The sequence below is a fragment of the Limnobacter sp. MED105 genome (assembly GCF_000170915.1).
Taxonomy (GTDB): Bacteria; Pseudomonadota; Gammaproteobacteria; order Burkholderiales; family Burkholderiaceae_B; genus Limnobacter.
In genome coordinates, this window is the sequence record NZ_ABCT01000006.1 from 57,672 (window position 1) to 115,342 (window position 57,671).

Below are 57,671 nucleotides of genomic sequence, written 5' to 3' on the forward strand. Positions count from 1 at the left end.
CCTGAAAGTGGGGGTCATGGTTACTGGCAGCGAGCTTCAAAGTCCTGGTCAGGTTTTACAGCCCGGTCAAATTTACAATTCCAACGAGTATGTGTGGTGCGGTCTTCTTGAATCGATGAATGTTGAGGTGCGCTCAGTGGGTATCGTTCCTGACAACCTCGAGGCCACATGCTCTGCGTTTCAGTCCCTGGCCGATTGCGATGCTGTCATCAGCTCGGGTGGGGTGTCGGTGGGCGAAGAAGACCACGTGAAACCGGCGATTGAGAAAGTAGGGCAGTTGCGCTCATGGAAAGTGGCGATGAAGCCCGGCAAGCCGATTGCATTTGGCCACATCAATCGCCAGGGTGGCGGGCAAAGCTGGTTTTTCGGATTGCCTGGTAACCCGGTGTCCAGCGCTGTTGCTTTTCAATTGATTGTGAAGCCTTTTTTGGGTTTGCTGGAAGGGCAAACCCGAGAAAAAGTCGATTGGCGTTCGCGCACAAGAAAGGTTCAGGCCGAATTTGCCTGGCCTACGCCTGATTCTCGCCGAGAGGAGTTTTTACGCGCAGATGTACAATCGGACAAAGCAAAATTATTTGAAAACCAGAGCTCGGGTGTATTAACCTCGCTGGCCAGATCCACCGGCTTGATCCGGCTGGCCAAAGGACAGCGAGTCAACCCAGGTGACTGGGTTGATTACGTGGCGTATCAGGATTTGATGAGATGAAAGTAAAAGTGCGGTTTTTTGCCAGTTTGAAAGAACAGTTAGGGCAAGACAGCTTAGAGGTAAATGCGGCGTTTTCACCAGCAACTGTGGCGGGTTTGCGTGCGCATTTGTGCGCCGAGTATCCTGGTTTTGCCAAGGCCATTGCCGAGGTCGGGCGTCTGCGTGCCGCTGTTGATCAAGATATGGCTGACGATGAAACACCAGTAGGCGAGCAGGCTGAAGTCGCTTTTTTCCCGCCGGTGACAGGGGGTTAAAATGAAACGTTCCAAGGTGTTGGTTCAAGAGGCAGACTTTGATGTGACCGAAGAAATTCGTTGGCTTCGCCAGGGTTTGCCTGAGATTGGTGCAGTGGCTACCTTCATTGGCACCGTACGCGACATCAACGAAAACAGCGCTGTAAGTGCCATGACACTGGAACATTATCCGGGCATGACTGAAAAAGCCCTTGAAAATATTCTGCAGGTGGCTGATGCGCGGTTCGACATTACCTCGGCGATGATCATTCACCGTGTGGGCCCCCTGTATCCCGAGGATCAAATCGTGTTTGCCGCGGCCACCAGCGAACATCGTCAGCAGGCCTTTCTGGCTTGCGAGTTCATGATGGACTATCTGAAAACCGAGGCCCCTTTCTGGAAAAAAGAGGACACGCCTGAGGGCTCTCGCTGGGTGTCGGCTCGCGACAGCGACGACTCTGCCAAAGAGCGTTGGGAGCAAGCCCAGTGAATGCGTTTAATGCACTTGCAGTATTTATAGGGGCTGGCTTGGGCGGAGTGGGGCGGTATGGGCTTGGCCTGTTGTTGGTTCAGCCCGCGTGGTTGCCGTTTCAAATAGGCACTTTAATGGCCAACCTGATTGGTGGTTTTGTCGCGGGTGTGTTGTTTTCAGTGTTGGGGCCAGCTTGGCTGAAGGCTAATCCGCTCGGACTCTTTCTGATGACAGGCGTATTGGGTGGGTTAACCACGTTCTCCGCCTTCACCGCCGAAGGAGCCAATCTGCTATTGGACAAGCCCCTGCTGGCTCTGGGTCATGCCCTCGTTCATGTGTTGGGTTGTCTGGCTGCATTCTTGTTGGCCGGAAAGTTGTTTGGTCTTTTCGGCCAATAAAAATAGCGATCATCACGCTGTTTAATGTTGTTCCCATGGCAAGCCGTGGAAACGCCAGCCGTTCACACTTGAACGTTGGTGAAAATCGTTCTTGTCGCCTTCAAATCCTTCAAGCACATTGATCGCAAACTCAAAACCGTGCTTGGCTGCCAGCGCTGCTGCATGATGTGATCGGGCCCCACTACGACAGATGAAAAGTACTGGTTGGTGTTTCTCGACCCTTGCCTCAATTTGAGCAATGAAATCGGGATTGCGTATGCCATCGGGATAGTTATTCCACTCGACGTGAAATGATCGGTCTTCTGAAAAACTTACCTGTCCAACCCAGTCCAGTTCGGCATCGGTTCGCACATCGATCAACACGGCGTTCTCGTCGATATTCAGTAGTTCCCATGCCTCTTTGGGGGTTAAAGCACCCAAATAGCCCAGTCCTTTTTCAGAGGCGTAACTTTTCGCCAAGTCGATCAATTGTTGTGAAGTGGATGACATGAAAGAGTGTTCGCAAGTGATTTTATTGTTGAGTATATTGTAATACAAGCATGTGATCGATTAGGCAAAATACTAATCTGCACGATAATGGTGCGTAGTGCACTGTTATGGTGCAAAAGAATTGAGGATGCTTCAAGATCGTCTGTCGAGAGCCTTGATTTAAGGTCGGTCTCAAGTTGGTATGGTCTTTGCTTTATCACTCCACGTCGAAGATTGAATTCGCGCTGAGCGTCATATATAGCGGTATCGAACGTGCTATTGTTTCGCTTAAATCGAAGAGTTCAACTCAAATTTTTTTTAGATCACTATTCCACCTCACGTACCAGGAGATTTTCAATGGCGACCGCCCAAGATGTAATGAAGATGGTTGCGGAAAATGAAGTGAAGTTTGTTGACTTCCGCTTCACCGACACCAAAGGCAAAGAACAGCACGTGTCTGTGCCAGTTAAGATGTTTGACGAAGACAAGTTCGAGTCTGGCCACGCATTCGACGGCTCTTCCATCGCCGGCTGGAAAGGCATTGAAGCCTCTGACATGCTGTTGATGCCTGATCCTGATACAGCTCGCATGGACCCATTCCGTGAAGAGCCGACACTGATTTTGACCTGTGACGTAATCGAGCCAACTGACGGCAAGGGTTACGACCGCGATCCACGCTCCATCGCACGTCGCGCTGAAGCCTACCTGAAGTCCTCTGGCCTGGGCGACACTGCCTACTTCGGTCCAGAACCCGAATTCTTCATTTTCGACAGCATCACCTGGGGTGATGAAATGTCTGGCTGTTTCTTCAAGATCAAGTCTGAAGAAGCTGCATGGTCTACCGGCATCGATTACGAGCACGGTAACCTGGGTCACCGTCCCACAGTGAAAGGTGGTTACTTCCCAGTGTCCCCAACCGATTCATTCCAGGACATCCGTTCTGAAATGTGTCTGTTGCTGGAACAGCAGGGCGTACCGGTTGAAGTGCACCACCACGAAGTGGCTGGCGCTGGTCAAAACGAAATCGGCACCATGTTCTCTACGCTGACAAAGCGCGCTGACTGGACACAGATTTTGAAGTACACCGTATGGAACGTTGCTGCCAGCTATGGCAAAACAGCCACCTTCATGCCCAAGCCAATGTGGGGTGACAACGGTTCCGGCATGCACGTTCACCAGTCAGTCTGGAAAGATGGCGTGAACCTGTTTGCAGGCAATGGCTATGCAGGCTTGTCTGATTTCGCCTTGTACTACATCGGCGGTATCATCAAGCACGCCCGTGCCCTGAACGCGATCACCAACCCATCGACCAACTCCTACAAGCGTTTGGTACCTGGCTACGAAGCACCGGTCAAGTTGGCTTACTCCGCCAAGAACCGTTCTGCTTCCATTCGCATTCCACACGTGGCCAACCCCAAGGGTCGCCGTATTGAGGCGCGTTTCCCGGATCCCATGGCCAACCCATACCTGGCATTCTCTGCCTTGTTGATGGCTGGTCTGGACGGTGTTCAGAACAAGATTCACCCAGGTGAAGCAGCAACAAAGAACCTGTACGACTTGCCACCAGAAGAAGACGCATTGGTACCAACCGTGTGTCACAGCCTCGAGCAGGCTTTGGAAGCCCTGCAGGCTGACAATGAGTTCTTGACTCGTGGTGGCGTGTTCAGCAAGGAAATGATCGATGCATACATCGACTTGAAGATGGAAGAAGTTCAGCGCATGCGCATGACTCCACACCCCATCGAATACGATATGTACTACGGCCTGTAATTTAGACCGCATGCATTGATCGAATGTGAAAATGGCCCTGTACTGATTAAGTGCAGGGCCATTTTTCATTTTCAGTTATTTGTAAAGGATCTACCCCGTCTGGTATCAGCACTCGCCTTCCGTGGGGAGGGGTTGCGCAAGGGGATCAAGTATCATGAAAGTCGTCCGGAATTTTTTAGAGATGCAATCATGGTGAAGTCGAGCCTTATTCAATATCCACTCATCGTCTTGTTGTCAGGGCTACTTGTTGTGCCCAAGGCGTACGCCAAAGGAACCGAGATGTTTGTGTGTACCGGTGCAGACGGCGTGCGGACTTATCAAAACTCGGACGGTGGTGATGGTTGTGTTCCCTTGAACCTGAATCCAATTACTGTGGTACCTGCTCCGCGCTCAGCCTCGAAGAGTGGCGGTATTTCTGACCCAGTCTCGGCTGGCGGGTCAGGGCGACGAGCCACAGCGGCCTATGACAATCGATCGGCCGCAGATTTCAATGCCAAAGATGATCGAATGAAAATTTTGCAAGAAGAATTGCGCATTGAAGAAAGCAAATTGAAGTCTTTGCAAGACGAATACAAAAAAGGTCAACCTGATCGTTTGGGCAGTGAGAAAAATTATCAAAAATATTTGGACCGGGTTTCGCGATTGGAACAAGAAATCATGGTGACCAATGACAATATTGAAATACTTAAAACTGAATTGATCCGGCTGTCAAAATAGAGATATTGAAACCAGTCGTATCGCTACGAGGACGAAGTGAAAAAAGAACGGTTTCAAGGTCTGGAGTTGTTGGCCACTGCGGTGGTGGTAAGTAATCTCGAAGGTGTGGTGTTGTACGCCAACCTGTCAGCCGAAACCCTGCTGGAAGTCTCCCGGCGCAGTCTGGACGGGCAGGCACTGGCAGCTTTGTTCGTTGAGGCCAATGCGTTTCGGGAATTTCTCAACAAATCCCATGCCGATCCTTTCGGCGTGAAGCGGCAGGTGTTCGAGTTGATTCGACCCAGTGGCACCTCCGAGCATGTGCACGTCACATTGTCTTGTCCCGATGGTGCCAACGGAGTGACCATCATTGAACTGCGTGAAATTGAGCAGCAGTTGAAGGTAGACCGTGAGGCCAGGATGATGGATCAGTCACTGGCCAACAAAGAGCTGATTCGCAACTTGGCGCATGAAATCAAGAATCCGCTCGGCGGCATTCGTGGCGCAGCCCAGTTACTCGAAATTGAATTGCCTTCACCTGAACTGAAAGAATACACACAGGTGGTGATTAAAGAATCCGATCGTCTGCAAACCTTGGTTGATCGCCTGCTTGCCCCTCATAGAAAACCACACATTGTGTCCATGATGAACATTCACGAGGTGTGCGAGCGTGTACGTTCGGTCATTCTGGCTGAGCACCCCAAGGGCCTGAAATTCATCCGAGACTACGACATTTCGATCCCCGAGTTCCTGGGGGATCTGGAGCAACTTATTCAGGCAATCCTGAATATAGTGCGCAATGCTGCACAAGCTTTGGCACCTCAAATCGCGGAAGGCACCGCGCAAATAACACTATGCACCAGAGTGGTGCGTAGGGTAACCTTAAACCGCAAACAACACAGGCTGGCATTAGACTTGCAAGTGATCGACAACGGACCCGGCATACCCACCGAGATTATGGAAAGAATTTTTTTCCCATTGGTCTCGGGGCGTGAGGGTGGCAGTGGTTTGGGCTTGACGTTGGCTCAAACTTTCGTGCAACAACACGAAGGCATTATTGAATGCAGCTCCACACCGGGAAGAACACTTTTTAAAGTCACATTGCCGCTGCAGTTTGATCACGCTACCAGCTGAGCGGTTTTAAGGAACCACAATTAATGCGTCCAATTTGGGTTGTTGATGATGACCACTCCATTCGTTGGGTCTTGCAGAAAGCAATTTCCCGCGAAGGAATTCCTTGCGAAATTTTTTCGTCAGCCGCCGAAGTTCTGGAGCGACTGGAAACTGAGGTGCCACAAGTTTTGGTCTCGGACATTCGAATGCCCGGGCAAAGTGGGCTAACCCTGTTGTCCAAGGTGCGCGAGTTGCAGCCCGATTTGCCAGTCATCATCATGACTGCGTATTCTGATCTGGACAGCGCGGTATCTGCCTTTCAGGGTGGGGCGTTTGAGTACTTGCCCAAACCTTTTGATATTGAAAAGGCGGTTGAGCTGATTTTACGCGCGGTGCGTGAATCTCAAACTGAAGAGTTTGTTGAGGAAGCCGATTCAAGTGCACCTGAAATTCTGGGGCAAGCGCCTGCCATGCAGGAGGTGTTTCGCGCGATTGGTCGTTTGTCTCAGTCCAATGTCACGGTGCTGATTACCGGCGAGAGTGGCGCAGGCAAAGAATTGGTGGCCCGCGCTTTGCACCGCCACAGCCCGCGTGCTTCAAAACCTTTTATTGCACTGAATACCGCGGCCATTCCCAAAGACCTGCTTGAATCAGAGTTGTTTGGGCATGAGCGTGGCTCTTTTACGGGCGCTCAGGCTCAACGGCAAGGCCGGTTCGAGCAGGCCGAGGGCGGCACTCTGTTTCTTGACGAAATCGGCGACATGCCAGCCGAGTTGCAAACCCGCTTGCTGAGGGTTTTGTCGGACGGGCATTTTTATCGTGTTGGCGGGCAGCAGCCTATCAAGGCCAATGTGCGGGTGATCGCCGCCACACACCAGAACCTGGATGAGCGGGTGAAGCAGGGCATGTTCCGGGAAGACTTGTATCACCGCTTGAATGTGATTCGTCTCCGCTTGCCACCGCTGCGTGAACGTCAAGAAGACATTCCCATCCTTGCCAAACATTTCCTCAATGTGTCGGCTCGGGAGTTGGGCACGGAAACAAAACGTTTGTCCGACTCAGCCATTCGAATCATCAGTGAATTTCCTTTCCCGGGTAACGTTCGCCAGTTGGAAAATGTGTGCCGCTGGATCACGGTAATGGCACCTGCACAGTTGGTGGAAGCGCGTGACTTGCCCCCGGAATTGAAAGCCTTCCAGAACGGTGGGGCCACCGCATTGGAGAAAATGTCAGCCAACTCCCCAAGCCCCAATCTTTGGCTTGCCGAGAGTAATCCTGTATTGCCCGCAACTGGCACACCTACCTTGCAGCCGAACTCGGGCATGTCGGCTGGCAAGTATCCTGTCGACACAGCATCGGTGGATACACTTGTGAATCCGCCTGTGCCAGTGGGTAGTGCCAGTTGGTTGGAGCTGTTGTTTATTGAAGCCGAGAAAGCACTGGAAAGCGGTCAGCCCGATGTCATGGATGCATTGACCGCGAAGTTTGAAACCACCATGATTCAAGCGGCTTTGAAAGCCACGCATGGCAAGCGGATTGAGGCGGCCCAGCGTTTGGGAATAGGGCGCAATACCATTACCCGGAAAATTCAGGATTTGAATATTGATGTCAAAGACATTGATTGAGAATCGCCAACGTTCATAAAAAAAGCCTCTGCATGCAGAGGCTTTTTTGTTGTTGCAAGTGGCGTTGAACTTACATGTTCTTGACTTGAAACTTTTTCAGGATATTTGACAGGTCGGTAGCCACACCTTTCAGACCCGAGACTGCATTGGCTGCGCGGCGTGCCATGTCCAGGTTGCCTTCCGACAACTGGGCTACCACTTCGACCTGTTGTCCAATGCTTTCCGAAGCCTGATTTTGTTCAAGCAGCGCGGCGTGAATGTTTTCAACCGAGTGGGCTACAGCCGAGGAGTCGGCCGTGATCTGGTTCATGGCTTGACCTGCGCGGTCTACCAGTTCAACACCCTTTTTCACGCTTTCGACGGCCATGTCCATGTTGTTCACAGCCACGCCAGAGCTGTTTTGAATGGCTTCGATCATGCCGTGAATGTCATCTGTCGACTTACGGGTTCGTTCAGCCAGTTTGCGCACTTCATCGGCCACCACCGAGAAACCACGCCCCTGTTCGCCTGCGCGTGCAGCCTCAATGGCGGCGTTCAAGGCCAGCAAGTTGGTTTGTTCGGCGATGCCTTTGATGATCAGGGCAATCTCTGAAATTTCCCTGGATTGTTCGCCCAACTGTTGAATGACGCTGGCCGTCCCTTGAACATTCTCGGAGATTTTGTGCATTTGTTGCGTGGCGGAATTGATCGCACCCAAGCCATCGTCTGCCAACTGGCGCGCTTTGTTGCTTACGTCTTTGGCTTCGGTGGCTGATTCGCCCACGCTGGAGATTGACGAAGACATTTCTTCAACTGCGGCCGCCATGCCTGACGCAGCATCGCTACCCGAGGCTGCACCTTTGCTGAGTTCTTCGCTGGTTTGAACAAGATCTTCCGATGCCTCTTGAACCTGGTCCGTGCTGCGTTTTACTGCACCCAAGGCTTGTTCCATGCTTTCAGCCATGCGGTTCATGCTGCGGGCCAACAAACTGATTTCGTTTTTGGTCGCTACGCTGCCATTGGTCACTTCATCACCGGCACGTGCCGTCATGTCGCCATTGCCCAGTTTCAAAGCTAGGGCCGTAAGTACCTTGGTCGAGCTTGTCAGGCGGCTTGTAACCCAGAACAAGGCAAGCGCAATGACCACAGAGGCAATCAGACCCATGATCACCATCATGCCCGACATCGCGTAAATTGTGCTGAACATCTCGGAGGTGAGTGCTGGTGCAACAATCGCCGCGCCGCCCCACTGGGGTACTTTGGTGAAGGCAACAAATTCTGTGCGGTTTTCACCTGATTTCGGATCATTCCAGCTAATTTGGGTAATGCCGCTGTCTTCTTTGGTGATTTTGTCGAGCAAGCCTTGCAAATCTGATTCTTTGGTCGCCAGTTCTTTGAATTCATCACCTTTGAACTGTGAGTGAATCATCACTTTGCCCGCATTGGCACCTGTGGTGTACAGCACGTAAGGAATGCCGGTTTCACCAATGCGTGTGCTCAACACCGCATTTTGAACGTCGGCGAACAGGTTGGTCATGTCAAAGCCAATATAAAGCACCAAATCGTGTTGACCGTCGGTGCTTTTGATCGGCAGGTACTTCGACATGTAACGTTTGCCAAACAGCAGGGCTTCACCCACATAAGTTTCGCCTTTGATCACTTTGGCGTAGCTGGGATGGCTTCGGTCCAACTTGGTGCCCACTGCGCGGTCACCATTTTCTTTTTTCAGGCTGGTTGAAATTCTCAGGTAGTCGTCACCTGTGCGAACAAACACCGTGGCAATACCGCCTGTCATTTTTGTGAAATTGTCCACCACACCATAGTTGCCGGTAATGAAAGTCGAATCCAGAGTCACCATAGGCCCGTCAATTTCAGGCGTAATGGAAATAGGCTGCTCTGGATCAACCAGCAACTCGCCGTTGAACTCAACTTCAAACAACTCTGCAAGCTGGGTCACAGAGCTTTCAGAGAGCTTGTAGGCGATGTCCATGGTTTGTCTCAAACCTTCGGCCTGTGTTGATACGGCGCGTTCGGTTCGGGCTGTGGCTGCATTGAAGGTATACGCAGCCGTAATGCCGACCAGGCTCAATACAATCAAGGCCACCAAGGCGGCGCTGGTAAAGCTGATCTGTTTGGAAAGGGGCAGAGTCTTTAGGTTCATGGTGCGAAGCGATTGGGAAGGTTATGAACAGCATCGATCATCGCACTGCCTACCCCTTACTAATTGCCTAATTAGAGGGGTAAATCGCCTGTTTTACCGAGGTGTTCCCCCTTTTTAAGGGGGATGGACTGATATCTATCGAGAGAGAGTTGCCACGGCGGGGGCGTGGTCAGATGGTTTTTCCCATTTGCGGGGTGCACGGTCGATTACGCTGGCAGTACAGCGTTCAGCCAAAGGTTTTGACAACAAAACATGGTCAATTCTCAGACCTTTGTTTTTCTGAAAACCCAACATGCGGTAGTCCCACCACGAAAAGGTTTTTTCAGGCTGTTCGAACAAACGGAAGCTGTCGACCAAACCCATGTCCAGTAAGGTGTTGAATCGGCCTCGTTCGTCATCCGAGCACAGCACCTGGCCTGCCCAGGCTTTGGGGTCGTGGACATCCCGGTCATCGGGGGCAATGTTGTAGTCGCCCACCAACGCCAGTTTTGGGTATTGAGCCAGCCATGCGTCGCAGTCTTTCAGCAAGGCATCGAGCCACGCCTTTTTGTATTCGAACTTGTCCGACCCCACTTCAGAGCCGTTCACCACGTAGGCGCTGATAAAACGTAAATCGCCAAAGGTGGCAGCAATCACCCGTTTCTGCTCATCTGGAAAGCTGGGCAGGTTGACCTGCACATCGACAGGCTCAGGCATCGTGGCTTTCTTGTACAGAATGGCCACGCCGTTGTATGTTTTCTGGCCAGCATACACGGCGCCGTATCCCGCGGCTTCAAGTTCGGTCAGCGGAAAATTCTCGTCAGTCAATTTCAGTTCTTGCAGGCCCAGTAGATCTACCGGGTTGCCCTCAAGCCATTGCAACAGGTGCGGCAGGCGCACCTTGAGCGAATTCACATTCCAGGTGGCCAGTTGAATATTTGCTGCGCTGTCTGTCATTACGCGGCCTGCCTGTTGTCGACCATGCCAGTGTGGCGCAGCAGTGCGTCGATGCTGGGCTCGCGGCCACGGAAAGCCTTGAACGATTCAGCGGCAGGGCGGCTGCCACCCACGGACAAAATTTCCTCCAGAAACTTTTTGCCGGTTTCCGGGCTGACCACACCATTTTCTTCGAACATGGCAAAGGCATCCGCAGACAACACTTCAGCCCATTTGTAGCTGTAGTAGCCTGCAGCATAGCCGCCCGCGAAAATATGGCTGAACGAGTTCGGAAAGCGGTTGTAGGCTGGTGGAACCAGCACAGCCACCTCTTTGCGTACTTGGGCCAGCAGCTCAAGAATGTTCGCTTCACCGTGTGGGTCAAACTCAGTGTGCACCAACATGTCGAACAGTGAAAACTCGATTTGACGAAGGGTTTGCAAGCCGCTCTGAAAGTTCTTGGCAGCCACCATTTTGTCAAACAGGGCTTTGGGCATGGGTTCGCCTGTAGTTTCGTGTGCGGTCAGCGATTCAACCACACTCCATTCCCAGGCAAAGTTTTCCATGAACTGCGAGGGTAGTTCCACTGCATCCCATTCCACACCATTGATACCTGCCACATCCAGTTCGTCCACCCGGGTCAACATGTGGTGAATGCCGTGCCCGAATTCATGGAACAGCGTTTGTACATCGTCGTGCGACAACTGCGCAGCTTTGCCAGCAGCCGGTTTGGTGTAGTTGCAAGTGAGATAGGCCACAGGTGTTTGAACGCCTTGCTCGGTGCGTTTGCGACCGCGAGCGTCGTCCATCCACGCGCCTGAACGTTTGCTGGCTCGTGCATAGGGGTCGAGGTAAAAGTGTGCAATGGCTTTGCCTTCTTTTTGCACTTCAAAGAAGCGCACGTCCGGGTGCCAGGTGTCGGCTTGGGCTTTCACGATTTGAACGCTGAACAACTTTTCTGTCAGTTTGAACAGGCCGTCCAGCACGCGGTCTTCCTGAAAGTATTGACGTACTTCCAGATCACTGAAGGCATACTTCTTTTCCTTCAGTTTTTCTGAGGCGTAGCTCATGTCCCAGCTTTGCAGATCGTCCATGCCCAGCTCGGTTTTAGCGAACGCTTTGATCTCTTCCAGGTCGCGCAGCGCGAATGGTTTCGCTTTCACTGCCAATTCACGAAGGAAGTTCACGACTTCAGCGGGTGTGTTGGCCATTTTGGGCACCAGGCTAAGTTCCCCAAAGTTTTTGTAGCCCAACATTTGGGCTTCTTCCTGGCGAAGTTGTAGCAGCTCGCGAATCAAGGCTGAATTGTCCAGTTCTGCTGGCCCAAATTCTGAGGCGCGTTTGGCGTAGGCTTCGTAGAGCGTTTCGCGCAATTCACGCTTCTCGGCATATTGCAACACTGGAAAATAAGAAGGGAACTGCAAAGTAAATTTGTAGCCTTCTTTGCCTTCCGATTTTGCAAGTTCCTCGGCCGCTTGCACCGCATATTCTGGAATGCCTGCCAAATCAGCTTTGTCGGTCACGATTAACTCAAAGGCATTGGTGGCATCCAGCACATTCTCGGAAAACTTCGCAGTAATCGCGGCTTGTCTGTCCTGAATTTCTGCATAACGCGGTTTTTTATCTGCTGGCAGTTCAGCACCACCCAGCTTGAAACCACGAATGGAATTGGCCAGCACTTTGAGGCGTACAGGCGTGAATTGTTTGGCCGCATCGCTTTGTTCAATGGCTTTGTAAATGGCGTACAGGCGCTCATCCTGACCAACCATGGTCCAGAACTCGGTGGTCTTGGGCAAACACGCATTGTAGGCTGCACGCAGTTCTTCAGTGTCAGCCACCGAATGCAAGTGCCCAACCACACCCCAGGCGCGGCTTAGTTGTTCACAGGCAATGTCGAGCGGCAACAGGGTTTCTTCCCAAGTGGCAAGGTCTGGCGCAGTGCTGGCGGTCATTTCCAGCTGCTTTTCTGCAGCGGCGAGCAACGTATCAATGGCGGGCTCCACGTGCTCAGTTTTGATATCCGAAAAACGGGGTAGTCCGGAAAAGTCGAGTAAGGGATTGTTGGTGTCCATTTTCATGCTCATGGGGTCCTGCTAAAAAATTCTTAAAGGCTGCGCTTAAAGGCTGCGTTCTACTGCTTCAATCGTATTTTGCAACAGCATGGTGATGGTCATGGGGCCAACACCACCGGGCACTGGTGTAATCCAGCCAGCCACTTCTTTGGCTGAATCAAAATCAACATCGCCACACAGCTTGCCATCGGGTAGGCGGTTGATGCCCACGTCGATCACCACAGCACCGGGTTTGATCATATCTCCAGTGATCATATTGGGACGACCTACCGCAACTACAAGTACGTCTGCACGCTGACAATGTGATTTCAGGTCTTTTGTTTTACTGTTGCACAAAGTCACCGTGGCACCTTGTTGCAGCAACAACATGGCTTGCGGCTTGCCCACAATATTGCTGGCCCCGATCACCACGGCTTCTGCACCGCGCAGCTCGATGCCGGTCAACTCAAGCATTTTCATGACGCCATAGGGCGTGCAGGGACGAAACAGGGGTTTGCCCGTCATCAACAAGCCAGCGTTGCTAATATGAAAGCCATCCACATCTTTTTCAGCGCTGATCGATTCAATGACTACATGCGAATCGAGGTGCTTGGGCAGGGGCAATTGCACCAAAATGCCGTGAATGCTGGGGTCAGAATTCAGTTGTTCGACCAGGCCCACCAGTGCGTCCTGGCTTGTGTTCTCCGGCATGCGGTGCATGACCGATTTGAAGCCTGCTTTCTCACAGGCCGATACCTTGTTGCGCACATAAACCTGGGAGGCCGGGTCTTCCCCAACCAAAACCACGGCCAGACCGGGCTGATGACCCAATTCGGTCAATTCGGTAGCGCGTTTTGCAATTGTTTCTCGAATTGAGGCGGCCAGTTCGGTGCCGCTAATTAATTGTGCAGACATGATTGAATGAGTTTGAAAATTTGAAATGGTTCAATTGAACAAGGCCCGGTGTTGAGCGGGCCTTGTTTGGGGTATTCAGGGCTGTGCCAGTTCCGGTGATTTGCGCAGGGCAATTTTCAACAAATCTGCCACAGTGGTTACCTGCAGCTTGTCCATGATATTCGCGCGGTGTGCTTCCACGGTTTTAATGCTGATGTTCAGGTCATCTGCAATTTGTTTGTTCAGGCGACCCGACACAATTCGCTCCAGTACCTGCAATTCGCGCGTGGTCAATTTGGAGTACAGCTTGTTGATCTGTTCATCAAGCTTGGCGGTTTGGGCAAGTTCGTGGGCGTGGCGCATATGCTGGTGAATCAGGTCTTTGATTTTGCCTTCATCAAACGGTTTTTCCAGAAAATCAACAGCACCGTTTTTCATGGTTTCAACCGCCAGTGTTACGTCGCCGTGGCCGGTGATAAACACAATGGGAATTGGAATGCCTCGCTCGTTCAGCGTTTTTTGAACTTCAAGGCCAGAAAGTTTGGGCATGCGAATGTCGAGCAACAGCACACAGGGCTGCGGCCACACTAACTGTTCAAGAAACAACTCGGGGTCTTCGTAGGTTTTTACCTGATAACCTTCGGTTTCAATAAGCCATTGCAGCGAGTCGCGAACTGCCTCGTCGTCGTCCACGATGAACACGGTTTCTTGCATTTCTGTGGAGCGTGGTTGAGTGTGGAGCATTGGCTTTATTCCATAACAGGTGGGTTGACGTGCGCAAGCACCGAGTCTTCGGCCAGTGGCAGCGTGAACTTGAATACACTGCCTTGGCCTTGCGCGGGTTCTACCCACAATTGGCCTTGATGATACTCAATAATAGTACGACAGATGTTCAGGCCCATGCCCATTCCATCGGATTTGGTGGTGAAAAACGACTCAAATAGCCGTTGCCGAATTTCCTCAGGCACCCCCACGCCATGATCCCGAACCTCAATCAGTGCGAACTGGGCGGACTGCCCCACCTGAATCTCGATCAATTTTTGCTCAGGGGGCAGGTGTCCCATGGCTTCAAGGCCATTCTTGATCAGGTTCATCAGCACTTGCTCAATCAGCACCGGGTCGGCCACCACCGACATCAGTGCATCTGGCAGGTTCATTTCAATTCGCGCCGATTGGTGCTTGGCCTCCAGGCGAGAAAAGCTGATGGCATCTTCAATAATTTTACCGATGGGGCAGGGGCCGCGTTTTGGCTCCTGCTGTTTCACGAATTCCCGAATTCGCCGAATCACATCACCGGCGCGCTGGGCCTGCACATTCACCTTTTCAAGCACGGGAAGCAGATCTTCGGGGCTTACTTTGCCGGCTTTAAGCCGGGTTACGCTACCCATGTTGTAATTGGAAATAGCAGCAAGTGGCTGATTGATTTCATGCGCCAACGAGGAAGCCAGTTCTCCCAGTGTGATCAAGCGCGAGGTGAACTGCAGCTTCTCCTGTTGTTGGCGGGACATGTCCTCGGCTTCCTTGCGCGAGGAAATGTCGGTGGCCACTTGCATCACCACCGTTGCACCATCTACCCATGAAATCGATCGACGCCGTACCTCGTACCAACGCTGCGAAACAGGATTAAGCCACTCGAACGGCTCGTAGAGATTGACCCTGTTGCGGCGATTCTTTGACATGCGTGGTGGCGTCGCCTTGCCAAACCACTCGCGGTGCAACCTGTTCACGAAAATATACTCGTCAGGCCGGGCTTCTGGGCCCTGAACGCACACGGCGGCGTCCAGTTCTTCAAGAATGCGAACGAAGCGTCGGTGGGCAGCTGCCAATTCGTCACGAATGCGGCGCGGCTCGGTAATGTCGGTCATAGAAGTCATCCAGCCGCTTTGCTGGCCGTCGCTGTCAACCAATGGCGACACGTACATGCGTGCGTCGAACACACTGCCATCTCGTCTGCGCACCTGTACCTCGATACCTTTTTGCGGGGCATTGCCCGACAAAATCAAATCCAGATTGGTTTGTTGTACTTCGTAGGAACGGTCGGGCCAATAAGGAAATGGGGGGGCCATACCCACCAGCTCGGATTCCTTGTACCCAGTCATTTTGCAAAAAGCCGGGTTCACGTAGGTAATACGGCCCTGCATGTCAATGGCCCGCATACCCGTGACCACCGAGTCTTCCATGGCCCGTCGAAACTTGGTTTCGGCCAGCAAACGTTTCTCGGCCTGGCTTCGAAGTTTTGCATGTCGAAACAGCAAAATAAAACTCCACACAATCACCAGAGAAAGTCCAAAAACCGCCCATGCCAGCATGTTGGAAAACAACTCGGTGTTCGTTTTATAGAGTACAGCGCGCAGTTTCAAACCGTGGCCGGGTGGGTCTAGCGGAACTTCATGGCTTAACTTCGCATTGTCGATTGACCTGCTGACATTGGAGGCTACCGGGTTGCCTCCACCGTCGACGATGCTGACCAAGTAGAGCTGAACAAATGAGTCGGGTACAGCATCATTCAGCAAAGAACCCAAAGGAATGGTTGCCGCCACCGTACCAATGAAATCACCTTTGTTGAATATGGGGCTGTGAACCTCGATAAACACCTTGCCGGACGGGTCAAGAAAAGGTCTCGAAAAAACAGGCAGTCTGGTTTCCCGGGCTGTGTTGAAAGCCCAATAACTCTCGGCATCTTCGATCGTTTGATACAAAGGATGAAGGACTTCGGATGAACGCAAGCTCGGCAGCGCCAGGTTGGTCACTCGTCTTTCCTCGTCAATAATCAGCACGCTGCTGACTTCCTGAAACTCATTTAATAGAGCCTGTGCCGAGAATCGGAAACCTTCCACGTCACTTTTGTTTTGCTCAAATCCTCTAGCAATCTGATTCAGTCGTTCTTGCGAGGCCAGTAAGCGGGTACGGATGGTTTGGCGGGCCAGCTCCACGTCACGAATGACCCGCAGTTGCGTTTGGTTCTGATCCTCGGAATGCAGGGTGTAGAAAAACGCACCCATAGCGAGCAAAAACAGAATGATGCCCACCAGCGGGGTGGCCCAAACCAATGGGCTTGTACGGGGTTGATCGCTGAGGCGCACGGTCGAATAGGTCTCGGAATCCAGAAGATGACTGAAGTGTACAAAACAAGCAGCCCAGTGGGTGGACTGGATTCAGGGTGATTCGGGAAAATCCTAATAAATTCCACTATGTGAAAACACAAATCATAATTTGAAACTTTCTGAATTAGGTGTGATACTCTAATATCAACAGGAAATACAGCCAAAAGCTCGTACTTCTGCAAAAGAACCCAGAGACCCAAGGAGGAAGCAATGTCAGCGCAACTCAATTTGCCCGGATCGGACGATCCCGATTTTCAAGAAACCCAAGAATGGCTGGATGCCCTGGAGGCCGTGCTTGAACGTGAAGGCCCGGAGCGCGCGCATTACTTGCTTGAACAACTGATTTCTAAAGCGCGCCTGAGTGGCGCGTTTATTCCGTTTTCGGCCAATACCGAATACGTCAACACCATTCCCGTTCATCTCGAAACCCGCTGCCCCGGCAATATGGAGTACGAGGAACGCCTGCGCAGCTGGATGCGCTGGAATGCGATGGCCATGGTGGTGCGCGCCAACAAGAAAAGCCCGCCCGATGGCGGTGACCTGGGTGGTCACATTGCGTCATTCGCCTCACTGGCGACCATGTTGGGTGTTGGTTTCAACCATTTTTGGCATGCCGAAGATGAAAGCCACGGCGGCGATTTGCTTTACCTTCAGGGCCATGTGTCTCCCGGAATTTACGCACGCGCTTTTCTGGAAGGTCGCCTGACCGAAGAACAGTTGGATAATTTCCGTCAGGAAGTCGATGGCAAAGGCTTGTCCAGCTACCCACATCCCAAGTTGATGCCCGATTTCTGGCAGTTCCCGACCGTGTCCATGGGTCTTGGCCCGTTGATGGGCATTTATCAGGCTCGCTTCTTAAAGTATCTCCATGCCCGTGGCATTTGCGACACATCCAAGCGCAAAGTCTGGGTATTCTGCGGCGACGGTGAAATGGACGAGCCCGAATCACTGGGCGCGATCGGTATGGCCGCGCGCGAAAAGCTCGACAACCTGGTTTTCGTAGTGAACTGTAACTTGCAGCGTCTGGACGGCCCTGTACGTGGCAACGGCAAAATCATTCAGGAACTGGAAGGTGAATTCCGTGGTTCCGGCTGGAATGTGTTGAAGGTGATCTGGGGCGGCTACTGGGATGAATTGCTCGCCCGCGACAAAGACGGCCTGATGCGCAAGGTGATGCTGGAAATGGTCGACGGCGAATACCAGAACTGCAAAGCCAACGATGGCGCTTACGTGCGCAAGAATTTCTTTGGCAAACACCCCAAGTTGCTGGAAATGGTTGCCCGCATGACCGATGAAGACATCTGGCGTTTGAACCGTGGCGGCCACGACCCACACAAAGTGCATGCTGCTTACGATGCCGCCATGAAGCATGAAGGCCAACCAACTGTAATTCTGGCGAAAACCGTGAAAGGCTTTGGCATGGGCAAGGTTGGTCAGGGCAAGAACACCACCCACCAGCAAAAGAAGCTGGACATTCAGTCCATCAAGGAATTCCGTGATCGCTTCAACATTCCAGTCTCAGACGACATCATCGAAGATGTGCCTTTCTACAAGCCAGCCGATGACGCGCCGGAAATTAAATACCTGCACGAGCGTCGTCAAGCCTTGGGCGGTTATCTGCCCAAGCGCCGCCGCGAGGCCGATGAAAAACTGAAAGTGCCCGGCCTGGATGCATTCGAAGCCGTACTGGAGCCCACCAAGGAAGGCCGTGAAATTTCAACGACCCAAGCCTTCGTGCGAGTGCTAACCGCACTGGTGCGTGACAAGGAAATTGGTCAACGCATTGTGCCGATTGTTCCCGATGAAGCACGTACATTCGGGATGGAAGGCATGTTCCGCCAGTTGGGTATTTATTCCTCACAAGGTCAGTTGTACGAACCAGTCGACAAAGACCAGGTGATGTACTACCGAGAAGACAAAGCCGGCCAAATTTTGGAAGAGGGCATTAACGAAGCGGGTGCATTCAGTTCTTGGATTGCGGCGGCCACGTCCTATTCCACGAACAACCGCGTGATGATTCCGTTCTACATTTACTACTCCATGTTCGGTTTCCAGCGCGTGGGCGATCTGGCCTGGGCAGCTGGCGATATGCAGGCTCGAGGTTTCTTGTTGGGCGGCACTGCTGGCCGTACTACATTGAACGGCGAAGGTTTGCAGCACGAAGATGGTCACAGCCATATTTTGTCCTCGACCATTCCAAACTGTGTCAGCTACGACCCAACCTTTGCCCATGAGTTGGCTGTGATTATTCAGCACGGCTTGAAGCGCATGGTGGAAGACCAGGAGAACGTGTTCTATTACCTCACCGTGATGAACGAGAACTACGCTCAGCCTGGCCTGAAGAAGGGTACCGAAGAAGGCATTTTGAAAGGCATGTATGTGTGCCGCGAATCCACCTTGAAGAAGGCTGGCAAAAAGCGTGTTCAACTGCTGGGTTCTGGCACCATTCTGCGTGAATCACTGGAAGCAGCGGAGTTGCTTGAGAAAGACTGGGGCGTTGCAGCCGATGTGTGGTCAGTCACCAGCTTCACAGAACTGCGCCGTGAAGGTCTGGATGTGGAGCGTGAAAACATGCTGCACCCTGAGCAGAAGTCCAAGCAAAGCTATGTTGAAAAAGCGCTGGCAAAAACCGAAGGTCCGATTGTGGCTTCAACCGACTACATGAAGCTGTTTGCTGACCAAATTCGTCCTTTCATGCCCAAGGGCCGCGAATACAAAGTGTTGGGCACCGATGGTTTTGGTCGTTCCGATTTCCGCTCCAAGTTGCGTGAGCATTTTGAGGTGAACCGTCATTTCGTAACCGTTGCAGCACTGAAGGCCTTGGCCGATCAGGGCGACATTCCACTAAGTACCGTGGGTGAAGCAATCAAGAAATACGGCATCAACCCCAACAAGCCCAACCCAGCCTACGCATAAAAGGACGATCGACATGACAATCGAAATCAAAGTACCCGACATCGGCGATTTTGACGGGGTGGAAATTATTGAAGTGCTGGTGAAGGCAGGCGACACCGTGGTGGCGGAGCAATCCATTATCACCGTTGAATCTGACAAAGCCAGTATGGAAATTCCATGCCCGCAAGCTGGTGTGGTCAAGGAAATGAAAGTAAAAATTGGCGACAAGGTGAAAGAAGGCACCTTGATGCTGATTCTGGAACCCGCTGAAGGTGGCGCTGCTGTGGCACCACCCAAGGTAGAAGAAGCACCAAAAGCCGATGCACCCAAAGTAGAGGCACCCAAGGCAGAAGCACCGAAGGCGGCTGCCCCTGCGCCGGCTGCCACCGTAGCCCCCACGCCTGCCGAACCACACAACCCGACAGCCGCATCCGTGAATGCGCCGCATGCAAGCCCCTCCGTGCGCAAGTTCGCACGCGAGTTGGGTGTGAATTTGACCACCGTGCAAGGCACTGGTCCGAAAGTCGTATCACGCCCGACGACGTACGAAACTTCGTGAAAGCCGCTGTGGCTGGTGTGGGTTCTGCGTCTGCTGGTGCAAGCAAAGATGGCAGCGGTGTTGGCCTCGATTTGTTGCCATGGCCAAAAGTAGATTTCACCAAGTTTGGTGAAATTGAAGAGCAGGAACTTTCACGCATCAAGAAATTGTCTGGCCCGAATTTGCATCGTAACTGGGTCATGATCCCGCACGTCACGCAGTTCGACGAGGCAGACATCACTGACCTTGAACAATTCCGCAAAGACACCAACGCCGCGCTGGCCAAGCAGGGCGTGAAGTTGACCATGCTGGCCTTCGTGATGAAGGCCTGTGTGGCCGTGTTGAAAAAGTACCCGGCCTTCAATGCTTCGCTGAACGAAGCCGGCGACAAATTAATACTCAAAAAGTACTGGAACATTGGTTTTGCCGCCGACACACCGAATGGATTGGTTGTGCCAGTCATTAAGGGTGTAGACCAGAAAGGCTTCGCACAAATTGCCAATGAATTGGGCGAATTGTCTGCGCAGGCTCGTGATGGCAAGCTGAAAGGCGCCGACATGCAGGGCGCCACGTTTACCGTGTCGTCGCTTGGTGGCGTGGGTGGAACCCTGTTCACACCCATTATCAATGCGCCTGAAGTTGCAATTATGGGCCTGTCCAAATCAGCCATGAAGCCGGTGTGGAATGGCAAGGAATTCGAGCCACGCCTGATGCTGCCGCTTAGCCTGAGTTATGACCATCGAGTGATCGACGGTGCCATGGCTGCCCGATTCACCACAGAGCTTGCCGGCGTGTTGGCCGACATGCGCAAAGTGCTGCTGTAAGGGGGTGAACACATGAAACTGATCGTTCCTGATATTGGTGATTTTGATTCTGTAGAAATTATTGAAGTGTTGGTTAACGTTGGCGACAAGGTGAGCAAGGAGCAATCTTTGATCACAGTGGAGTCTGACAAGGCCAGCATGGAAATTCCGGCTTCTGACGATGGCGTGGTCACCAAGCTACTCGTGAAAGTGGGCGACAAGGTGTTCAAGGGCAGCGAGATTTGTGAAATCAGCGGCGGTAGTGCTTCTTCAACTGCTCCCGTAGCTGCTGAAAACAAGCCTGCCACTTCAGCACCAGCAGCCACTCAAGTCGACACTGAAGCCGCCACTGAAGCAGCCACTACAGCAGTCGCTGCTGCGGGCCCCGCCAGCAGTTACAACGGTCAAGTTGATCACACTTGCGATGTGTTGGTGTTGGGTGCTGGCCCCGGTGGTTATTCAGCGGCTTTTCGCAGCGCTGACCTTGGCATGAATACCATTCTGGTTGAGCGCTACAGCACCTTGGGCGGCGTGTGTTTGAACGTGGGTTGCATTCCTTCCAAAGCATTGCTGCACACCGCACAGGTGTTGGAAGAGGCGCAGCACATGGGCGAACATGGCATTGCCTTTGCAAAACCCAAAATTGATCTGGACAAATTGCGCGCGCACAAAGCGGGCGTGGTTGGTAAATTGACTGGCGGTTTGGCCGGTATGGCCAAAGGCCGTAAGGTTAAAACCGTTCAGGGTGTGGGCAGCTTTTTAAGCGCCAATCACCTTGAAGTGGTAGCGGCCGATGGCAGCAAGCAGGTTATCCAGTTCAACAAGGCCATTATTGCTGCTGGTTCGCAGCCGGTGCATTTGCCCTTTGTTCCAGAAGATCCGCGCATTGTAGATTCCACCGGCGCGCTGGAATTGCCCTTCATTCCCAAGCGGATGTTAATCATTGGCGGCGGTATTATCGGCCTTGAAATGGCCACGGTGTATTCAGCCTTGGGTGCCCGCCTGGATGTGGTTGAAATGCTGGATGGCTTGATGCAAGGCGCAGACCGCGACTTGGTGAAAGTTTGGCAAAAGCGCAACGCACCCCGGTTTGACAACATCCTGTTGAAAACCAAAACAGTGGGTGTAGAAGCCACGAAAAAAGGCATTTTGGTGACTTTCGAAGGCGAACAGGCCCCGAAAGAGCCCCAGCTTTACGACATGGTGTTGGTGTCGGTGGGTCGTACGCCCAATGGCAAAAAAATTGCTGCCGAGAATGCGGGTGTGGCAGTCACTGACCGCGGCTTCATTCCTGTAGACAAGCAAATGCGCACCAATGTGCCCAATATTTTCGCCATCGGCGATGTAGTGGGGCAACCCATGCTGGCGCACAAGGCAGTGCATGAAGCCCATGTCGCTGCTGAAGCAGCAGCCGATGAAAAAGCGTTTTTTGATGCGCGAGTTATTCCCAGCGTGGCCTACACCCACCCTGAGGTGGCTTGGGTTGGTTTGACTGAAGACCAGGCCAAAGACCAAGGCATTAAAGTGGGCAAGGCTGTGTTTCCATGGGCTGCGTCCGGCCGTGCCATTGCTAACAACGCGGACGATGGTTTCACCAAACTGCTGTTTGATGAGGAAACCAAACGTGTTGTGGGTGGTGGCATTGTGGGCATGAATGCTGGCGATTTGATTGGTGAAGTGTGCCTGGCCGTTGAAATGGGTGCCGATGCAGTGGACATTGGTAAAACCATTCACCCACATCCCACCTTGTGTGAAAGTGTGGGCATGGCCGCCGAGGTGTATAAGGGTGTATGCACCGATCTGCCTGCCCAGAAAAAGAAGTAAGCACTTCACTTTTGCTGCAAAGCCCGGAAAAACCAACTGCATGCAGTTGGTTTTTTCCATTTGCGCGCCAGTTCTGCCTTTAAAATACGGTTTACACGCCAGCTCATTCAAAATTTCTCAGGAATATCAAACCCTTCATGGATGCTTTAACACTCAAGAAAATGGTGGCCAAGGCCGCACTGACCTATGTTCAACCTGGCACAGTACTGGGCGTGGGCACGGGTTCCACGGTGGATTGTTTCATTGATGCCTTGGCCGAGTCGGGCCTTCAACTCAAGGGGGCTGTGTCTTCTTCGGTACGCTCCGAGAAAAAGCTGCGTGAAATCGGTGTGCCCATTGTTGACATGAACGATGTAGAAAGCCTGTCGATTTACGTGGATGGCGCCGATGAAGTAGACCCGGCCAATTGCTTGATCAAAGGTGGTGGCGGTGCCAACACCCGAGAGAAAATTGTGGCTGATATTTCAGACAAGTTTGTGTGCATTGCTGACCAGTCCAAACTGGTACAAGTTTTGGGGGCCTTTCCTTTGCCGGTTGAAGTGTTGCCCATGGCGAGTAACGCGATTGCCCGCAAATTGACTGCGCTGGGTGGGCAAGTCAAAGTGCGTGAAGGTTTCATCACCGACAATGGCAACGTAATTCTGGACGTGGCAGGTTTGAAAATTACCGACCCGGTTGCCATGGAAAAAGAGATTAATCACTGGCCAGGCGTGGTTACCAACGGGCTTTTTGCGATTCGAAAGGCAGATGTGGTGCTAATCGCAACAGCAGACGGCATAAAAACCCTTTAATCCCGCATACAGGCGGGACGAAGGCCTGAATAATTGTGTAGAACATGGCAGAATAAAGTGAAGATGTGGCTTGGTTTGACAAATTCCTGTCATGTGCCTGTGCCACATTGCATTGTTACAACAATTATCCGGTTAAGGAAGACAAATGACTGAACACACCTCCAAACAGTACGATGCCGAACTGGAGTCGCTGCGCACCCGCGTTCTACAGATGGGTGGCCTGGTGGAGAATCAGATCGTGTCAGCCATCGAGGGTTTGGGTGCTGCCGATACCCAAATTTTCAAAGAAGTGATTCGTCGTGAAAAAGAAGTCAACGACATCGAACTTGAGATCGATGAACTGTGCAACCACATCTTGGCTCGTCGCCAGCCAGCGGCTGTTGATCTGCGTTCAGTCATCGTGGCCATTAAAATGATTCGCGATCTGGAGCGCATTGGTGATGAAGCCGAAAAAGTGGCTCGCATGGGCATGATGATCGCGGATGCCGGCAAGCATTTCGTACCCAAGGTTGATTTGCATCGCATTGCGAGCAATGCAATCGCCATGTTGCGCAAGGTTCTGGATTCATACGCCCGCGTAAACGCGGTTTCGGCAGCGGAAGTGGTGAAAGCCGACATCGAGGTTGACGACGAATTCAAGGCGATTTTGCGTCAGTTGATCACTTTCATGATGGAAGATCCACGCACCATTTCCCGTTCGATCGAAATTTTGTTCATCGCAAAAGCAATTGAGCGGATTGGTGATCATTCCAAGAACATGTCTGAACACGTGGTTTACATGGTGAAAGGTCGTGATGTTCGTCACCAAGGCCCGGAAGCAGTTGCTCAGGAAGCCTCAGGTAACTGATCGTAAGTATCTCTAGATAAAAAAGCCCGTTTCACTCAAGGTGTTGCGGGCTTTTTTCTGCGTATTTTCTAAGCTAAATCTGGTGTTTGCCCAAGAAAATCCAAGCCACCGTAATTTTTGCAATAGTGCAGGTGCACAAGGCTGCGATCGTGTAGAAAAATACGCAAGCTGGGGTATTGAATTGCTCAAGCATGATCCCCGCGAAGTACATCAAGAGGGTTAATGCGATCCAGCGGCGTAGATAAGCCAACAAGTGGTGTCTGTTGGCTTTGTTGTGGGCAATTGCTGCAGATCGTTGATACAACTCTTTTACACTGGCATCGCGAAACAGCCAGTGGAAGAAAAAGTAACGAAACAGCACGCTGTCTTGGAAGCTGGTCATGCTGAAAACTCCGGTTGACGGCTTCAGTATGCAACGACTGAGGCAATAAAAAAAGCCCCTGTGTGAAGGGGCTTTTTTGTCGCACTTGCCGTGCTTTTGCAGAGTGGTTGCTTAGTTACTTGGTGGTACGTAACCTGCAGCTTGTTCGGCACCATCACCAAAGAAGTGTTTCTCCATTTGCTCCATCAGGTACTTGCGTGCGCGGGCGTCGGCCAGACTTAAACGGTTTTCGTTCACCAGCATGGTTTGGTGTTTCAACCAGTCTTGCCAGGCTTGTTTGGATACATTCTCAAAAATTTTCTTGCCCAACTCACCAGGTGCGGGAGGAAAGTCCAAACCTTCTGCCTCTTTGCCCAATTTGATGCAGTTCACTGTACGTGCCATTTTTCTACTCCTTCTAACCCCTTATGGGCTTAATTCCTGGGTTTAATTCTTCGCGGATTAACTGTTTACTTTTGCGTATTTTACAAAATCAAAGCCCCATGCGCGTTCCGGGGTGGCGGTATTGGTAATTCGATCAACTTCCCTGAATTGTTGGCGATCCCATTGTGGAAAGCTGGCGTCGCCTTCGAAGCTTTGATGAATCTCAGTCAGGATCAGTTCGTCGACCAGACCCTGAGCCAGAGCCTGCTCATACAAATTGCTTCCACCAATCAAAAATACCTGCTCAAAGCTGGAAAGCCAATTCAAGGCGTCGGGCAGGTTCGTGGCTGTTGCAATTTGAGTGGCACTGCCCTCGGGTAATGCCGCGGGGTGGGTAATTACACTGCGCGGCGTACCGTCTTTGCCTGGGGCGGGTTTCCAGTCTGAGTTGCTCGATAACACCACATTCAAGCGACCAGGTAGCGGGCGGTTGATGGACTCGTAGGTTTTTCGCCCCATCAATACAGGGCAGCCCAAGGTGGTTTGCTTGAAAAAAGCGAGGTCTTCGGGCAAGTGCCACGGCAGACTATTGTTGATGCCAATAATACCGTTTTCGGCCACAGCGGCCACGATGGATACTTTCATGCTTTATACCGCCACTGGCGCTTTGATGTGCGGGTGGCAAGTGTAGTTCAGTATTTCGAAATCTTCGAATTTGTAATCGAAAATACTTTCGGGTTTGCGTTTAATTTGCAATGTGGGCAATGGGTGGGGCTTGCGGCTGAGTTGTTCGGCCACCTGTTCCATGTGGTTGCTGTACAAATGACAATCGCCGCCGGTCCATACAAAGTCACCGACATCCAGATCGCATTGTTGGGCAACCATGTGGGTGAGCAGGGCGTAACTGGCGATGTTGAAGGGCACGCCAAGGAAAATATCAGCACTGCGCTGGTACAGCTGGCAACTCAGCTTACCGTCTGCCACATAGAACTGAAACAGCGCATGGCAGGGTGGCAACTTCATATTGTTGATGTCAGCAACGTTCCAGGCACTCACAATGTGACGACGTGAATCGGGGTTATTCTTGATTTGCTGCATCAACTGTGAAATTTGATCGATGTGGCGACCGTCGGCAGTGGGCCAACTGCGCCACTGCACACCATAGACCGGGCCGAGATTGCCGTTTTCATCGGCCCATTCGTCCCAGATGCTGACCCCGTTTTCCTTCAGGTAACGAATATTGCTGTCGCCCATCAAGAACCACAGCAGTTCGTGAATGATTGAGCGGGTGTGCAGCTTCTTCGTCGTGACCATGGGGAAACCATCTTGCAGATTGAAGCGCATTTGGTAACCAAACACGGAACGAGTGCCCGTGCCTGTACGGTCCATTTTGTCGGTGCCGTGGTCCAGCACATGCTGCATCAAGTCGAGGTACTGTTGCATGGTTTTTTGGGTGCGAATTTTGTTGGGATGCTGATTATTAAGTTTACCTTGTTGAGATGCCCAATCGTCGCGAGTCCCAACACTTCGCCTGAAAACCTGTTGATCCCTTTTTGATCTCATCGCACTACTCACCGAACTCGGCAAAAGTAACGGCCGAGCTTCGCTGTTGCCCTTCGGGCAAACGCAGTGCACTGAGTCAAACGGGCAGGTTTTCTTGAAGGCGACGCGATCGGGATCTCGCTGCAGATTGGGCTGAGCCTTGGCGGGCAAGCTGATTCATGCCATCACTTTCTGCGCATTTTCATGGATGAATTGAAGCGAGGCCAGCTTGGCATACAAGCCTTGCCGTGCCATCAAATCCTTGTGGGTACCCATCTCGACAATTTTGCCTTCGTTCATGACCACAATCCGATCAGCCGCCATGACCGTGGCCAGCCGGTGGGCAATAATCAGGGTAGTTCGGCCGTGTCGGCTTTTCTCGATCGCTTGTTGCACCAATTGCTCGCTTTCCGCATCCAGGCTGGCAGTGGCTTCATCCAGCAACAGCAAACCGGCATCACGAAGAACTGCGCGGGCAATCGATACCCGTTGACGTTCTCCGCCACTCAGGCGCACCCCTTTTTCGCCCACATTGGTATTCAATCCCTCGGGCATTCGGCGCGCAAAATTGGTGGCGGCCGCATCGGCCAGGGCTTTGTCAATTTCATCTGCGGTGGCATCGGGCTTGCTGTACCGCACGTTGTCCTGAAGGCTGCCTGAAAAAATCACTGCTTCCTGGGCCACGTAGGCGCAATTGGCTCGCCACTGTTCCAGGTGCAGGCTTTCCAGTGCCTTGCCTTCAATCAGGATTTGCCCCTGATTTACGTCGTACCATCGCAGCAACAGGCTGAACAGGGTAGATTTTCCCGCGCCCGAAGGGCCAACCACAGCCAGTGTCTCGCCGCGTTGAATACTCAGGTTAAAGTCTTGGAGAATGAATTTTTCCGGGGCGGAAGGGTAGGCGAAATCAACGTGGCTGAATTCAATCAAAAAGCCACCTTGTTTGGCTGGAGGGGGAAGACCGTGTTTGTGAATCGTGGTGTCCAGGTTCAGCAATTCAACCAAGCGCTCGGCCGCACCCGCTGCACGCTGGAATTCGCCCAGTACCTCTGACAACGCGGCAAACCCCGCGCCAACAAATGCTGCGTACATCACAAATTGGGCCAGTTCACCAGCGCTCATTTCACCGCTGGCCACCGCCTTTGCACCCATCCACAGCACCACCACCAAGCCCGCGAATGCAAGGCCAATGGCCACAAACAGCAGGGCTGAGCGGTTCACTGTGCGCCTGCGGGCGGTTTGATAGGTTTGCTCGCTGGACGTGGTGAATTTTGAGGCCTCGGCGTGTTCCTGATTAAAGGCTTGCACGGTGGTGATCTGGTTTAAAACCTCTTGCGCAATCGCGCTGCTGTCGGCCAGTTTGTCCTGGCTGGCGCGCGACAGTTTGCGAACCCGGCGTGCCAAAATAACCACCGGTATCATGACCACGACCACCAGCAAAAGAACTGCGCCCGACAGCAATGGGCTGGTCAGCAGCAGCATGATCAAGCCGCCAAGAGTGGTCAGGCTGTTGCGCAGGAAAAATGACAAACTGCTGCCAATCAGGGTTTGAATCAGCGTGGTGTCGGCAGTCAGGCGTGACAACACTTCACCCACTTTCAGTGTTTCAAAAAATTCAGGACGTTGCACCAACAAGTGGCTGTACACGCGGTTGCGTAAATCGGCAGAAATGCGTTCGCCCAGCGTGGTGACCAGGTAAAACCGCACCGCACTGGCCATGGCCAGTACAAACACCAAGACCAGCAGGTAGCCAAAGGCGCTGTTCAAGCCTTCCGGGTTTTCACCTGCAAGAAAACCACTGTCGATCAGCCAGCGAAACATGACCGGCATGGTCAGCGACATGGCCGAACCCAGCAGCAAAGCGCCAAGCGCAGCAAAGGCCCATGCCTTGTGGGGACTGACCAAGGAGGCCAGGGTAGAGCCCAGTGTTTGAAGTTTGTTGGTGTTGCTCATTCGGGGGTGTCTTTTACTTGGCTTAAAGTTGCATGGGGCGATCATACCCCGTCATTTCAAGATAGCCGCGCCCCCAAGGTGAAGTATTGCTTGAAGCATTGCCGCTTTTCACGCGCACAGCACCTTCCCAATACAGCGTGCCGGTGCTGGCGCGTGCGTCCAGTTCCTGATCATCAAACAGGGGCTGAAGTTCAAACACCAGATCGTCCAGCAAAAGTCGCTGGGAAACCGGGTATTCAATGCCGGTTCGGGTTGATTTCCAGCGTTTCAGCACTTCGAATGTGACTTGGCTGAAGTTGCGTACGGTGCCATCCGCCTGCCTTAGGGCGGCGTGGGTCCACACTGGTGGTTTGGTGTGGTCGCGGTTGCGAATCTGAAATGCCATCAGGGCCTCGCCCTGGTCGCCATGCAAACCGACCCAGTCCCAGCCTTGGGCGTTCGGAGCCAGTACGGTGCTTGACCACTCATGGTCCATCCAGAAGCTGCCTTGTACTGGCAATGTTTTACCTTCGAGGCGAACAGTGCCGCTGCTGCGCAGGTGGGGCAGGGTGATGTAGTAGCTCGATTGCTCGGCTTGGGGGCCTTTTTGTGAGTAGCCGCCAAGGCCCTGCATCCAAGGTGTTTGCGTTTGTTCCATGCGCAAGTCGATAGACAATTGCGGGGTCTGGATTTTGCACTCCCACTGTTCGCCTTGAGCGCTTTGCAATTGCCAGCCCGGCATTTGAATGTTCAATACCTGTTCATTGGTGCTTTGAATCAAGGCGCCACCGCTGCCCGCACGGCGAATAATTTGATCGTGCTTCAGCTTGCCCACTGAAGGAATTGCCACTGCGGCATGGGCAAACAACAACTGCTTGGGTGAAAAGGCGCTGGGGTTCAGCACATTGACATTGGGCGCAGACCTGAAAAATGTAATTTGTACTCCCAAAGGTTGGCTCAATGCAGGGCTTTCAAACCAGCCAGTGAAATACCACCATTCGGTTCTGAATGCCGGGTGTGCGCCATGGTCTCGGGGCAGAGTGGGTGGCATGCTTGCGTTCGGTTGGGCATATACGCGCTGCAAGCCAGGTTCGGCCAGCGCGATGCCCGCATGCGAAAACAGCGGCAGGCCAAGACCTGCTTTCAACAAATCGCGCCGCTTCATGCCCAGTCCTCTTTCAATTGCTCAACCAGATGCGTACCGAGTTTGTTGCGCAAGGCCAGTGTGACTGTGGCGCTGCTCATGGCAACCAGTACCAACACCATGATTGCCAAATCTCGCCAAGGGGTGAACCATTCCATGGTCCAGTGGAATGATTGCGGGTTCACCACAAAAATTAAAATGGCAGCAAATGCCAAACCAATGATTAAACCCACCAGGGCGGCCACGGCCGATGCAATCAGTGCCTCACGCGTAATCAGTTTCAGTATCCAGTTCGGGCTGGCCCCTATGGCACCCAGCAGGGCAAATTCGCGTTTTCGTTGCAAGGCCATGGCGGAAAATGTAGTACCTACACCAAAAAGACCGATGACCACGGCTGCAATTTCCAGCAGGTAGGTCACCGCAAAGCTGCGATCAAAAATATCCAGGCTTAGCTGTCGAATTTCGCCGGGTTCAGCAAAGTCAATTTTTTGCACAAGTGCTGTGGTACTGGCGGCCTGTTCGATGCGGGCCACCATGTCTTTCACTGTCACATTCTCTTGTGGCCAAACTGCGCCCTGCGTGTCTTTGAACTGCACATTGAATTGTTTGAGCAACTCGGCCTTGGGCAGCACAATTGCGCCGTGTTGGCGGGTGTAGTCACGCCACACCCCCATCACCGTGGTGGGTATGCGCATGCCTTGGTCCAGTTGCAGTTCAAGTGTGCTGCCGGCTTTTAGGCCGTACAAATCGGTCATTGGCTCGCTGACCCACACTGGCAGTGTTCCGGTTTCGGGCTCGTCGATTGTATTGCCCGTCATGGGTAGGCGTTGGGCGGCAGCCTGCGTTGAAATGGGTCGGGCAATCAGTTCAACGGCTGGTCGTTTTGGGTCAAGCACGATCGATTGTTGGCCCCAAAATTCAACCAGTTCAACGCCTGGCAGTTCAGCCACTTTCTGCTGAAAGACATCGGGAAATACTGGAATGCTTGCGCTGTTCAGTTTTACATACAGGGGCGCTGGCAATACCTGGGTAAGCCAGTTGTCCAGTGAATGGCGAAAGCTGTAGATCATCACATGCATGGCCACCACCAGTGCAAAACTGGCCACCACGCCTGACAAGCCCACTGCCAGTAAATTCGGGGTGCTGGCCAAACGTGATTTGGCAAGATCAGCCAAGCGGGCGAGCTGTGCGGGTGGTTTGATCAGCCCGCGCACCACCAGGCCAATCATGGCGATGCCACCGAACAAACCAAAGGCCACAGCCAGATAACCACCCACTGGAATATTGCCGTAAGGTGGAATGAACAGGCAGGCCGCGGCCACCCCGCAAAGCAGCAATCCAACCCAGTGTGCCTGGTTGGCAAACTGAAGGCCTGCTTCTTCTGTGCCTGCACGCAGGCGTTGGTGCAAAGCCATTTGACCGGTTTGCAAGGCGGGCGATAAGCCACCCAACAAGGTCGCGACTACACCAAAGCCAGCAAACAGCAGGGCATCCAAAGGGGGCAAGGCCACAGTGCCTTGGCTGGTTTGGAAGTAACCCGCACCCAGGTCAACACCCAGATAACGCACCACAGCCATAGACAAGCCCCAGCCCAAGCCTACGCCCAGCACGCCACCCACCAGGCCACAACACATCGATTCAAACAACACTTGCATGCGCAGTGCGCTGGCCCGAGCGCCCAGGGCAGCCAGCAGCGCCCACTGGCGTGAGCGTTGCGCCACAGCCAGCATTTGTGTGGAAAAGGTTAAAAAGCCGCCTGTAAGCAAGGCCACCATGGCCAGAATCGACAGGTTTGCGCGGTAGGCCTGCGACACACTGGCCCCGCGCGTGCCCTGTTCACTGGGGGTTTCAAGCCGGCCCAACTTCGAAAATTCATCGCCATACTGCTTTTGAAAACTTGCAGGGGTTACGCCTTCCTGAAGTTTTAAATCAATGCGGGAAATTTGCCCCAAGGTGCCCAAGCGCCATTGCACTGTTGCAATGTCTGCCACGGCAAGCAGTTGCCCGCTACCGGCTGCGGGTACTGTGCCCGCCACTTGCCACTCCTGGCTTGTGTTGTTGTGCAATGTGGCCAGTGTATTTTGTTTAACTGGCAGTTGTTCTTTCAGGGCTGGGCTGACAAAAACATTGGCAGTGCTTAGCAAGGGTATTTCGCCTTGCTGTGCCGCGTCGTTTGTTTCATCGCTGCTTTGCCCAATGAAGTTGGGCGTGACTGCCGCTGCAGTGAATACATCCAGGCCAAGCCAGCGCACTGGTTTGTCGAAACCCTGAACGGGAATGTTGATGTCGATGACAGGCGAGGCCACGGCCACTTCAGGCAAGGCTGCAAGCTGTTCCAGAATGGTTTCAGGCAATAAAACACTGTGTGGCAGCAACTGCAAATCGGCCTGCCCAGAGAATTGCCGCACACCATTGTTGAACTGGTCAAGCGCCTGTTTGTGGATAAGGTGGACTGCGAACCCCAGCCCCACACCCACTGCGATGGACACCGTTGCAATCAACCATTTCACCGGTTGATCGCGCAAGGCACCGGAGAACAACTGCAGTTTTAAAACAAGGCTTGGTGATAGCGCCATGGTTCAAGCCTTGTTGAATTCGGCCAAGTGGTGGTCGGCCAAATTCAGGCGGTGATTCAAATGGCTGGCTGCCTTGGCAGAATGGGTCACCATGACCAAAGCGCAACCCTGCGCTGAACACGCTTCAAGTAACACTTGCAGCACACGCTCGGCATTGTCCTCGTCCAGATTGCCGGTCGGTTCATCCGCAAGAATCAATGGCGGGTTCATGGCCAGGGCGCGTGCAATCGCCACGCGCTGCTGTTCTCCGCCCGACATTTCTCGCGGAAAGCTTGCGGCTTTGTGGGCCATGCCCACTTGCTCAAGCAGTTGCATGCAGCGTGAATGATCCGGTTGTTCGCCTGCCAGCAAAAATGGCAGTTCAACGTTTTGTTGCGCGGTCAAATGTGGCATCAGGTAGTAGGCCTGAAATACCAGCCCAACGTGCCGAAGCCGCTTGGCAGCAATTTGATTGGTGTTCAAGGTGTGTATTGCCGTACCTGCCCAATACACCTGGCCAGTGTCGGGCTTGTCCAGCCCGGCCATTAAGTGGAGCAGGGTCGATTTACCCGACCCCGACTCACCGATCACGGCCAGGGACTGCCCCTGTTGCAATTGAAGGCTGACCTCGGTGAAGAGTTTGACGCCACCGAGTGTTTTTGACACCCCCGCCACTGCGAGGGTCGTTGAACTTGTGTGCTGTTGGTTCACCCGAATTACCGCCTTGTGGTGAAACGTTCAAGGAATCAGATTCCTTATTCTGCCATGCCACCCACAACTGTGCTGTAGCCCGCATCCACATAGGTAATTTCAGCGGTAATGCCGCGCGCCAAATCGGAAAGCATGAAGGCTGCAGTATTGCCCACATCGTCAATGGTGACATTGCGGCGTAGCGGCGCTGCTTCTTCTACGGCATGCAAAATTTTGCTGAAACCTTTAATGCCGGCTGCAGCCAGAGTTTTGATGGGGCCTGCTGAAATACCGTTTACGCGAATACCCTTGGGTCCCAGTGATTCAGCCAGGTAGCGAACCGACGCTTCCAGCGATGCCTTGGCCAGGCCCATGGTGTTGTAGTTGGGTACCATGCGAACCGAGCCCAGGTAGCTTAGCGTTAACAAGGCGCCTTCGCGGCCTTGCATCATCGGGTAGGCTGCTTTGGCCAGTGCCGGGAAGCTGTAGGCGGAAATGTCATGCGCAATGCGGAATGCTTCGCGCGAAATGCCTTCCAGAAAATCGCCGGCGATGGCTTCGCGCGGAGCAAAGCCGATGGCGTGCACCAAACCATCCAGGCCATCCCAGTGTTTGGCCAGTTCTGTGAACAGGCTTTCAATTTGGGCATCCTCGGCTACATCAAGCGGAAATACCAGCTTGGAGTCGAATTCGGCAGCCATGTCGGTCACGCGGTCAATGAAACGCTCGGTTTGGTATGTGAACGCCAGTTCAGCACCCTGCGCGTGGCAGGCCTTGGCAATACCGTAAGCGATTGAACGGTTTGACAGAAGGCCCGTGATAAGAATTTTTTTACCGGCTAGGAATCCCAATTTGTATTGCTCCTGAGAATGAGTTTTGATTTGTCATTTTGTGCCTATTATAGGCAATTCACAGGGCAATCCACTTCAGGGTCGGTTAGACAAAGGCTTGGGGTTGGCTGACAGCTTCTTGGGTGCAGTGCTGCCCAATCCGATCGGGGCCAGGTAACCCTGAAACTGCTCAGCACAATTTTCCCAGGTGAAGGTACTCGCATGTTTCAAAGGCACATCGCGTTCAATTTTCAATGCGGCCATGGCGGCGGTCTTCAAATTCCAGTCCAACACGCCTGCACCGGAATTGCCGACCACATCCAGCGGTCCGTTCACAGGGAACGCCGCCACTGGGCAACCGCTGGCCATGGCTTCCAACAGCACCAAGCCGAAGGTGTCGGTCATGCTGGGAAACACGAATACATCAGCGCGTTTGTACAACTCTGAGAGCGCTGCGTGGTTCAGCATCCCGAACCACCTGGCCTCGGGGTATTGTTTCTCTAGCCCTTTGCGGGCAGGACCGTCGCCAGCAATCCATTTCTCGCCCGGCAGTTCAAGGCTTAAAAAAGCCTCCAGATTTTTTTCAACTGCTACACGCCCTGCATACAAAAAAACCGGTTTCTCGATGCTGCACGCGTTCAAACGGTGCAGCAGTTCAACCTGTTGGGCATCGTCGGTTGGCAGGTCGCGGGGGCTGTAACTCATGTGTTTGCTGGCTACCGACTGCTCCGGATTAAAGCGTTTCAAGTCCACGCCACGTTGCCACAATACGCAATTGTTCAATCCACGGCCTTGCAAGGTGTTGATGACCGACAAGGTGGGCACCATCACTGCGCGGGAAGGTTTGTGGAACCAGCGCAGCAAGGCTGCGGTAAAGCGAATTGGTATGCCCGAACGTGCCCTCACATACTCGGGAAACTGGGTGTGGTAGGCGGTTGTAAATGGCAACTTGCGGCCGTGGGCCAGCAGGCGCATGGCCAAGCCAATTGGCCCTTCGGTCACGATGTGCACCGCCTGTGGTTTGAATCGGTCCAGCTCATTGCGCAGGCGCGTGAATGGCCACAGTGCCAGTCGAATTTCAGGGTAAGTAGGGCATGGAATGGTTTTAAACAAGCCCGGGTGGATAACCCGCACATCGTGACCCTGCGCGGTTAGTTGCGCCACCACTTGGCTTAGCGTTTGCACCACGCCGTTGACCTGTGGTGTCCAAGCGTCAGTTGCAATCAGGATTCGCATGCTGGTTTACTCCGCCAGGGTGTGCGCAAGCGCTTTTTGTTTGCGAACCGGCAGGTCACGGTGTGGCCAGTGAACAATGTCCAGTTTCCCGCAGGGGTGCTCAACCAGCGCGGTCAGGCTTTCTACCCAATCGCCGTCGTTGCAGTACAGCAAGCCATCCACTTCTTTGATCTCGGCTTTGTGAATGTGTCCGCACACCACCCCGTCGTAACCGCGGTGTTTGGCTTCATGAATCAGCGCGTGTTCAAACTCGAGAATGAAGTTCACGGCGTTTTTGACCTGCTGTTTCAAGAACTGTGACAGCGACCAATACGGGTAGCCCAGCTTGATTCGAATGTTGTTCAACACGCGGTTCAAAGTCAGTGCAAAGTTGTACAGCGTGTCGCCCAGGTAAGCCAGCCATTTGGCGTAGCGCACAACCTGGTCAAACTCATCGCCGTGCACTACCCACAGGCGTTTGCCATCTGCTGTCACATGCACTGCGTTTTCCATGATCGGAATGTCACCGAAGGTCATCCCTGCAAACTGGCGCGCGGCTTCGTCGTGGTTGCCCGGAATGAAAACCACCTGCGTGCCTTTGCGTGCCTTGCGCAGCACCTTTTGAATGACGTCGTTGTGGCTTTGTGGCCAAAACCAGCTTTTGCGCAACTGCCAGCCGTCGATGATGTCGCCCACCAGGTAAAGGGTGTCGCTTTCGTTGTGTTTCAGGAAGTGGAGCAGGGCGTCTGCCTGGCAGCCGGGTGTGCCAAGGTGAATGTCTGAAATCCAGATGGTGCGGTATTTGTTGGAACCCTGCTCATCAGCGGCGGGGTCAACTTCAGATTGATTTTGCTGGTTTGTTGGCTCAGCATGTGGTTCGGTGGTCGCCTTCGCAAACAGTTGTTCGGCAAGTTGCTGCTTGAAATTCAACTGGTTCGAGCGCATTTTTAATGTCCATGTTCTTGTCATGGCCCCATTAAACGCGCTCGATTTGACTACCTTGTGACAGTTATATGACTCTTTTTTGACAAAAAAGCCGCTGCTTCAAAAGTAGTGTGACTTGTTTTATTTTGCTTCCAGGCTTTTCGGAAGCCACCAGGTAAAGCCGTACAACAGGGTTTTTGACACCACTTCCATCGTTGGCAGGTTTTTGCCCCGCAGTCGCAAGAAGGCAATTGGCAACTCAAGCGTGTGGGCTACCAGCAGCAAAGCGGCCAGCACCAACAGGAAGGGCATCACAAGGCTGATCAGCAAGTAGGCCGGAACCACAATCCAGAAGCCGTTCATGACTTTGCGCATGGATTCAAACGATTGGGGGCTGACTTTAATGGCCATTTGTTTTCCTAAGGGGTGGGTCGGCAAAATTGAATATGACAATAGTTCTTGTCAGAAGCCTTGTCAAGCGTGTTTGGGCTTGCCCCCGCAGGCGCACTGGTGTATATTTCGCACTCTTCTTTAGGACCGTAGCTCAGCTGGTTAGAGCGCTGCCTTGACATGGCAGAGGTCGCTGGTTCGATTCCAGTCGGTCCTACCAACACTTCTCCCCCAAAACTAATTCATCAAGATTTTTTGTTCCGTAGCACAATGATGATATCGGGCTCGCGTTTGCGGCTTGAAATCTTCAGGAGTGTCGGCCATGGGGCATGAACAGAAAAGCAACAAAATGGACAAAAAGAAAGCGCTGAGTACCCCCAAAGAGAAAAAGGCTGCAAAGAAAGTGAAAAAAGACATCAAGGAAGGCATTCACAAACCCAAATTGGTCTGATTGAATGTTCAGGCAGCATTCAGAAGGCTAAAATAGAGGGTTGCTAAAAGTTTTACCCAAGCCAATCCATTCGTAAGGGAAGTACATATGCCAGTTATCCGCCTGCCTGACGGATCCGAACGTGTTTTTGATCACCCTGTGACTGTCGCCCAAGTGGCGGCCAGCATCGGGCCCGGTTTGGCGAAAGCCGCCCTGGCCGGCACGGTGAACGGCACGCTGGTTGATACTTCCTACACCATCGACAACGACTCCAGCCTGTCTATCGTCACTGAAAAAGACGAAGAAGGGTTGGACATGATCCGCCATTCCACCGCCCATTTGCTGGCTTACGCCGTGAAGGAATTGTTTCCTACGGCGCAAGTGACCATTGGTCCGGTGATTGAAGACGGTTTTTATTACGACTTTTCATACGAACGCCCATTCACCCCTGAAGACCTGGAGGCGATCGAAAAGAAAATGGCCGAGCTCGCCAAGCTCGATGAAGTGGTTACCCGAGAAGAATGGGTGCGCGACGACGCTGTGCAATTTTTCAAAGACCAGGGCGAACACTACAAAGCCGAAATTATTGCCAGCATCCCCAGCAACGAAAACATTTCGCTTTATCGCGAAGGTAAATTCATTGACCTGTGTCGTGGCCCCCACGTGCCCAACACCGGCAAACTGAAGCATTTCAAACTGATGAAAGTAGCGGGTGCCTACTGGCGCGGCAATTCCAACAATGAAATGCTGCAGCGTATTTACGGCACCGCCTGGACCAAGAAAGAAGACCTGGCAGCCTACCTGCATCGACTAGAAGAAGCAGAAAAGCGCGACCACCGCAAACTGGGCAAGCAGCTGGATTTGTTTCACATGCAAGACGAAGCCCCAGGCCTGGTGTTTTGGCACCCCAAGGGTTGGGCCTTGTGGCAACAGGTTGAACAGTACATGCGCAAGGTGTACGTCGACGGTGGCTATCAGGAAATTCGTTGCCCCCAGATTCTTGACCGTAAGTTGTGGGAGAAGTCTGGCCACTGGGACAACTACAAAGAAAACATGTTCACCACTGAATCGGAAAAGCGCGACTACGCCCTAAAGCCGATGAACTGTCCGGGTCACATCGAGGTATTCAAGAGCGATTTGCGTTCATACCGCGACTTGCCCATGCGCTATGGCGAGTTTGGTGCGTGCCACCGAAATGAAAGCTCGGGTGCCTTGCACGGCATCATGCGTGTGCGTGGATTCACCCAAGACGACGGCCATATTTTCTGTACCGAAGACCAGGTGCAGGAAGAGGTCACCAAGTTCAACCAAGTGGCCATGCAGGTATACGCAGACTTTGGTTTCAATGAAATCAATGTGAAACTGGCCTTGCGCCCTGAAGCCCGTTTGGGTACCGATGAAACCTGGGACAAAGCAGAAGACTCCTTGCGCGCGGCTTTGAAGGCTTGCGGTGTGCAGTGGACCGAGTTGCCGGGCGAGGGCGCATTTTATGGCCCCAAAATTGAATACCACATGAAAGACTCGATTGGTCGTTCATGGCAGTGCGGCACCATTCAGGTGGACTTCCAGTTGCCTGGTCGCTTGGGCGCTGAATATGTGGCCGAAGACAACAGCCGCCGCGTGCCAGTGATGCTTCACCGCGCCATCGTGGGTTCCATGGAACGCTTCATTGGCATCTTGATTGAAAACCATGCTGGTGCCATGCCAGTTTGGCTTTCTCCAGTGCAGGTGGTGGTTGCCACAATCACCGAGGCACATAATGAATACGCTCACAATGTGGTGCAAATGTTGAAAAAACAAGGCATTAGGGTTGAGGCGGATTTGCGTAATGAAAAGATCAATCGTAAAATCCGTGAGCACACAATGCAGAAAACCCCGTATATCGCCGTAATCGGCGATGCGGAACGTGATGCAAACCAAGTTGCCGTGCGCTTGCGCGGCAATGAAAACCTGGGCTCCTTGCCTGTTGATGACTTTATTCAGCGCCTGCTGGGTGAAATCAACAGCAGAGCCTGATTTTATTTAACCAGAAGAAAGAGGCTAGACATCGTAGCAGAAAAGAAAAATCGCATTAACGAGGAAATCCGTATCCCCGAAGTGCGCCTCATTGGAATTGAGGGTGAGCAGTTAGGCATCGTTAAAACACCAGACGCTTTGCGCATGGCTGAAGAAGGCGGTGTGGATTTGGTGGAAATTGCACCTCAGGCAGTGCCCCCTGTGGCTAAGCTGATGGACTACGGCAAGTTCCGCTACCAAGAGCAAAAGAAAGCAGCGGAAGCCAAATCCAAACAAAAACAGGTTCAAATCAAGGAAATCAAGTTCCGCCCCGGAACAGACGACGGCGATTACAACGTGAAGCTGCGTAATCTGACCCGTTTTCTGGAAGATGGCGACAAGTGCAAGGTGACCTTGCGCTTCCGCGGACGTGAAATGGCTCACCAAGACATTGGTGCCCGCCTTTTGGAGCGTGTTCGCACTGACTTGGAAGAAATTGGTCAGGTTGAACAAATGCCAAAAATGGAAGGTCGTCAAATGGTCATGATGATCGCGCCGCGCAAGAAAGCATAATTTCCAAAAAGATTGCCAGCATTCGCAAACCCGCGTTATAATCGCGGGCTTGCTGCGTTGTGCGTAAAATCACAGCGCAACAAATTGCCCACCAGGTCAGAAAAGTGCTTCGTCGAAGCCACCTGCAAGCAGGTTCAATGAATATTGAACAGTAATAGGAGCACCAAGATGCCCAAGATGAAGACCAAAAAGAGCGCCTCCAAGCGTTTCTTGGTCCGTTCAAGCGGATCGATCAAGCGTGGCCACGCCTTTAAGCGCCACATCCTCACCAAGAAAACGACCAAAAGCAAGCGTCAATTGCGCGGCATGGAAACGATTCATAAATCAGACATCGGTCGCGTGCGCGACATGATGCCTTACGCATAAAGGGAGGAGTGTCAAATGCCTAGAGTAAAACGTGGTGTAACGGCTCGCGCCCGTCACAAAAAAGTAATCGCCCAAGCCAAAGGCTTCCGCGGTCGTCGTAACAATGTATTCCGCGTTGCCAAGCAAGCGGTCATGCGTGCTGGTCAGTACGCATACCGTGACCGTCGTAACAAGAAGCGCGTATTCCGCGCCCTGTGGATCACCCGTATCAACGCAGCAGTGCGTGAACACGGCATGACCTACAGCGTATTCATCAATGGCTTGAAGAAAGCTGCCATTGGCCTGGACCGCAAGGTGTTGGCTGACCTGGCAGTGACCGACAAAGCAGCATTTGCTGCCATCGTGGGTCAAGTGCGCGCAGCGCAGGCTTAATTCGCTAGCCAAGTCAAATTTTTGTCACAAGTGAAGCCTCTGAGGTTTTTCACTTAAGTTGGCGAAAAGACTAAACAAAACGGAGCTCTCGGGCTCCGTTTTTGTTTTCAGGCGGTACAATTCAGGGCTCTACTCAAAGCCATTCCAATCTCAAAAAGAATCGACCCAATACCCATGGATGCTTCGCTTTTAGCCATTCTTACCGAGGCCGAACAGGCCATGTCATCGGCAACCGACCCAGCCAGTCTTGAAAACATCAAGGCCCAGTTTTTGGGCAAACAAGGCAAAGTCACCGAGTTGCTCAAAGGCATGGCAGCGCTTTCGCCCGAAGAAAAGAAAACCCGTGGCGCGGAAATCAATCAACTCAAGCAGCAGGTTGAAGCCGTGCTGAACGCCAAGCGCCAAGCGTTGGCCGATGCAGCCATGCAGGCAAAATTGCAAGCACAGGCCATTGATGTAACCAAACCTGGCCGCATGCGTGGAACTGGCGGCTTGCACCCAGCCATGCGTACGCTTGAACGCATTGAAGAAATTTTTACCACCATTGGTTTTGATTTGGCCGATGGCCCTGAAATTGAAACCGACTTTCACAACTTCACTGCATTGAACACGCCGGAAAATCACCCCGCGCGTTCCATGCACGACACCTTTTATGTAGAAGGCACTGGCGGCAACCTGCTGCGCACGCACACCTCGCCCATGCAGGTGCGCTACATGCAAACCAACAAGCCGCCCATTCGCATTATTGCGCCGGGCCGTGTGTATCGCGTGGATAGCGACGCCACGCATTCACCGATGTTTCACCAGGTTGAAGGTTTGTGGATCGACGAAGGTGTCAGCTTTGCTGATTTGAAAGCGGTGTTCATGGATTTTCTGAAAACCTTTTTCGAAACCGACGACATCACCATCCGTTTCCGCCCCTCGTTTTTCCCGTTCACTGAACCGTCTGCGGAAATTGACATGGCATTTACCAGCGGCCCCAACAAGGGCAAGTGGCTGGAAATTGCGGGTTGCGGGCAGGTGCACCCGAACGTGTTGCGCCACGTGGGCATCGACCCCGAAACCTACACCGGTTTTGCCTTTGGTGTGGGCCCCGATCGCTTGACCATGCTGCGATATGGCATCAACGATTTGCGCCTGTTCTACGAAAACGACATTCGTTTTCTGCAGCAATTCAATTAATCAAGCTTAATTAAGTCTAACCAAGCCAGTTTTGGATATTAAAAGATGCAATTCACAGAATCCTGGTTGAAGTCACTCGTCAACACCCCTTTGAACACGCAAGAGTTGGGCGACAAGCTCACCATGGCGGGTTTGGAGGTTGAAGAACTGGAACCCCTGGCTCCGGAATTTTCCGGCGTGGTGGTGGGTTTGGTGGTGAAAAAAGACAAGCACCCCGATGCTGACCGCCTTAGTGTGTGTCAAGTGCAAGTGGGCGAAGGCGACGTGCGCCAAATTGTGTGCGGCGCCCCCAATGTGGCCGAAGGCCTGAAAGTGCCTTGTGCATTGCCCGGTGCTGAACTGCCTGGCGGCTTCAAGATCAAGCCCACGAAAATGCGTGGTGTTGAAAGTGGCGGCATGCTGTGCTCTGGCAAAGAACTGGGCGTGCCCAGCGATGTGGATGGCCTGCACATTTTGAACACTGATTTCCCGGTGGGTGGCAATGTGCGCGAGCTTCTCGGCTTGAACGAAATGAAGTTCACCTTGAAAATGACGCCGAACCGCGCTGACTGTTTAAGCGTGTGGGGCGTGGCCCGTGAAGTGGCGGCACTGACCGGTGCCACACTGAATGCACCTTCGTTTGCACCTGTGGCAGCCACGATTGGCGATACGCTGAAAGTCAATGTTGAAAACACCGACCTGTGCGGCCGGTTTGCCGGGCGTGTAATTCGCGGTGTGAACAACAACGCAAAAACTCCGCAGTGGATGGTTGATCGCCTTGAAGGCGCAGGCCAGCGCAGCTTGAACGCGCTGGTTGATATTTCAAACTATGTGATGCTTGAATTGGGCCGCCCCAGCCATGTGTTCGATCTGGACAAAGTGCAGGGCGACCTGACTGTGCGCTGGGCACGCGAAGGTGAAAAACTGAAACTGCTGAACGACATGGAAGTGGCCCTGAAGCCCCACATGGGCGTGATTTGCGATGCCAATGGCCCGGAAGCACTGGCTGGCATTATGGGAGGTGACCACACTGCAGTGAATGAAGGCACTACCAATATTTTTGTTGAAGCTGCGTTTTGGCATCCCGATGCAATTGTGGGTCGTGCACGCGAATTCAATTTCTCCTCCGATGCCTCACACCGCTTCGAGCGTGGCGTGGACTTCCAAACCATTCCAGAGCACATCGAGCGCATTACTGCCTTGATTCTCGAAATTTGTGGTGGCCAGGCTGGCCCCGTGTTGGACCAAGTGTTGAGCCTGCCTGCTCGCAAGCCAGTCAAACTGCGCCATGCGCGTGCTGAAATGGTGATTGGCATGCCATTCACTGTTGAGCAGGTGAAGGGTGTGTTCTCCAAACTGGGCTTTCAATTCAGCGCCGAAGGGCAGGGCACCGACACTTGTTACGTGGTCAACCCGCCTAGCTACCGCTTCGACATTAATATCGAAGAGGACCTGATCGAAGAAGTAATTCGCGTGGTGGGCTACGACAGCCTGCCGCTGCGTGCACCCAGGGGCAAACTGAAAATGTTGCCTGCCGCTGAAGGCAAGATTGGCCGCCATGCCATTCGCCGCCAAGTGGCCGCGCTGGGCTACCAAGAAGTGGTTAGCTACAGCTTCACGCCCGAGCAATGGGAGGCGGATTTCAATGCCAACACCAACCCGGTTCGCTTGCTGAATCCGATTGCCAGCCACTTAAGCGTGATGCGCTCGACCTTGATCGGAAGCCTGACCGGTGTGTTGAAACACAACCTGGGCCACCGTGTAGACCGTTTGCGTGTGTTTGAAGTGGCGCGCGTATTCGAGAAAGACGACAAAGTGCAAGACGGCGCACAAACCGTGGCTGGTTTTAAGCAAACCTGGAAAGTGGGCGGTTTGGCTTATGGGTTGGCTGACCAACTGCAATGGGCCGCAGGCAACAACCGCGCACTCGACTTTTTTGATGTGAAGGGCGATGTAGAGCAACTGCTGCATGGCCGCAAAGTGGATTTTGAGGCATTTGACGCCGCAAACCCCCTCCCAGCCTTACACCCAGGCCGTAGCGCTCGTGTGCTGGTGAACAAGCAGCCCATCGGTTTTATCGGTGAATTGCACCCCAAATTGGCTCAAGAATACGATTTGCCGCAGGCACCCATCGTGTTCGAATTGCTGTTGGATGGCTTGAACACCCGCAAATTGCCTGCTTTCAAAGATGTTTCAAAACAGCCTGTGGTGGTTCGGGACCTGGCTTTCGTAGTAGAGCAAAGTATTGCTGCTGCGCAGCTAAAAAAAGCATTCACGGAAGTGAAAGATGACAACCTTGCTTGGCTGAAATCGGTTATCCTTTTCGATGAATTCGTACCGAAAGAAGAAGGTAAGGGTCTGAATCTAAATGAGAAAAGTTTGGCGTTCAGGCTTACCCTTCAAGCCAGCGACCGCAGCTTGACCGATGCAGACATCGAGCCTTTGTTGAAAAAAATGATTGACCAGGCAGGCCAGCGTTGTGCGGCCCGCTTGCGATAAATATTGATAAATAGGTAGAACTCACTGTGGATCAATTTGTGTTGAACGACGACCGAAGCAACGAAACTACTACGCGCTCTGACCGCATGGACCTGATTGAAGATGGTCTGGCCTCGGGCTCCCTGACCAAGGCTGAATTGGCTGAAATGTTGTTTGACAGCCTGGGCCTGAACAAGCGCGAAGCCAAAGACTTCGTGGATGCATTTTTCGATGAAATCCGCACCACGCTTGAAAGTGGCGATTCTGTGAAATTGTCGGGTTTTGGCAATTTCCAGTTGCGTGACAAACCCCAACGCCCGGGAAGAAATCCAAAAACTGGCGAAGAGATTCCCATTGCAGCGCGTAGAGTGGTAACCTTTCATCCCAGCCAGAAACTTAAAGCTTTGGTTGAATAATTTTCACTAAATTATTTAAGTACAAGCCAATTACTCAATGCAAAAAACCGTAAACGCAGACGGAGCGCCACCCACAGCAAGCTTGCCGCCCATCCCGGCCAAGCGCTACTTCACCATTGGTGAGGTCAGTGAGCTGTGCGGCGTAAAAACCCACGTGCTCCGCTATTGGGAGCAAGAATTTACGCAATTGAAGTCGATTACCCGCCGCGGCAATCGTCGTTATTACCAGCACCATGAAGTGTTGTTCATTCGCAGAATTCGTGAACTGCTGTACGAGCATGGCTTCACCATCAACGGCGCACGCAATCGGTTGGATCAGGAAAAAAATGGCCCTGCTGGTGACGCACCGCTGCCAATTTTGATTGATCGCGAAGTTTTGAAAGAACAATTGCTAAATTTGCGCGAAGCACTCAAAGCTTAAGCGTTTCTGGGTATAATCCAGCCTTCTCGGAATGTGGCGCAGCCTGGTAGCGCACTTGCATGGGGTGCAAGGGGTCGGAGGTTCGAATCCTCTCATTCCGACCAAAAAATTGAAAAAGGCCTAGGTTTAAAAACCTGGGCTTTTTTGTTTTTGTACGCCAATGTTACGTGGCGCTTATTGCTAAGCCGCCACCCCGAACAAGGCACCCACACCTGCGGTCAGGCCCATGGCCAAGGCGCCCCAGAAGGTAACGCGCACCGCAGCCACACGCACGGAAGAACCGCCCGCCTTTGCAGCCAATGCACCCAAAGCTGCCAGGAAAAACAGTGCGCTTCCAGCAACGCCCCACATCAGTAAATTTGCTGGTAACAGCAAAGCCACCAGCAAAGGCAAAAAGGCACCTGCAGCAAATGTGGCCGCTGAGGCCAAAGCGGCTTGCACGGGTTTGGCAGCGAGTGTGTCAGACAAACCGAGTTCGTCCCGTGCGTGTGCGCCCAGTGCATCATGTGCCATCAATTGAGTGGCCACCTGTTGTGCCAGGTTCTCATCAAGCCCCCGATCGACATAAATCGATGTCAACTCAGCATGTTCATGGTCGGGCTGATTGGCCAGTTCAGCGCGTTCGCGTGCAAGGTCGGCGTTTTCAGTGTCGGCTTGCGAGCTGACAGACACATACTCGCCCGCTGCCATGGACATGGCACCTGCCACCAAGCTGGCTACACCTGCGACCAGTATTGCCTTTGAGCCTGCACCTGTTGCAGCTACACCCAACACCAGGCTGGCGGTAGACACAATGCCGTCATTTGCGCCAAGCACTGCGGCGCGCAGCCAGCCGGTACGGTGGCCTTTGTGTTTTTCAAGGTGTCTCATGCGCAGTTTTCTGGGTAAGTTTTCGTTAGGGGTATTGTGGCGCAGTAGTATGGATCTGTAATCAATAATAACAAGGGTGGGGACTGATGGATGAATTCGACTTCGTCATCGTGGGCGCTGGGTCTTCCGGTTGTGTGATGGCCAACAGGCTTACTGCATGCGGGCGGTTCAAGGTGTTGTTGCTTGAAGCCGGCCCTACGGACCAAAAAAATCCATTAATTAAAATGCCGGCTGGTATTGCCGCACTGGTGTACAGCCAAAAGTACACATGGCGATACTGGAGCACGCCGCAAGCGCATTTGGGCAATCGTGAAATGTTTCAGCCTCGGGGTAGAACGCTGGGTGGATCAAGCTCAATCAATGCGTGCGTGAATATTCGCGGCAATGCGGCAGATTTCAATTTATGGGCTGATTTGGGGTGCGATGGTTGGTCTTACGACGACGTGCTGCCTTACTTTAAAAAGTCTGAAAGCTATGCTCCTTTGCAGCAAGGCCACAACAGCGAGCTCTCAAAGTTTCATGGTGCTAACGGCCCATTGCATATTTCAAGTTCGGCGCATTTGAATCCGGTTTCTGCCGCGTTTGTGCAGGCGGGTATTCAGGCGGGTTGGCCAGAGAACAATGATTTCAACGGGGTAAGCCAAACCGGGTTTGGAATTTACAAGTCTTATCACAAAGATGGTCAGCGATTCAGCAATGCGAGGGCTTACTTGTGGCCGGTTGTCGATCGTCCCAATTTGACAGTAATCACTGATATTCGGGTAAGCCGGGTGGTGTTCGAGGGCAAACAGGCTGTTGGGGTTGAATACTTGGCTCAAGGTTTGAGAAAGGTAGCCAAAGCCAGGTGTGAGGTGGTGTTGAGTGCGGGTACCTTTAATACCCCCCAAGTTTTGATGTTGTCGGGTGTGGGGCCGAAGGCTGAACTGGACCGCCACAACATTGAAGTTCAGCACGACTTGCCCGGCGTGGGAAAAAATTTGCAGGATCACCTGGACGTATTTTTGGTGATGAAAGCAAAGCCCGGTGTAACCATTTCACTGAACCCTTTGGCCTTGGGCCGCCGGTTTCTGGAATTGTTCAAGTACCTGTTTTTCAAGAAAGGCGAATTCAGCAGCCACCTGGCTGAGGCAGGTGGTTTTGTGAAATCTGCTGAAAGTGAGCCGATTGAAGACCTGCAGTTTCACGTGGTGCCTTTGCCAGCCACCAGGCATGGCTTGAATTTGTGGCCCATGTTTGGGCATTACGCTTACTCGGTGATGGCGTACGATCTTCGCCCGCTTTCCCGCGGAGAAGTTCGTTTGAGAAGTGCAGACCCGATGCAAGACCCAGAGATTGATCCAAATTATGGTGCGCATCAGCGCGACATTGATCGCTTGGTCAAGGCCATTAAAATTCTGCGAAATGTGGTCCAGCAGCCTGCATTGAAAGCGTACAGTCGATCGGAAATTGCACCTGGTGAGGGTGTGCAAACGGATTCGGAACTGGAGCGCTGGGTTCGCCAAACCGCGGAAACTGCCTATCACCCGGTGGGCACTTGCAAAATGGGTGTGGACGATATGGCCGTGGTGGATTCGCGCTTGCGTGTGCGGGGGCTCACTGGTTTGCGAATTGTGGACTGTTCAATCATGCCGACCTTGGTGGGTGGCAACACCAACGCTGCTGCTACCATGATTGCGGAGAAGGCTGCTGACATGGTGTTGCAGGAGTTTGCTCGGCAAGCGCTTGGAGAAGGTGTGGAGGCTGCGCAGCAGGTGTTGGGCGCCATACCTGCCATGGCGCGAGGCGATTGACTTGAGCTGACCCGATTCACTTGTTCTCACCCTACAGCGATAGTTGCTAGCCTGAATGTTTAATCATTTCAGGAAGTCTAGACTTGGCTCACATTCAGTTTCTAAATGCTTCGACCAGCGTGCAGTTTGTATCCGAGTATTCAAATCAGTGTTGATCGACATCATGCATAGGGCTGGTGTCGCATCAATATTGATTACGAGCACTGCACGTACCCCAGCCGATCAAGCGCGCATTATGTACGACAACATTGAGAGGTACGGTGTGGCACATCAGAAGCTTCTTTTATGGCAAGTACGGTGATCGAGTGATTGATGAATACAGCAAACACAAAGCAAAAAATCATCGCAAGGAGTTCATTGTGTCGATGATGAAAGCAAAAATCATCGCGCTAGACCCATCTAAAGTGTCGAACCATGTTGCTGATCCAACGAAACTCAATGTGATTGATATTGCACCGTCCAGTATTCAGCCAAGTTTGCGCCAGCGATTTGTTGAGGCGGTTAAGGGCGAGGGTAGGGTGTCGAAGTATTTGGGGCCTCCATCCGATCCGGCCTATCATTTGGAAATTCCTCAGCCGGGCAAATCATGATCAAAGCAACTTTAGCTGTATTGATGTTGACCATTTCCGCATCGATATTCAGCCCAGTGTGGGCTGCATCTTCAACTGCATGTGTTTTTGAAAGCAGTGGGGTGGATTTACAAAAAATCAAAAGTTCGAAGCATGTGATCGGTTTTGAAGAGATAGAAAAGAAAGTTCGCTACACCGGAAACCTCAAAGGGGTGGGGGGCTTTTATCTGGAATTGTTTGGCTGCAACCATTACGGCGCAAGGCTGACAGTTTTACTTGGGCCAGATGACGACGCCAAAGTTTTTCGTAGAGCTTTACGTGTGGTGCCTGAATTGCTGTTTACCAAGCGTGACAGCCTAAAGGTAAAAAAAGCGCTGCTTGATATTCAAGCGGATGGCTTTACAACACCATTGCATTTGGCTGATTTGGCGAAAGAGCTTGGACTGACCGACGTGAGTGTTCAGGTGACTGAGGTGGAAGGCATGGGTTTGCTGGTGTTTCAGTTTTACGGGGGGTGAGTGCTTTGACGACGACAGGTCCAAAGACGGCTTTTCGGCCGAAGCGGTCATTCGGACAAGCTGCTGAAACGTCTACTTTGTCATCGAAAACCGACTTCGAAAGCTAGATGGCATCTGAAGATTGTTCCACTCTTAAGGACGCAATTCTAAGCTCACCATTTGTTGATAAATAACTAGGGTTTATTTTTCATTCGGTTCATGCAATGCTTGCCAAGTATTTGAAATAGTCAAGTTCATGAAATAACTTGCGACGTTCGGATAAAAGGATATCGCCGTTATTTTTAGATAAATCAAGTTAGAGTGTTTGGCTATGAACATAATCAACCAGTCTAATCAACATGAAAATTGGTTTGAGGCGCTTGCCTTGTGGAATCAAATTGCCAACTGGATTTCCTACAAAACATCCGAGCGTCAGTTGCGGCAACAGTTCAAAACAATGGCGGTCTATCTTTGGAATGAGAAAGATTGGCTAAAGGGTCAGTACCCAGAGCAATCCAAGTTCATAGAAAACCAAATTAACATCTCAAAATACATGCGTGTGATTGGAGATCTAGCCAACACAGTGAAACACCGAAACATCTCAAAGCATCAGCGCTCTGAGATGAGGCAGACTAATTACTTTGGCAAAGTCACGCTTGGCTGCGGGGCCTCGCGTCGCATGTACTACATTGACCTGGGTAAGGGAGAACACGAAGAGGTGTATCAGATTCTCCGCGGCGCTCTTGAAGAGTTCTCCACACTTAGGCAGCGTTTGTTGTCGGGAGCGAAGTGAATGCGCTCTAACTATTCTGTCGAGAGGGGCCGCCTACAAGCTGCGCTTGTGGGTTTCCTTCGCGGCTTTACCGCTACGGCGGCCCCTCACGTCAAACGTTAGCTTAAGGAAGTGATGTGACCGATAATTGGCCAATTAGTGAACGTCATGTCCATCTTCAAGGTGGGTTACTGGCGATTAATCCTCCTCAATCGGAGAGGGTTTCGCTTTGGCCGACCACCACGGACAATAAAAAGCTGGAACTGAAGCTACCAACATACGGCAGTCTTTATTCAAAGCTGAAGGCGCTGAAATTAGAGATTGTTGGCGTTGAATTTACCACTCATGAGGGGGAAGCGATCGGTTCTTCACCTCCGCAGTGGCGCCCGTACGCACAACAGGAAAAAAATTGGGTTAACTGGGATGCATTTCAACTTTGGGGACAGCTTGGGAATTCGGCATACAGCCATAAAAATGGGCTTTTCTATGACCTTTCGAAGAGAATTTCTTACCAACTTTCATCGCTAAGTGAACGGCTGAAAGAGTTGTCGCTTGCGTACAGGGCACAGCTTAATGCTCTTCGCATCAAAGGTAATCCTGAGCTTAGCGGGCGGTTTCAAGACGGCTTCACTGAGTTAACCTATCAAAAATTCCAGTCTTTTTTGTTCGAGTCCTGCATTTTACGTGATTACCTTTCTGAACTTGTATACAACTTTTCCCGATCCGGAGATTTGAGAGAGGAGAGAGAAATCACGACTGCCGGTGGTTTACTGAAGTTATTGAAGAAAAAAACGGATTTGACCGATTTAGAGGCCGCCTTCTTAAATATGATGAGTAGCGATGGCTGGCTTAAAGAGCTTGGTGACTACCGCGACTTAGTAATGCACTCTGCACCTATCAGCATGGTAAATCACAAGCTTTATTGTATTAAGGAAGTTGTGACCCTGCCCTCTGACAAAATGATACAAGTTGTTCGATTCCCAATCCCCAAAGACCCAGAGACCCTCTACAAAGAGAGAAGTAGAAGGGACGATTTTGATAGGTACATACGCCAATTCGAACTGATAGCAAAGGCTGCGCTTGAAGATTACGGCAAGTATGATTGTCTGCAGTATGCACACAAAGTCACCAATTTTCTTTCTAATCTTGCTCTATCTTGTGCGTCACTTTCCCCTTACAAACCGATGGTCCAGGAATTCGTAAAATCTGGTTCAGATATGAAGTCAGAATTCAAGTATGTATCAAGCTAACCAAGGGCTGCAGCGGACCGCTTTTCCGGCGCGCTGCGCCTCCAAATCGACCGCTGAGCCCAGGCATTAGGTTTAAAAAGACGGACTGTCTCAACTTATTAGGAATTTGTATGCCAAATGAAATCTGGGCGGCACTTGTTGGTGTTGGCGGCGCATTGATTGGGGTTTGGTATGGCGCAAAGCTGACAAAAAAAGCGGCAATCGAACTCGTGGTGCAACAAGAGAAAGGCAGATTCTTGTCGAGTTTCAGCGATACACTTCTTCGATTAAGCCGGCCTGTCGAAGAGCAAGGAATCGGCGAAGCAAATTCAGTGCTTCAGGAGCATTATTCAAAACATCTGGCTGCATATCTCCGTTTGCGTGTAGCTGTTCCTTCCACCTACCATAATGCCATAGAGGCGGCTTGGGCTAAGTACACCCAAGATGATGAGTACGAGCTGCAAGAGGAAAAGGAAATTTACAGGTTTGCTTATGTACTCAACGGTAAGAACGATGAGGAAATGCAGACGTTGGCAATTAAGCATATAAACGCGTTGATCGGGGCCATTCATGAAACCTAACATCACAATCCACCGGAACTTCGGCAAGCTAAGCTTGCCTACGTCCAGTGATTTTCAACGTTCTGTGTAGGTGAACATGGTTCATGCATTCGAAAAGCTGATGTCTGATGCGATGTTTACTCAGAGCCTTGGCGAAATGGTGTTGGCGGTTGGTCGCCTTGAGGGAGTGCTTTTGGATTTTTTGGCTGAGCAAGGGGTTGCTATCGGAAAAAAGACACCATTGGGCGGGCTTATAAAGCAATTGGAATCTAGAGGGAATCTCAGTGACACAGTGAGCTATCACCTGAACTTTCTATTAAGTCAAAGAAACTATTTCGTACATAAAATTGCCCAGCTCATGCATGGGTATGAGGTTGAAAGTAAAGAAATTGAAACCTTCAGGGACAGGGTTAAAAACCTTCGGGAACAGATAGAGTTTTTTGCAAGCATGTTCAACGAGTCCCCAACTCGCACACACATAGAACAAGGCGCTCCAGCCGACCGCCAAAGCGGCGGCTGAGCTCATCGTTATCCAAAGTCGGTTTATGACCACTTTGTAGACGTTCTAAGTAAACAGTCCCAAAGGCCGCTCTGGCCAAAAACCAGCCTCTCAACCATCAATATTTCAACAAAAAATACGAACTTGCACGTGCTTGTTCACATCTACCGACGTTTTCGTAAAACGTCGTGATGAATTTAAAACCCACTAATCCAACGATAAAAAAATATCCATACCGAGTAACACGTTTACTTTAGTAATCTTGCCAATATCGGGGTGAGGTGCGTAAATAATTAGCCTTTGCCAACCCCCAAAAACCTTCTTCCCTAAACCACCCTCACAATCAGCCACACCAAAAAAACCACCACGCCAACCCCTACCAAGCCAGTCACAATGCCTGCAATAAGCGCCAGGCCGTCTCGCGCCATTAGGCCAAGCCCAATCAAGATGAGTGCCACAGCGGGGGTTCCGTTGCCGCCGGGTATGGGCAGAAAAATAATGAAGCCCATCAAGGCGATGAAGGGTACCAGCCAGCCGCGGTGTGTGGGGCTGCTTAGCGACAGCAATCGCGGTTCACAAATGCGGTCGGCTTTGGTGTATATCCAGCTTAAAATTTTGATTAGGCGGGTGGCCGTAGCTTTGGACAACGTTACCCGGCATACCCTTTCAGGCAGGCCGTGCCCGCTGTCGTTGATCCACATCATGTGGGCTATGGCCCATATTCCAAACGAGAACAAAAAGCCTGAAAAGGGAATGGGCAGCAGGGTAAGAACGGCCAGAAAAAGCAGAAGCGCGCCGTGGGCTGATTCGCCGTGCATGTCGGCGAGAAAGCGCACGGAAACCTGGTCTTCGTGAGGGTGTTCAACAGCCAGTTTAAGGCGCAGCAGTAAATCATTCATGCTGATGAGTATACCGTTGCAGCGTTACACCCTTTACACCGTTTTAGCGATAGCCTCCATCGGCCATGACAACTTGCCCCATTAAATAGGGCATGGTGAGTAAGTGCAATGCACATTGAGCCATTTCATCAGGCTCGGCCCAGCGTTTCATCCAGATTTTTGACGATTCTTTTTCGCGCACGTCGGGGGGTAGGGTGGCGTTCAGGTCTGTATTGATCCATCCGGGTGCCAATCCGTTAATGCAAATTTGGTCTTCTGATAATTTTTCTGCGGCCACGCGCACAAACAAGTTGTTGGCGGCCTTGGATGCATCGTAGTGGGCAGAAACCGGGTCCCAACTGTTAATACCGTTGGTTGAAGTAACCAACACAATGCGGCCGCGAAAGTCGCCGTGTAGCGGGTTGTTTTTCATTTGCAGGGCTGCGTATTTGGTGACCAAAAAGCTGCCTGTGGCATTGGTGTTTTGAACTTGGTCCCACTCGGCCTGGGTTTGGTCAAAAAATTCGGTGTTGGGTGATATGCCTGCGCTGTGGATCACATGGTCAATGTTGATGCCCTCGCGCCCAATGGCCTCAAAGAATGCGGCAACCGATACTTCCTGACCCACTTCGCATGGAAATGCCTTGGCTTGTACCTTTGGGTTGGCTTGCTGGATTTGCAGCAAGGCCGCTTGTGTTTTTTCAGGTTTGCGGCTGGCCGACACCACCACGTTGCCGCCCGCTTTGGCCACTGCCAGGGCGCAGGTAAGGCCAATGCCGCTGGCGCCGCCGGTGATCACTGTCCAGGTGTTGGAAAAATCAAAATGCGCTGTAGCCATGCCTTACCCCTTTTTTGTTGTTGGGTATTCAGTTTGGCACAGCGGTAAAGTTTTGTTGAAGTCTAATTGGGGTGTGGTTTGGGCTTTGTTCTACGCATAACCCTTTACGCCCAGTTCGCGGCCCATGCCGCCGAATACGCGTTCGGTGCCGTCGACCAGTTCCGCCACGGGTTGTTTGAAGTCGGTGGCTATCCAGCTTTGGCACAGGTGAATGATCACGCCCACTGCGCTTTTGGCCATCACCCGCAATACCTTGTCGGGTACTTTGGGGCCGCCTAAAAATGGGCGGGTGAATTGCAGCAGCAGGTCGACAAAGGCGTCGTAGCGCTCGCCATACATTTCGCCCAGTTGGCCGCGCACGCTCATGGCTTCAATCAAAATTAACCTTGCCTTGGCGGGGTTGCGTTCTACAAATCCAAAACTTTCTTGCAAGCCGGCATGCACCAGTTTGCGGGCGTCCATCAAATAAGGAGCTACCGCGGCCAGAATGGACTGCATGTATTCACGGGTTGCAGATTCGTAAGCGGCGGTTAATAGCGCTTCTCGGCTGGGGAAGGCTTCATAAAAATAGCGCTTAGTCAGCCCGGCCTGCGAACAAATGGCATCAATACTCACCGCTGCAAATCCTTGTTCACCGAATAAATGCACGGCGGCGTCCACCAGAGCCTGCTTGCGGGCGGCTTGGCGTTCTTCGGCGGACTTGCCGCCGTAACTGCGCGGGGTTGCTTGCGCGGGCAGGGTGGTTTTGAGTTCAGTCAATGGAATATCTCAAAGTATTTGACACTGAATCGTATCACATTTATTCTAGCGTTGAATATCTGATACTAAGTCGTGTCAAATTATCCAAAATTCCAATTAACCTTAGGCTGTTTGCAATGAAACGCTCGTTTATGTATGGCTTGGCCTTGGCCAGCGCCTTGTTGTTGACAGCCTGTGGAGGCGACTCATCCAACAACTCCAGTGCCGCAGCTCGGTCAATTCAAGCAAGTGGGGCGGGCTTTTGTACACCCATGCAGGGCACTGCGCAGCAGGGGCGGGTGGTGACTTCCTGGAAGACCGCGCCTGGCGACGCGCTGATTACGCACCCCATCAGTGGGCTGACAGTTCGCCAATCGTTTGCGCCCCACTGGGCAGGCAATGTGGTCCGCCTGCGTTTAAGCAATCGGTATTCAAGCCTGCCGGTTACGTTTACCAATATTCATTTGGCCGAGGAAGCCGCACCGGGCAGTGCCAAAATGGTGCCCAACACAGAATGCCTGCTCACCTTCAACGGCCAGCCCAGCGTGACACTGCAAGCGGGTGAAACCGTGGTGAGCGACTGGATTACATACCCGGTAGAAGCCTTTCGGCGCGTGGGGGTTAGTTTTTATGCGCCAGGACTTACGCCCCAGGTTACCCGCCATTTGAATGCGAACGAGGTGCTGTACCTCAGCTTGCCCGGCGACCACACAAGCAGTGCCGATGGCAGCATGTTTATTGCTGCGCCCGAGGGGTACACCGCCAATTTTCTCGTGATTGAAGCGTTGGAGATATTGGCCCCGAAGAATGTAAGCACGGTTGTGGCGGTGGGCGATTCCATTACCGATGGATCTGATTCAACCACGGCTTTTTTAAGTGGCCAAGGCTCGCCCTTGGTGGCCACTGACCAACGTTACTCCAACCATTTGCAGCGCAGGTTCAACAGTGCAGGTATGCCTTTCACAGTGGCCAATGCGGGCATTGGTGGCAACGAGTTGCTACGCGACGGTTGGCTGCCCCAGTTTGGCAAGGCACTGCTGACCCGTTTCGATGCGGATGTACTGCAAACCCAAGGTGTAAGCCATGTGTTGGTGATGATAGGCACCAACGACTTCGGGAACCCCAAGCCGGGGCAGGCGCCCACATCTGATGCATTGATTGCCGGGTACAAAGAGTTGATTGCCAAAGCAAAAAATGCAGGGTTGAAAATTATTCTGGGCACCATACCGCCAGCAGAAGGCACAGTGACTGAATTGTTACCTGTACTACACGGCACTGCCGCGGCACGGCGTGCGCGTGATGAAACCAACGCCTGGATACGCAGCCAAACCTTGAGCGACGGCATGGTGGATTTTGAGCAATGCCTGGAAGACAAAAACCGCAAGGGTTTTTTGGCTGAAGAATACAACAGTGGTGACAACCTGCACCCCAACCCTGCAGGCTACGCCGCCATGGCCGACTGCGTGAATTTGAATCTGTTCGAGAGACAACCATGAAATTCCTGTGTTCAAGCAGTACTAGTGCGGCCTCAATTTTTTTATCGGTCGTGTTTTTGGCGGGCTGTTTAAGCAACAGCGAAAGCCCGGTTGTAGCCAACACCGCAACAGTTTCTGGCAGTGCAGTGCAGCCCGCGCAAGTCAACATGGGCGAGCAAACCATTGCCATGCGCAATGCCAATGGCCGGGTAGAAGTGTTGAAGAATCCGTTGCGGATCCGGTTTTTTAATGCGGCCGATGAGTTGGTGCTTGAACAGGTCAGCAGCAGCGGTGGACTATTTGAGCCGGGCTTTGCAGTGGATGAACCTTTGGGCAGCGACTACCTGCCACGGCGTTTGTTGAATGCACCTTTCAGCTACATGGTGGGGGCTGAAATTGCACCGCAGTTGCGCGCTACGCCCTGGGTGGGCAACTACATTACACAGGCTTTGGTGGGTGTGCAGTACCACGGCACGGAGGTTTTGGAAGCCAAAGAAACAGCCAGGGGCGTTGAACTGACCATTGCTACCAACGACCCCACAGGAAGGGTTATCAATGTGGAGCTAAAACCTGCGGACAACAACAGCTTTGAGGTGCGCATGGCCGTGAACCCCGCTGAAGGTGTTGTGATGGTGGCAGACAGTTTTGTGTTGCGCGATGAAGAATCGTTTCATGGTTTTGGTGGTCGCCACAACGCAATCAACCAGCGTGGTAATTTGCTGACCAATTTTATTCAGGCGCAGAACATTGGAGCCGGGCCTTTGGCACCTGTCGCCAATTTGGCCTCAGGGCAAGGCGAGGGGTACATGTTTCCTTCCGGGCCAGACGCAGCGTATTACATTTCAACCGCATTTGCTTCAACGGGTGGGTATGGCTTCATGCTCGATAGCACTCGGCCTTCGCGCTACGACCTTGGTGCTTCCAACGCCGATGCCTGGCAGGTGAATGTGTCAGGCACGGAGATGACTTATCTGGTTGCACCTGGTGCTGAGAAGAAAGCACTGCAAAGTTTGTCGGGCCTGCAAGGGCGACACCGTTTGCCTTTGCAAGCTGACCTTGGCCCAACCTTGTCGCGCGCAGTGCGGGTGTTGTCCGCCGAAGCGGATGATGCGACCAGCTATGAAGCAAAAATTTGGGACGACATTGCGAAGATTGATGCATTCAAATTGCCCGTGAAAGGCTATGTATTCGAGGGCTGGGAAATACTGCCGCGCGAAACCAGCAAAACTGTGATCAAGGCTTTGCACGACCGCAACATTCGAGCGTATTTGTATATTCGAAATTACGTGGGTGTTGATGTGGCCAATACTGAGCGGCCCGAGACTTTTACAGAGGCCTTGCAAGAAGGGTATGTGGTCAATGACGCAGCCGGTTTGCCTTATCTGTTCGGTACGCCATTTGGTGGTTTGGGCGCTGCAATTGACTTCACCAACCCGGAAGCGATTGCCTGGTGGGAAGGCCGCATTCGGGAAATGCTGGTGGACCTGAAGGCCGACGGATTCATGCAAGACTTTGGTGAACACATTGCATTGGACATGCACTTTTTTGATGGCAGCACAGGCGTTACCATGCACAACCATTACCCCACTGTATTTCACCAAACCACGCGAAAAATTATCGACGACATTGAGGCCAAAACCGGGCGACACATTTTTTTCTGGACGCGTGCTGGTTATTCCGGGCGGCAGGGCAGCTCGGGTTTTGAGTCATCCAATTTTCCAGGCGATGAAACCAGTGATTGGTCGCGCGCCTCGGGCATTGCATCGCTGACCACTGACATGCTGAGCCGAGGTGCCACTGGTTCCTACGGTTACAACACCGACATTGGTGGCTACTTTGATTTTCATGTGGGTGCGGCCAGCGCCGAGTTGTATACCCGTTGGTCTTTCTGGGCTGCATTGTCGCCTGTGTTTAGGGTTCACAATTCGTCAAGCAATGGGGTGCGCATGCCCTGGTTTTACGGTGAAGAAACATTGGAGCATTGGCGCAAGGCGGCTGAACTGCACTTGAAAGCGGCACCCTTGATCATGCGTTTGTGGCAAGAAGCGCAAACAACAGGCGTACCCCCTGTGCGCGGGCTGTGGGTGGAATATCCCAAGGATGAGCGCGCCCGGCAGGAAGACCAACAATGGCTGTTGGGGCCCAATGTGTTGGTGGCCCCGGTGGTGGAGCAGGGCGCAAGCACGCGCAATGTGTATTTGCCCCAAGGTTGCTGGAAGCACGTGGACACCGGCGCGCAGTTTGAAGGCCCGCGCGATGTGACCGTGCCCGCGCCGATTGATTCATTGCCGTATTTTTTTAAATGTGGCACAAACCCTTTCTGAGTGACATTTGATTATTCAATTGCAGCAACGATTAGAATCGGGCGATGATTGCACTTTGGCATCGTGTTGAAGCATTGCTGCTATTGGATGAATTGAATTCATGAAACCGACCACGTTGTTGACAGGCTCTTTGGGCTTTGCCTTGTGGGCTGCCCTGATGTTGCTTCTGG

General features: G+C 52.3%; 53 protein-coding genes, 2 tRNA genes and 2 pseudogenes (2 of these 57 cut by a window edge). 34 read left to right on the top strand and 23 right to left on the bottom strand.

Features of this window, described 5'->3' with window-relative positions; genetic code table 11:
* The 4 genes in view from glp to LMED105_RS07590 are tightly spaced (at most 1 nt apart) and all read left to right on the top strand, a layout consistent with a single transcriptional unit that may run on beyond the window.
* On the top strand, positions 1 to 706 hold the 3' portion of the coding sequence (gene glp, locus LMED105_RS07575; protein ID WP_008249898.1) for a gephyrin-like molybdotransferase Glp. 515 nt of this gene lie to the left of the window's left edge; the window shows 706 of its 1,221 coding nt (coding positions 516-1,221); its start codon lies beyond the left edge, outside the window; the stop codon is at positions 704 to 706.
* Positions 703 to 960: a molybdopterin converting factor subunit 1 gene (moaD, locus tag LMED105_RS07580; RefSeq protein ID WP_008249899.1), complete on the top strand. Its 258-nt coding sequence runs from the start codon at positions 703 to 705 to the stop codon at positions 958 to 960. The genes glp and moaD overlap by 4 nt, the downstream gene beginning before the upstream one ends.
* Position 961: 1 nt before the next feature.
* Complete coding sequence (gene moaE / locus LMED105_RS07585; RefSeq protein WP_008249900.1) at positions 962 to 1,429, top strand: molybdopterin synthase catalytic subunit MoaE; 468 nt, start codon at positions 962 to 964, stop codon at positions 1,427 to 1,429.
* Positions 1,426 to 1,809: a CrcB family protein gene (locus LMED105_RS07590; protein ID WP_232222725.1), complete on the top strand. Its 384-nt coding sequence runs from the start codon at positions 1,426 to 1,428 to the stop codon at positions 1,807 to 1,809. Before moaE ends, LMED105_RS07590 begins: the two co-directional genes overlap by 4 nt.
* A gap of 21 nt (positions 1,810 to 1,830) precedes the next feature.
* Here the strand turns inward: LMED105_RS07590 and LMED105_RS07595 are convergent, their stop codons facing one another.
* Positions 1,831 to 2,298, bottom strand: a complete 468-nt coding sequence (locus tag LMED105_RS07595) for a rhodanese-like domain-containing protein (protein ID WP_008249902.1) — start codon at positions 2,296 to 2,298, stop codon at positions 1,831 to 1,833.
* 336 nt (positions 2,299 to 2,634) lie between these two features.
* Between LMED105_RS07595 and glnA the strand changes: the two genes are divergently transcribed.
* The 4 genes from glnA to ntrC all read left to right on the top strand — a co-directional run bounded on the left by glnA (position 2,635) and on the right by ntrC (position 7,481).
* Complete coding sequence (gene glnA / locus LMED105_RS07600; protein ID WP_008249903.1) at positions 2,635 to 4,047, top strand: type I glutamate--ammonia ligase; 1,413 nt, start codon at positions 2,635 to 2,637, stop codon at positions 4,045 to 4,047.
* A gap of 189 nt (positions 4,048 to 4,236) precedes the next feature.
* Positions 4,237 to 4,764: a hypothetical protein gene (locus LMED105_RS07605; protein WP_008249904.1), complete on the top strand. Its 528-nt coding sequence runs from the start codon at positions 4,237 to 4,239 to the stop codon at positions 4,762 to 4,764.
* A gap of 36 nt (positions 4,765 to 4,800) precedes the next feature.
* Positions 4,801 to 5,877, top strand: coding sequence for a nitrogen regulation protein NR(II) (gene glnL, locus LMED105_RS07610; RefSeq protein ID WP_008249905.1), 1,077 nt, complete (start codon positions 4,801 to 4,803; stop codon positions 5,875 to 5,877).
* A gap of 23 nt (positions 5,878 to 5,900) precedes the next feature.
* A complete protein-coding gene (gene ntrC, locus LMED105_RS07615; protein WP_008249906.1) occupies positions 5,901 to 7,481 on the top strand; it encodes a nitrogen regulation protein NR(I) in 1,581 nt (526 codons plus the stop codon).
* A gap of 70 nt (positions 7,482 to 7,551) precedes the next feature.
* Here the strand turns inward: ntrC and LMED105_RS07620 are convergent, their stop codons facing one another.
* From LMED105_RS07620 to LMED105_RS07645, 6 genes are all read right to left on the bottom strand, one after another.
* Positions 7,552 to 9,621 (bottom strand): methyl-accepting chemotaxis protein, encoded by a 2,070-nt coding sequence (locus LMED105_RS07620; protein ID WP_008249907.1) that lies wholly within the window; start codon positions 9,619 to 9,621, stop codon positions 7,552 to 7,554.
* Between the two features lie 135 nt (positions 9,622 to 9,756).
* Positions 9,757 to 10,557, bottom strand: coding sequence for an exodeoxyribonuclease III (xth, locus tag LMED105_RS07625; RefSeq protein ID WP_008249908.1), 801 nt, complete (start codon positions 10,555 to 10,557; stop codon positions 9,757 to 9,759).
* The gene (locus LMED105_RS07630) at positions 10,557 to 12,620 is read right to left on the bottom strand and encodes a M3 family metallopeptidase (protein WP_008249909.1); all 2,064 of its coding nucleotides are present in this window, start codon (positions 12,618 to 12,620) and stop codon (positions 10,557 to 10,559) included. The genes xth and LMED105_RS07630 overlap by 1 nt, the downstream gene beginning before the upstream one ends.
* A gap of 33 nt (positions 12,621 to 12,653) precedes the next feature.
* The gene (gene folD, locus LMED105_RS07635) at positions 12,654 to 13,502 is read right to left on the bottom strand and encodes a bifunctional methylenetetrahydrofolate dehydrogenase/methenyltetrahydrofolate cyclohydrolase FolD (RefSeq protein WP_008249910.1); all 849 of its coding nucleotides are present in this window, start codon (positions 13,500 to 13,502) and stop codon (positions 12,654 to 12,656) included.
* 75 nt (positions 13,503 to 13,577) lie between these two features.
* Positions 13,578 to 14,225, bottom strand: a complete 648-nt coding sequence (locus tag LMED105_RS07640) for a response regulator transcription factor (protein ID WP_050771185.1) — start codon at positions 14,223 to 14,225, stop codon at positions 13,578 to 13,580.
* Positions 14,226 to 14,230: 5 nt separating this feature from the next.
* Positions 14,231 to 16,564, bottom strand: a complete 2,334-nt coding sequence (locus tag LMED105_RS07645; RefSeq protein WP_008249914.1) for a PAS domain-containing sensor histidine kinase — start codon at positions 16,562 to 16,564, stop codon at positions 14,231 to 14,233.
* A gap of 231 nt (positions 16,565 to 16,795) precedes the next feature.
* Between LMED105_RS07645 and aceE the strand changes: the two genes are divergently transcribed.
* The 5 genes and pseudogenes from aceE (at position 16,796) to phoU (ending at position 24,283) form a co-directional block, all read left to right on the top strand.
* Positions 16,796 to 19,501, top strand: coding sequence for a pyruvate dehydrogenase (acetyl-transferring), homodimeric type (gene aceE / locus LMED105_RS07650; protein WP_008249916.1), 2,706 nt, complete (start codon positions 16,796 to 16,798; stop codon positions 19,499 to 19,501).
* A gap of 13 nt (positions 19,502 to 19,514) precedes the next feature.
* Positions 19,515 to 20,842: pseudogene (aceF, locus tag LMED105_RS16645) on the top strand (dihydrolipoyllysine-residue acetyltransferase).
* Between the two features lie 12 nt (positions 20,843 to 20,854).
* Positions 20,855 to 22,645 (top strand): dihydrolipoyl dehydrogenase, encoded by a 1,791-nt coding sequence (gene lpdA / locus LMED105_RS07660; protein ID WP_008249922.1) that lies wholly within the window; start codon positions 20,855 to 20,857, stop codon positions 22,643 to 22,645.
* A 137-nt stretch (positions 22,646 to 22,782) separates the two neighbouring features.
* Positions 22,783 to 23,436 carry a ribose-5-phosphate isomerase RpiA gene (rpiA, locus tag LMED105_RS07665; RefSeq protein ID WP_008249925.1) on the top strand — a complete coding sequence of 218 codons (654 nt, stop codon included), beginning with the start codon at positions 22,783 to 22,785 and terminating at the stop codon, positions 23,434 to 23,436.
* Positions 23,437 to 23,581: 145 nt separating this feature from the next.
* Entirely contained in the window at positions 23,582 to 24,283 is a 702-nt protein-coding gene (phoU, locus tag LMED105_RS07670) for a phosphate signaling complex protein PhoU (RefSeq protein WP_008249927.1), read from the top strand.
* Between the two features lie 73 nt (positions 24,284 to 24,356).
* On the opposite strand, the gene LMED105_RS07675 is transcribed toward phoU, so the two are convergent.
* From LMED105_RS07675 to LMED105_RS07730, 12 genes are all read right to left on the bottom strand, one after another.
* Positions 24,357 to 24,665 (bottom strand): hypothetical protein, encoded by a 309-nt coding sequence (locus LMED105_RS07675; protein ID WP_008249929.1) that lies wholly within the window; start codon positions 24,663 to 24,665, stop codon positions 24,357 to 24,359.
* A gap of 111 nt (positions 24,666 to 24,776) precedes the next feature.
* Entirely contained in the window at positions 24,777 to 25,049 is a 273-nt protein-coding gene (locus LMED105_RS07680; protein ID WP_008249931.1) for an oxidative damage protection protein, read from the bottom strand.
* Between the two features lie 57 nt (positions 25,050 to 25,106).
* Positions 25,107 to 25,673, bottom strand: a complete 567-nt coding sequence (locus LMED105_RS07685) for a dihydrofolate reductase (protein ID WP_008249932.1) — start codon at positions 25,671 to 25,673, stop codon at positions 25,107 to 25,109.
* 3 nt (positions 25,674 to 25,676) lie between these two features.
* Positions 25,677 to 26,471, bottom strand: coding sequence for a thymidylate synthase (gene thyA, locus LMED105_RS07690; protein ID WP_008249935.1), 795 nt, complete (start codon positions 26,469 to 26,471; stop codon positions 25,677 to 25,679).
* Positions 26,472 to 26,747: 276 nt separating this feature from the next.
* Complete coding sequence (locus tag LMED105_RS07695; protein ID WP_008249936.1) at positions 26,748 to 28,523, bottom strand: ABC transporter transmembrane domain-containing protein; 1,776 nt, start codon at positions 28,521 to 28,523, stop codon at positions 26,748 to 26,750.
* A 22-nt stretch (positions 28,524 to 28,545) separates the two neighbouring features.
* Positions 28,546 to 29,667 (bottom strand): lipocalin-like domain-containing protein, encoded by a 1,122-nt coding sequence (locus LMED105_RS07700; protein WP_008249938.1) that lies wholly within the window; start codon positions 29,665 to 29,667, stop codon positions 28,546 to 28,548.
* Positions 29,664 to 32,222, bottom strand: a complete 2,559-nt coding sequence (locus LMED105_RS07705; RefSeq protein WP_008249940.1) for an ABC transporter permease — start codon at positions 32,220 to 32,222, stop codon at positions 29,664 to 29,666. The genes LMED105_RS07700 and LMED105_RS07705 overlap by 4 nt, the downstream gene beginning before the upstream one ends.
* 3 nt (positions 32,223 to 32,225) lie before the next feature.
* Positions 32,226 to 32,867, bottom strand: a complete 642-nt coding sequence (locus tag LMED105_RS07710) for an ABC transporter ATP-binding protein (RefSeq protein WP_232222726.1) — start codon at positions 32,865 to 32,867, stop codon at positions 32,226 to 32,228.
* 89 nt (positions 32,868 to 32,956) lie between these two features.
* Complete coding sequence (fabI, locus tag LMED105_RS07715) at positions 32,957 to 33,742, bottom strand: enoyl-ACP reductase FabI (protein WP_008249946.1); 786 nt, start codon at positions 33,740 to 33,742, stop codon at positions 32,957 to 32,959.
* A gap of 75 nt (positions 33,743 to 33,817) precedes the next feature.
* A complete protein-coding gene (locus LMED105_RS07720; protein WP_008249947.1) occupies positions 33,818 to 34,957 on the bottom strand; it encodes a glycosyltransferase family 1 protein in 1,140 nt (379 codons plus the stop codon).
* Positions 34,958 to 34,963: 6 nt separating this feature from the next.
* Positions 34,964 to 35,881 (bottom strand): UDP-2,3-diacylglucosamine diphosphatase, encoded by a 918-nt coding sequence (locus LMED105_RS07725; RefSeq protein ID WP_008249949.1) that lies wholly within the window; start codon positions 35,879 to 35,881, stop codon positions 34,964 to 34,966.
* 120 nt (positions 35,882 to 36,001) lie between these two features.
* Positions 36,002 to 36,271: a hypothetical protein gene (locus tag LMED105_RS07730; RefSeq protein ID WP_008249951.1), complete on the bottom strand. Its 270-nt coding sequence runs from the start codon at positions 36,269 to 36,271 to the stop codon at positions 36,002 to 36,004.
* 122 nt (positions 36,272 to 36,393) lie between these two features.
* Between LMED105_RS07730 and LMED105_RS07735 the strand changes: the two genes are divergently transcribed.
* From LMED105_RS07735 to LMED105_RS07780, 11 genes and pseudogenes are all read left to right on the top strand, one after another.
* Positions 36,394 to 36,470: transfer RNA gene (locus tag LMED105_RS07735), tRNA-Val, on the top strand.
* 78 nt (positions 36,471 to 36,548) lie between these two features.
* Positions 36,549 to 36,701: a hypothetical protein gene (locus LMED105_RS16915; RefSeq protein ID WP_198006818.1), complete on the top strand. Its 153-nt coding sequence runs from the start codon at positions 36,549 to 36,551 to the stop codon at positions 36,699 to 36,701.
* Positions 36,702 to 36,788: 87 nt separating this feature from the next.
* The gene (gene thrS / locus LMED105_RS07740) at positions 36,789 to 38,696 is read left to right on the top strand and encodes a threonine--tRNA ligase (protein WP_008249953.1); all 1,908 of its coding nucleotides are present in this window, start codon (positions 36,789 to 36,791) and stop codon (positions 38,694 to 38,696) included.
* 30 nt (positions 38,697 to 38,726) lie between these two features.
* On the top strand, positions 38,727 to 39,248 hold the full coding sequence (gene infC, locus LMED105_RS07745; protein WP_083797136.1) for a translation initiation factor IF-3: 522 nt from the start codon (positions 38,727 to 38,729) through the stop codon (positions 39,246 to 39,248).
* Positions 39,249 to 39,416: 168 nt separating this feature from the next.
* Positions 39,417 to 39,614, top strand: coding sequence for a 50S ribosomal protein L35 (rpmI, locus tag LMED105_RS07750; protein ID WP_008249957.1), 198 nt, complete (start codon positions 39,417 to 39,419; stop codon positions 39,612 to 39,614).
* A 15-nt stretch (positions 39,615 to 39,629) separates the two neighbouring features.
* A complete protein-coding gene (gene rplT / locus LMED105_RS07755) occupies positions 39,630 to 39,986 on the top strand; it encodes a 50S ribosomal protein L20 (protein ID WP_008249959.1) in 357 nt (118 codons plus the stop codon).
* Positions 39,987 to 40,205: 219 nt separating this feature from the next.
* Entirely contained in the window at positions 40,206 to 41,168 is a 963-nt protein-coding gene (gene pheS, locus LMED105_RS07760; protein WP_369745970.1) for a phenylalanine--tRNA ligase subunit alpha, read from the top strand.
* A 45-nt stretch (positions 41,169 to 41,213) separates the two neighbouring features.
* A complete protein-coding gene (gene pheT / locus LMED105_RS07765) occupies positions 41,214 to 43,646 on the top strand; it encodes a phenylalanine--tRNA ligase subunit beta (protein ID WP_008249963.1) in 2,433 nt (810 codons plus the stop codon).
* Between the two features lie 119 nt (positions 43,647 to 43,765).
* A pseudogene (locus LMED105_RS07770) lies at positions 43,766 to 44,041 on the top strand (integration host factor subunit alpha); the annotation flags it as partial.
* Between the two features lie 37 nt (positions 44,042 to 44,078).
* A complete protein-coding gene (locus LMED105_RS07775) occupies positions 44,079 to 44,462 on the top strand; it encodes a MerR family transcriptional regulator (protein WP_008249966.1) in 384 nt (127 codons plus the stop codon).
* A 27-nt stretch (positions 44,463 to 44,489) separates the two neighbouring features.
* Positions 44,490 to 44,566, top strand: a tRNA-Pro gene (locus LMED105_RS07780).
* A 76-nt stretch (positions 44,567 to 44,642) separates the two neighbouring features.
* Here LMED105_RS07780 and LMED105_RS07785 read toward each other — a convergent pair.
* On the bottom strand, positions 44,643 to 45,332 hold the full coding sequence (locus LMED105_RS07785) for a VIT family protein (protein ID WP_008249967.1): 690 nt from the start codon (positions 45,330 to 45,332) through the stop codon (positions 44,643 to 44,645).
* An 86-nt stretch (positions 45,333 to 45,418) separates the two neighbouring features.
* Between LMED105_RS07785 and LMED105_RS07790 the strand changes: the two genes are divergently transcribed.
* The 7 genes from LMED105_RS07790 (at position 45,419) to LMED105_RS07820 (ending at position 51,269) form a co-directional block, all read left to right on the top strand.
* On the top strand, positions 45,419 to 47,122 hold the full coding sequence (locus tag LMED105_RS07790) for a GMC family oxidoreductase (RefSeq protein WP_008249970.1): 1,704 nt from the start codon (positions 45,419 to 45,421) through the stop codon (positions 47,120 to 47,122).
* 260 nt (positions 47,123 to 47,382) lie between these two features.
* Positions 47,383 to 47,712, top strand: a complete 330-nt coding sequence (locus LMED105_RS07795; RefSeq protein ID WP_050771187.1) for a hypothetical protein — start codon at positions 47,383 to 47,385, stop codon at positions 47,710 to 47,712.
* Positions 47,709 to 48,209 carry a hypothetical protein gene (locus LMED105_RS07800; protein WP_008249974.1) on the top strand — a complete coding sequence of 167 codons (501 nt, stop codon included), beginning with the start codon at positions 47,709 to 47,711 and terminating at the stop codon, positions 48,207 to 48,209. The genes LMED105_RS07795 and LMED105_RS07800 overlap by 4 nt, the downstream gene beginning before the upstream one ends.
* Before the next feature lie 310 nt (positions 48,210 to 48,519).
* Entirely contained in the window at positions 48,520 to 48,981 is a 462-nt protein-coding gene (locus LMED105_RS07805) for a hypothetical protein (protein ID WP_008249980.1), read from the top strand.
* Between the two features lie 116 nt (positions 48,982 to 49,097).
* Complete coding sequence (locus LMED105_RS07810; protein ID WP_008249981.1) at positions 49,098 to 50,210, top strand: hypothetical protein; 1,113 nt, start codon at positions 49,098 to 49,100, stop codon at positions 50,208 to 50,210.
* Positions 50,211 to 50,320: 110 nt separating this feature from the next.
* Positions 50,321 to 50,770, top strand: coding sequence for a hypothetical protein (locus LMED105_RS07815; RefSeq protein WP_008249983.1), 450 nt, complete (start codon positions 50,321 to 50,323; stop codon positions 50,768 to 50,770).
* 76 nt (positions 50,771 to 50,846) lie between these two features.
* Positions 50,847 to 51,269 carry a hypothetical protein gene (locus LMED105_RS07820; RefSeq protein ID WP_008249985.1) on the top strand — a complete coding sequence of 141 codons (423 nt, stop codon included), beginning with the start codon at positions 50,847 to 50,849 and terminating at the stop codon, positions 51,267 to 51,269.
* A gap of 305 nt (positions 51,270 to 51,574) precedes the next feature.
* On the opposite strand, the gene LMED105_RS07825 is transcribed toward LMED105_RS07820, so the two are convergent.
* The 3 genes from LMED105_RS07825 to LMED105_RS07835 form a co-directional block, all read right to left on the bottom strand.
* Positions 51,575 to 52,147, bottom strand: a complete 573-nt coding sequence (locus LMED105_RS07825) for an exopolysaccharide biosynthesis protein (RefSeq protein WP_008249987.1) — start codon at positions 52,145 to 52,147, stop codon at positions 51,575 to 51,577.
* 43 nt (positions 52,148 to 52,190) lie between these two features.
* Complete coding sequence (locus LMED105_RS07830; protein WP_008249990.1) at positions 52,191 to 52,964, bottom strand: SDR family NAD(P)-dependent oxidoreductase; 774 nt, start codon at positions 52,962 to 52,964, stop codon at positions 52,191 to 52,193.
* Positions 52,965 to 53,054: 90 nt separating this feature from the next.
* A complete protein-coding gene (locus LMED105_RS07835; protein ID WP_008249992.1) occupies positions 53,055 to 53,723 on the bottom strand; it encodes a TetR/AcrR family transcriptional regulator in 669 nt (222 codons plus the stop codon).
* Positions 53,724 to 53,839: 116 nt separating this feature from the next.
* On the opposite strand from LMED105_RS07835, the gene LMED105_RS07840 reads away from it, so the two are divergent.
* The 3 genes from LMED105_RS07840 to LMED105_RS07850 form a co-directional block, all read left to right on the top strand.
* Entirely contained in the window at positions 53,840 to 55,198 is a 1,359-nt protein-coding gene (locus tag LMED105_RS07840; protein ID WP_050771188.1) for a GDSL-type esterase/lipase family protein, read from the top strand.
* Complete coding sequence (locus LMED105_RS07845) at positions 55,195 to 57,501, top strand: TIM-barrel domain-containing protein (protein WP_008249996.1); 2,307 nt, start codon at positions 55,195 to 55,197, stop codon at positions 57,499 to 57,501. The genes LMED105_RS07840 and LMED105_RS07845 overlap by 4 nt, the downstream gene beginning before the upstream one ends.
* A gap of 100 nt (positions 57,502 to 57,601) precedes the next feature.
* Positions 57,602 to 57,671: the 5' portion of an ATP-binding protein gene (locus LMED105_RS07850; RefSeq protein ID WP_008249999.1), read on the top strand. 1,382 nt of this gene lie beyond the right edge of the window; the window shows 70 of its 1,452 coding nt (coding positions 1-70); it begins with the start codon at positions 57,602 to 57,604; its stop codon lies off the right edge, out of view.

What these genes read in the sequence shown, in the direction of transcription:
- moaD (WP_008249899.1), top strand. Translation starts at nt 703, where the DNA reads ATGAAAGTAAAAGTGCGGTTTTTTGCCAGTTTGAAAGAACAGTTAGGG.
- moaE (WP_008249900.1), top strand. Translation starts at nt 962, where the DNA reads ATGAAACGTTCCAAGGTGTTGGTTCAAGAGGCAGACTTTGATGTGACC.
- LMED105_RS07595 (WP_008249902.1), bottom strand. Translation starts at nt 2,298, where the DNA reads ATGTCATCCACTTCACAACAATTGATCGACTTGGCGAAAAGTTACGCC.
- glnA (WP_008249903.1), top strand. Translation starts at nt 2,635, where the DNA reads ATGGCGACCGCCCAAGATGTAATGAAGATGGTTGCGGAAAATGAAGTG.
- LMED105_RS07605 (WP_008249904.1), top strand. Translation starts at nt 4,237, where the DNA reads ATGGTGAAGTCGAGCCTTATTCAATATCCACTCATCGTCTTGTTGTCA.
- ntrC (WP_008249906.1), top strand. Translation starts at nt 5,901, where the DNA reads ATGCGTCCAATTTGGGTTGTTGATGATGACCACTCCATTCGTTGGGTC.
- LMED105_RS07620 (WP_008249907.1), bottom strand. Translation starts at nt 9,621, where the DNA reads ATGAACCTAAAGACTCTGCCCCTTTCCAAACAGATCAGCTTTACCAGC.
- xth (WP_008249908.1), bottom strand. Translation starts at nt 10,557, where the DNA reads ATGACAGACAGCGCAGCAAATATTCAACTGGCCACCTGGAATGTGAAT.
- LMED105_RS07630 (WP_008249909.1), bottom strand. Translation starts at nt 12,620, where the DNA reads ATGAGCATGAAAATGGACACCAACAATCCCTTACTCGACTTTTCCGGA.
- folD (WP_008249910.1), bottom strand. Translation starts at nt 13,502, where the DNA reads ATGTCTGCACAATTAATTAGCGGCACCGAACTGGCCGCCTCAATTCGA.
- LMED105_RS07640 (WP_050771185.1), bottom strand. Translation starts at nt 14,225, where the DNA reads ATGCTCCACACTCAACCACGCTCCACAGAAATGCAAGAAACCGTGTTC.
- aceE (WP_008249916.1), top strand. Translation starts at nt 16,796, where the DNA reads ATGTCAGCGCAACTCAATTTGCCCGGATCGGACGATCCCGATTTTCAA.
- lpdA (WP_008249922.1), top strand. Translation starts at nt 20,855, where the DNA reads ATGAAACTGATCGTTCCTGATATTGGTGATTTTGATTCTGTAGAAATT.
- rpiA (WP_008249925.1), top strand. Translation starts at nt 22,783, where the DNA reads ATGGATGCTTTAACACTCAAGAAAATGGTGGCCAAGGCCGCACTGACC.
- phoU (WP_008249927.1), top strand. Translation starts at nt 23,582, where the DNA reads ATGACTGAACACACCTCCAAACAGTACGATGCCGAACTGGAGTCGCTG.
- LMED105_RS07675 (WP_008249929.1), bottom strand. Translation starts at nt 24,665, where the DNA reads ATGACCAGCTTCCAAGACAGCGTGCTGTTTCGTTACTTTTTCTTCCAC.
- LMED105_RS07680 (WP_008249931.1), bottom strand. Translation starts at nt 25,049, where the DNA reads ATGGCACGTACAGTGAACTGCATCAAATTGGGCAAAGAGGCAGAAGGT.
- LMED105_RS07685 (WP_008249932.1), bottom strand. Translation starts at nt 25,673, where the DNA reads ATGAAAGTATCCATCGTGGCCGCTGTGGCCGAAAACGGTATTATTGGC.
- thyA (WP_008249935.1), bottom strand. Translation starts at nt 26,471, where the DNA reads ATGCAACAGTACCTCGACTTGATGCAGCATGTGCTGGACCACGGCACC.
- LMED105_RS07695 (WP_008249936.1), bottom strand. Translation starts at nt 28,523, where the DNA reads ATGAGCAACACCAACAAACTTCAAACACTGGGCTCTACCCTGGCCTCC.
- LMED105_RS07700 (WP_008249938.1), bottom strand. Translation starts at nt 29,667, where the DNA reads ATGAAGCGGCGCGATTTGTTGAAAGCAGGTCTTGGCCTGCCGCTGTTT.
- LMED105_RS07705 (WP_008249940.1), bottom strand. Translation starts at nt 32,222, where the DNA reads ATGGCGCTATCACCAAGCCTTGTTTTAAAACTGCAGTTGTTCTCCGGT.
- LMED105_RS07720 (WP_008249947.1), bottom strand. Translation starts at nt 34,957, where the DNA reads ATGCGAATCCTGATTGCAACTGACGCTTGGACACCACAGGTCAACGGC.
- LMED105_RS07725 (WP_008249949.1), bottom strand. Translation starts at nt 35,881, where the DNA reads ATGCGCTCGAACCAGTTGAATTTCAAGCAGCAACTTGCCGAACAACTG.
- LMED105_RS07730 (WP_008249951.1), bottom strand. Translation starts at nt 36,271, where the DNA reads ATGGCCATTAAAGTCAGCCCCCAATCGTTTGAATCCATGCGCAAAGTC.
- thrS (WP_008249953.1), top strand. Translation starts at nt 36,789, where the DNA reads ATGCCAGTTATCCGCCTGCCTGACGGATCCGAACGTGTTTTTGATCAC.
- rpmI (WP_008249957.1), top strand. Translation starts at nt 39,417, where the DNA reads ATGCCCAAGATGAAGACCAAAAAGAGCGCCTCCAAGCGTTTCTTGGTC.
- rplT (WP_008249959.1), top strand. Translation starts at nt 39,630, where the DNA reads ATGCCTAGAGTAAAACGTGGTGTAACGGCTCGCGCCCGTCACAAAAAA.
- pheS (WP_369745970.1), top strand. Translation starts at nt 40,206, where the DNA reads ATGTCATCGGCAACCGACCCAGCCAGTCTTGAAAACATCAAGGCCCAG.
- pheT (WP_008249963.1), top strand. Translation starts at nt 41,214, where the DNA reads ATGCAATTCACAGAATCCTGGTTGAAGTCACTCGTCAACACCCCTTTG.
- LMED105_RS07775 (WP_008249966.1), top strand. Translation starts at nt 44,079, where the DNA reads ATGCAAAAAACCGTAAACGCAGACGGAGCGCCACCCACAGCAAGCTTG.
- LMED105_RS07785 (WP_008249967.1), bottom strand. Translation starts at nt 45,332, where the DNA reads ATGAGACACCTTGAAAAACACAAAGGCCACCGTACCGGCTGGCTGCGC.
- LMED105_RS07790 (WP_008249970.1), top strand. Translation starts at nt 45,419, where the DNA reads ATGGATGAATTCGACTTCGTCATCGTGGGCGCTGGGTCTTCCGGTTGT.
- LMED105_RS07800 (WP_008249974.1), top strand. Translation starts at nt 47,709, where the DNA reads ATGATCAAAGCAACTTTAGCTGTATTGATGTTGACCATTTCCGCATCG.
- LMED105_RS07805 (WP_008249980.1), top strand. Translation starts at nt 48,520, where the DNA reads ATGAACATAATCAACCAGTCTAATCAACATGAAAATTGGTTTGAGGCG.
- LMED105_RS07815 (WP_008249983.1), top strand. Translation starts at nt 50,321, where the DNA reads ATGCCAAATGAAATCTGGGCGGCACTTGTTGGTGTTGGCGGCGCATTG.
- LMED105_RS07820 (WP_008249985.1), top strand. Translation starts at nt 50,847, where the DNA reads ATGGTTCATGCATTCGAAAAGCTGATGTCTGATGCGATGTTTACTCAG.
- LMED105_RS07825 (WP_008249987.1), bottom strand. Translation starts at nt 52,147, where the DNA reads ATGAATGATTTACTGCTGCGCCTTAAACTGGCTGTTGAACACCCTCAC.
- LMED105_RS07830 (WP_008249990.1), bottom strand. Translation starts at nt 52,964, where the DNA reads ATGGCTACAGCGCATTTTGATTTTTCCAACACCTGGACAGTGATCACC.
- LMED105_RS07840 (WP_050771188.1), top strand. Translation starts at nt 53,840, where the DNA reads ATGAAACGCTCGTTTATGTATGGCTTGGCCTTGGCCAGCGCCTTGTTG.
- LMED105_RS07845 (WP_008249996.1), top strand. Translation starts at nt 55,195, where the DNA reads ATGAAATTCCTGTGTTCAAGCAGTACTAGTGCGGCCTCAATTTTTTTA.